Source organism: Mycobacterium kyorinense, assembly GCF_001672775.1.
In the GTDB taxonomy this organism is placed as follows: Bacteria; Actinomycetota; Actinomycetes; order Mycobacteriales; family Mycobacteriaceae; genus Mycobacterium; species Mycobacterium kyorinense_A.
The window spans coordinates 1-44,765 of sequence record NZ_LZKJ01000005.1 but is presented as its reverse complement, the minus strand read 5'-3'; the positions used below and the strand labels follow the sequence as shown (position 1 = coordinate 44,765).

Below are 44,765 nucleotides of genomic sequence, written 5' to 3'. Positions count from 1 at the left end.
TGGAAATCACCTGCATCGTGGCGACCGAACCGTCGCCGAACCGCAGGGTCACTTCGGTGCCGCCGGGCAGCGCGCCGGTTCCGTTCGACGGCGCCGGCCCGGTGCGCAGCAGCCTGTCGAGTTCGACGATCCGCTCGTCGAGGCCGGCCAGTTCGTCGGCGCGCTGCCCGGCGGCACCGAAGTGACCCTGCGGTTCGGCGACGGTTCGGTCGCCACGATGCAGGTGATTTCCATTGTCGAGGAGGCTGCGGCGGGCCACGAAGCCGAGACGTTGACGGCGGGCAGCCCGCTGGGGCAGGCCCTTGCCGGACGTCAGCCCGGCGACACGGTCACCTATACGACGCCGCAAGGCGAAAGCCAGGTCGAGCTGCTTGAGGTGAAGTACCCCAGGTAGGCGGCCCGCCCGTAGACTTCCCGCGATGGCCGAAATCGCCCCGCCCCGCGCAGACCTGAGCTTGACCACCCAGGTGTGGCGCTTTGTCGTCACCGGGGGCTTGTCGGCGATCGTCGACTTCGGGCTGTACGTGTTGCTCTACAAGGGCGTCGGGCTGCAGGTGGATCTGGCCAAGGCGCTCAGCTTTGTCGCCGGCACGATCACCGCTTACCTGATCAACCGCCGGTGGACTTTTCAGGCGCCGCCCAGCACCGCCCGGTTCCTCGTCGTGATGGGCCTGTATGGCATCACCTTCGCCGTGCAGGTCGGGCTCAATCACGTGTGCCTGGCGCTGCTGGACTATCGGGCCTGGGCGGTCCCGGTCGCGTTCGTGATCGCGCAGGGCACCGCCTCGGTGATCAATTTCGTCGTCCAGCGATCGGTGATCTTCCGGATGCGCTGAGCCCCCCGGGCCAGGCGGTACCCTCTTTCACTGATGTTGCCCACGTTTCCCACCACCACTAAGCGGCTGACCGGCTGGGGCCGCACCGCGCCGTCGGTGGCGCAGGTGCTCGCGACGCCGGACGCCGAGGTGATCGCCAAGGCGGTGGCCCAGGCCGCCGACGCAGGCGATCGCGGAGTGATCGCACGCGGGCTGGGCCGGTCCTACGGCGACAACGCGCAAAACGGCGGCGGGCTGGTGATCGACATGACGCCGCTGAACCGCATCCACTCGATCAGCGCCGACACCGGTTTGGTCGACGTGGACGGCGGCGTCAACCTCGACCAGTTGATGAAAGCCGCGCTGCCGTTGGGGCTGTGGGTTCCGGTGCTACCGGGCACCCGGCAGGTCACCATCGGCGGGGCGATCGCCTGCGATATCCACGGCAAGAATCACCACAGCGCGGGCAGCTTCGGCGATCACGTGCGATCCATAGACCTGTTGACCGCCGACGGTTCGGTGCACCACCTCACTCCGGACGGCGACGAAGCCGAACTGTTCTGGGCCACCGTCGGCGGCAACGGGCTGACCGGGATCATTTTGCGCGCGGTGATCGCGATGACCCCCACCGAGACGGCGTACTTCATCGCCGACGGCGACGTCACCGCCAGTCTCGATGAAACGATCGCCTTTCACAGCGACGGCAGCGAGGCCAACTACACCTATTCGAGCGCGTGGTTCGACGCCATCAGCGCACCGCCGAAACTTGGCCGGGCGGCGATTTCTCGCGGTTCGTTGGCGACGCTGGACCAGCTGCCCAAGAAGCTGCGCCGCAACCCGTTGAAGTTCGATGCGCCCCAACTGCTTACAGTCCCCGACATATTCCCGAATGGGCTGGCCAACAAGTACACCTTCGCGCCGATCGGTGAGCTGTGGTATCGCAAGTCGGGCACCTATCGCGGCAAGGTCCAGAACCTGACGCAGTTCTATCACCCACTGGACATGTTCGGCGAATGGAACCGCGCATACGGGTCCGCGGGATTCGGTCAATACCAGTTCGTGGTGCCCACCACTGCTGTCGAAGAATTCAAAGGGATTCTGCGCGACATTCAATCCTCCGGCCATTATTCATTTCTCAATGTGTTCAAGCTGTTCGGTCCGGGCAACCAAGCACCGCTGAGCTTCCCGATTCCAGGCTGGAACGTTTGCGTCGATTTCCCTATCAAGCCCGGACTGGGCGAATTCCTCAACGAACTCGACCGTCGGGTACTGGAATTCGGCGGACGGGTTTACACCGCCAAGGATTCGCGCACCACCGCGGAGATGTTCCACGCCATGTACCCGCGCATCGATGAATGGATTGCCGTGCGCCGCAAGGTCGATCCCACTGGGGTGTTCGTTTCCGATATGGCCCGACGTTTGGAGCTGCTCTAGATGGTCTTTGACGCCGTTGGTAATCCGCAGACTATTCTGCTGTTCGGGGGTACCTCCGAGATCGGGTTGGCGATCTGCGAGCGATACCTGCAGAACACGCACGCGCGAATCCTGCTGGCGTGCTTGCCCGACGACCCCGGCCGAGATGACGCGGTGGCGCAGATGAAGGCCGCCGGTGCCAAGGCGGTGGAGTTGATCGACTTCGACGCGGTCGACACCGACAGCCATCCTGGAGTGATCGAGCAAGCGTTCGCCGACGGTGACGTCGATGTCGCGATCGTTGCCTTCGGTCTGCTCGGCGACGCCGAGGAACTGTGGCAGAACCAGCGCAAGGCGGTGCAGATCGCCGAAATCAACTACACCGCAGCGGTTTCTGTCGGTGTGCTACTCGCTGAGAAGATGCGCGCCCAGGGTTCCGGCCAGATCATCGCGATGAGCACGGTCGCCGGCGAGCGGGTGCGTCGGTCCAACTTTGTTTACGGCTCCACCAAGGCCGGCCTGGACGGCTTCTATCTTGGGCTTGGCGAGGCGTTGCGGGACTCCGGCGTTCGGGTGCTGGTCATCCGGCCAGGTCAGGTGCGTACCAGGATGAGCGCCCATATCAAAGAGGCGCCGTTGACGGTGGACAAGGAATATGTAGCCAACCTCGCGGTCACCGCATCCGCGAAAGGTAAGGAATTGGTTTGGGCGCCAGGAGCATTCCGTTATGTGATGATGGTGTTGCGACACATTCCGCGGCCCATCTTCCGCAAACTCCCCATTTGAGCGGCATGCGGAACGCGCTGGCCACCATCGGCCAGATGCTGATCGCCGCCGTCGTGGCCCTGGTCGTCGCGGTAGTTGCGCTCAGGGCCATCGCCAGGGTGAACTGGCCGGCGTTCCCGTCGTCGAACCAACTGCACGCGCTGACCACCGTCGGCCAGGTCGGTTGCCTGGCCGGACTGCTCGGTGCCGGCTGGTTGTGGCGGCGTGGCCGGCAGCGGCTGGCGCAACTCGGCGCTTTGGTGTTCGTGTCGGCGTTTTCGGTGGTGACCCTGGCGATGCCGTTGGGCGCCACCAAGCTCTATCTGTTCGGCATCTCCGTGGACCAACAGTTCCGCACCGAATACCTGACCCGGCTGACCGACAGCGCCGCGTTGCAGGACATGACCTATATCGGCTTGCCGCCGTTCTATCCGCCGGGTTGGTTCTGGATCGGCGGGCGGATCGCGGCGCTGGCCGGAACACCGGCCTGGGAGATGTACAAGCCGTGGGCCATCACCTCGATCACGATCGCCGTTGCGGTGGCGCTGGTGTTGTGGTGGCGGATGATTCGCTTCGAGTACGCGCTGGCCGTCGCGACAGCCAGCGCCGCAGTGACGCTGGCCTACAGCTCGCCGGAGCCCTACGCCGCGATGATCACTGTGCTGCTGCCGCCGGTGCTGATCTTGACCTGGTCGGGTCTGCGCGCCGGACTGCGCGCCGGCGAGCGTCACGCCAGCCCCGCCGAACGTGAAGTTAGCCTCACGCTGGGCGCCGAACGTGAACCTAACTTCACGTTCGCGAGCTACGCCGGGCGCGGCGGGTGGGCGGCAGTGATCGGGGCTGGCATCTTCCTGGGCTTCGCGGCCACCTTTTACACACTGCTGCTGGCCTACAGCGCATTCACCATCGCGCTGATGGCCGTGCTGCTGGGGGCCTCGCGGTGGCGCGACGGGATCAAGGCCGCGCTTGATCCGCTGCTGCGGCTGGCCGTCATCGCCGTGATCGCCGCGGCCATCGGAGCAACCACCTGGCTGCCGTATCTGCTGCGCGCCGCCCACAATCCGGTCAGCAACACCGGCAGCGCCCGGCACTACCTGCCCGCTGACGGCGCCGAGCTGACCTTCCCGATGCTGCAGTTCACGCTGCTCGGCGCGCTCTGCATGGTCGGCACCCTGTGGCTGGTGCTACGCGCCCGCGCCTCGGTGCGGGCCGCGGCGCTGGCGATCGGCGTGGTCGCCGTCTACCTGTGGTCGCTGCTGTCGATGCTCACCACGTTGGCCCGCACCACGCTGCTGTCGTTTCGGCTGCAGCCGACACTGACCGTGCTGCTGGCAGTCGCCGGCGTGTTCGGCTTCGTCGAACTGGCGCTCGCAGTCGCCCGCGGGCGCGACCGCCGGGTGATCAGTGTGGCCGTCGTCGTGGGGCTGGCCGGGGCCATCGGCTTCAGCCAGGACATCCCCGGCGTGCTGCGGCCAGACATCACCATCGCCTACACCGACACCGACGGGCACGGCCACCGCGGCGATCGCCGACCGCCCGGCGCCGAGAAGTACTACCCCGCCATCGACGCCACGATCACCCAGCTCACCGGCAAACCCCGCAACCAAATCGTCATGCTGACCGCGGACTACAGCTTCCTGTCCTATTACCCCTATTGGGGTTTTCAGGGGTTGACGTCGCATTACGCCAACCCGCTCGCGCAGTTCGACAGCCGGGCGGCTGCGATCAAAGCCTGGGCCAAACTCAAGACCGCCGATGAATTCGTCCACGCCCTCGACACCCTGCCCTGGCAGCCGCCGACGGTATTCCTGATGCGGCGCGGCGCGAACGACACGTACACGCTGCGGCTGGCCGAAGACGTCTATCCCAACCAGCCGAACGTCCGCCGCTACACTGTCGACTTCAAAGCCGCGTCGTTCGCCGGCCCGCACTTCACGGTCAGGGATATCGGGCCGTTCGTCCTCGCCGTCCGCACTCCGAGGTCCACTGGCTGATGGCGGCTGAAACCACCAAGGCCGGGGAATTAGCATCTAGCTCCGTGAGCCGCGCCGTTGACGATGCAGACCTCAGGGCTGAGCAGCAGCGGCGCCCACTGACCGGCGCGGGTGACAATTACCGGGTCGCCCGGGTCGTGGCCGTGGTCGCCGGACTGCTCGGCGCGCTAATGGCGATCGCCACCCCGCTGTTGCCGGTCAAACAGACCACTGCCCAGTTGAACTGGCCGCAAAACGGGGTGCTGGGCAGTGTCGACGCACCGCTGATCGGCTACGTGGCCACCGACCTGAACATCACCATTCCGTGCCGGGCCGCCGCCGAGCTGACCGGCGCCAAGTCGGTGCTGTTGTCCACCGTGCCCAAGCAGGCACCGAAGGCCGTCGACCGCGGGCTGCTCATCGAACGGGTCAACGACGATTTGCTGGTCATCGTCCGCAACACACCCGTGGTGGTCGCGCCGCTGAGCCAAGTGCTCAGCGGCGCCTGTCAGAAGCTGGTGTTCACCGCACACGCCGACAGGGTCACCGGCGAATTCGTCGGGCTGACCCAGGGACCCAACGCCAAAGACCCCGGCGCACCGCTGCGCGGCGAACGCGGCGGCTATGACTTCCGGCCGCAGATCGTCGGCGTATTCACCGATCTGAGCGGGCCGGCCCCGCCCGGCCTGACCTTCTCGGCGACCATCGACACCCGCTACAGCAGTGGACCGACCTGGCTGAAGCTGACGGCGATGATCCTCGGGGTCTCGTTGACCATCGCCGCACTGATCGCCCTGCACGTCCTCGACACTGCCGATTCCACCCGGCATCGCCGCTTCTTGCCGCCGCGCTGGTGGTCGATCAGCGGGCTGGACGCCCTCGTCGCCGCGGTCTTGGTGTGGTGGCACTTCGTCGGCGCCAACACCGCCGACGACGGCTACATCCTGACCATGGCCCGGGTTTCCGAACACGCCGGGTACATGGCGAACTATTACCGATGGTTCGGCACGCCCGAAGCGCCGTTCGGCTGGTACTACGACCTGCTGGCGTTGTGGGCGCACGTCACCACAGCCAGCATCTGGATGCGGCTGCCAACCCTGCTGATGGCGCTGGCCTGCTGGTGGGTGATCAGCCGGGAAGTCATTCCCCGGCTCGGCGATGCCGTCAAACACAGCCGCGCCGCGGCATGGACGGCGGCCGGGGTGTTCCTGGCGTTCTGGCTGCCGCTCAACAACGGGCTGCGGCCCGAGCCGATCATCGCGCTGGGCATCCTATTGACCTGGTGTTCGGTGGAACGGGCAGTGGCCACCAGTCGACTGCTGCCGCTGGCGATCGCCTGCATCATCGGCGCCCTGACCCTGTTCTCCGGGCCGACCGGTATCGCGTCCATCGGCGCGCTGCTGGTGGCGATCGGGCCGCTGCGCACCATCCTGCACCGCCGTTCCACACAGTTTGGGCTGCTGCCGCTGATAGCGCCGGTTGCCGCGGCGGCCACCGTCACAGCGATCGTGATTTTCCGGGACCAGACGCTGGTGGGCGAAGCCCAGGCCAGCATGCTCAAATCCGCTGTCGGGCCCAGTTTGGCCTGGTTCGAGGAGCATGTCCGGTACGAGCGACTGTTCCTGGCGACCCCCGACGGCTCGGTGGCCCGGCGGTTCGGTGTGCTGGCGTTGCTCGTCGCGTTGGCGGTGTCGGTGGCCATGGCGTTGCGCAAGGGCCGCATCCCGGGCACCGCCGTCGGGCCCAGCCGTCGGATCATCGGCATCACCGTCATCTCGTTCATCGCGATGATGTTCACTCCCACCAAATGGACGCATCACTTCGGTGTGTTCGCCGGTTTGGCCGGCTCGCTGGGTGCGCTGGCTGCGGTCGCAGTGAGCGCGGCAGCGATGCGCTCCCGGCGCAACCGCACCCTGTTTGCCGCGCTGGTGCTGTTCATCCTGGCGCTGTCCTTCGCCAGCGTGAACGGCTGGTGGTACGTGTCCAATTTCGGTGTGCCGTGGTCGAATGCGTTCCCGAAATGGCATCTGGCCTTCGCCACCGTGCTGTTCGGGTTGACGCTGTTGGTGCTGCTGGCCGCGGCATGGTTCCATTTCGTCAACAACGGCGACTCACCCGGCCGCCTCACGGGTTCTCGGCTGGCGTCAATCACTCAGTCCCCGTTAGCAATTGCGGCGTGGGCGCTGATCTTCTTCCAGGTGCTGTCGCTGACCCTGGCGATGGTAGGCCAGTACCCGGCGTGGACCGTGGGTCGCTCCAACTTGCAGGCGCTGACCGGCAAGACCTGCGGGCTGGCCGATGACGTCTTGGTGGAGCAGGACCCCAACGCCGGCATGCTGACCCCGGTCGGTGTGCCGGCGAAAGATGCGCTGGGCGCAGGATTTGTCCAAGGTTTCGAGGCCAATGGCATCCCCGCCGACGTCTCCGCTGACCCGGTGATGGAACGCCCCGCGGACCGCAGCTTTGTCAGCGACGACGGGATGATCACCAGCAGCGAGGCCGGCACCGAAGGCGGCACCACGGCCGCCCCGGGCATCAACGGGTCACGGGCGCGGCTGCCGTACAACCTGGATCCCGCCCGCACGCCGGTGCTGGGCAGTTGGCGCTCGGGCGCGCAGGTGCCCGCGGTGCTGCGGTCGGCGTGGTACCGACTGCCGTCGCGCGACGAGGCCGGGCCGCTGCTGGTGGTATCGGCGGCGGGCCGGTTCGACTCCGGCGAAGTTCAGGTGCAGTGGGCCGGTGACGACGGAAAGCCTGCGGGCACAGTAAGTTTCGGTGACGTCGGCGCATCACCGGCCTGGCGTAACCTGCGTGCGCCGTTGACGGCGGTGCCCTCCAGCGCCACCCAGGTGCGGGTGATCGCCTCCGACGACGACCTGGCGCCGCAGCACTGGATCGCGCTGACCCCGCCGCGGATACCGCGATTGCGCACCTTGCAGGAGGTGGTGGGCTCTCAGGATCCCGTGCTGCTGGACTGGCTGGTCGGCCTCGCGTTCCCCTGCCAGCGACCGTTCGGTCATCAAAACGGCGTCATCGAGCCGCCGAAGTGGCGGATCCTGCCCGACCGGTTCGGTGCCGAGGCCAACTCGCCGGTGATGGACAACCTCGGCGGCGGCCCGCTGGGCGTTACCGAATTGCTGGATCGGGCAACCACCGTGCCGACCTATCTGAAGGATGACTGGTTCCGGGACTGGGGCGCGCTGCAGCAGTTGACGCCGTATTACCCGGCCGCGGTGCCGGCTCGCCTCGACCTCGGCTCGGCGACACGTAGCGGGTTGTGGAGCCCGGGACCGCTGCGGCACTAGGCGTTGCGGCGAGCGTGAAACTGTTGCGAGTTTCCGGCGAGAATTTCGCAGCAGCTTCACACTCGGCGATTCACGCTCACCTCGGCCCGCCGAATCAGCAGTCCTAACGCCGTCGCCTACGATCGACCCTCGTGCCCCACGACGATAAGACGAACCGGATTGCCCGGTTGGTCGCCATCGTCGCGGGCATTGCCGGGGTGCTGCTCTGCGGCGTGGTTCCGTTGCTTCCGGTGAACCAGACCACCGCGACGGTCCTGTGGCCGCAGGGTGCCAAAGACGGCCACGTCAGCGACATCACCGCACCGCTGGTATCCGGCGCCCCGCGGGCGCTGGACGTCTCGATTCCCTGCCCGGCCATCGCGACCCTGCCGGCCGACGGCGGTCTGGTGTTGTCGACGCTGCCGGCCGGCGGCTTCGAGACCGGCAAAAACGGCCTGTTCGTCCGCGCCAACAAGGACACCGTCGTCGTCGCGTTCCGCGACTCGGTAGCCGCGGTCGCGCCTCGCTCCGCTATTGCCGCCGGCGGCTGCAGTGCCCTGCACATCTGGGCCGACGCCGGCGGTGCGCACGCGGACTTCGTCGGGATCCCCGGCGCCGCGGGCACGCTGGCCCCCGAGAAGAAGCCCCAGGTCGGCGGCATCTTCACCGACCTCAAAGTGCCCGCACAGCCTGGATTGTCGGCACGCATCGACATCGACACCCGCTTCATCACCGCGCCCACGCTGTTGAAGAAAGCGGTGATGGTTCTCGGCGGCGTGTCGGTGCTGGCCGCGATCGTCGCGCTGGGCGTCCTCGACCGACGATCCGGCCGCCGTGCCCCGCGCAACTGGCGACACTTCTGGCGCGCGGGTATCGCCACCTGGCTTGCGGACATCGGTGTGATTGCCGCGCTGCTGATCTGGCACGTGATCGGCGCCATCTCGTCCGACGACGGCTACAACCTGACCATCGCCCGGGTGTCCCGCCAGGCCGGGTACCTGGCCAACTACTACCGGTTCTTCGGGACCACCGAAGCACCGTTCGACTGGTACCCCGCGCTGCTGGCGCACCTGGCCGCAGTGAGCACCGCCGGGGTGTGGATGCGACTGCCGGCGACGCTGGCCGGCATCGTCTGCTGGCTGATCATCAGCCGCTACGTGTTGCGACGGCTCGGTCCCGGCACGGGCGGCCTGGCCGCCAGCCGGGTCGCGGTGTGGACGGCCGGCGCGGTCTTTCTGGCAGCTTGGCTGCCGTTCAACAACGGGCTGCGCCCCGAGCCGCTGATCGCGCTGGGCGTCATCGTCACCTGGGTGCTGGCGGAGAGCGCGATCGCCACTCGACGACTGGTCCCGGCCGCCGTAGCGATCGTGGTGGCGATGCTGACCGCCACGCTGGCCCCGCAGGGATTGATCGGCATCGCTGCACTGCTCACCGGCGCCCGCGCGATCGCCCGCATCATCGCCCGGCGCCGCGCGACCGATGGGCTGTTGGCGCCGCTGATGACGCTCGCGGCATCGCTGTCGTTGATCACCGTGGTGGTGTTCCGGTCGCAGACGCTGGCCACGGTGGCGGAATCGGCGCGCATCAAATACAAAGTCGGTCCGACGATCGCGTGGTATCAGGAGTGGCTGCGCTACTACTTCGTCACGGTGGAGAGCAACGTCGACGGCTCGATGTCGCGGCGATTCGCGTGGCTGGTGCTGTTCTTCTGCTTGTTCGGGGTGCTCGTCGTGTTGCTGCGCCGCGGCCGGGTCGCCGGTCTGGCCAGCGGCGCGGTGTGGCGGCTGATCGGCACCACCGCCGTGGGCCTGCTGCTGCTGACGTTCACGCCGACGAAATGGGCGGTGCAGTTCGGCGCGTTCGCCGGGCTGGCCGGTGCATTGGGCGCCGTCACCGCCTTCGCGTTCGCCCGGGTCGGGCTGCACAGCCGCCGCAATTTGTCGCTGTATGTCACCGGGCTGCTGTTCGTGCTGGCCTGGGCGACCTCGGGGATCAACGGCTGGTTCTATGTCGGCAACTACGGGGTGCCGTGGTTCGACATCCAACCGGTGATCGCCAGCCATCCGGTGACGTCGATGTTTTTGGCGCTCTCGATCGTGACCGGGCTGCTGGCCGCCTGGCAACACTTCCGGCTGGACTACGCCGGGCACACGGAGGTCAAACCGACGCGGCGCAACCGGATTTTGGCGTCCACGCCGCTGCTGGTGGTGGCCGCGATCATGGTCGTCATGGAAGTGGGCTCGCTGGCCAAGGCCGCCGCCGTCCGCTACCCGATGTACACCACCGCCAAGGCCAACTTGGCCGCGCTCGAGTCGGGGCTGGGCGAGCACGCTTGCGCTATGGCCGACGATGTGTTGGCCGAACCCGACGCCAATGCTGGCCTGCTGCAACCACTTCCAGGTCAGCAGTACGGACCGGCCGGGCCACTGGGCGGCGTGAACCCGGTCGGCTTCACCCCGACCGGGGTTGGCGAGGACTTGCGGTCGGACCCGGTGGTGTCCAAACCCGGCCTGGTCAACTCCGACGCCTCTCCCAACAAGCCCAACGCCGCGATGAGCGACTCGGCCGGTACCGCCGGCGGTCACGGCCCGGTCGGAGTGAACGGATCGCGCGCCGCGCTGCCGTTCGGCCTCGACCCGGCCCGCACCCCCGTGATCGGCAGTTACGGCGAGAACAGCCTTGCCGCCACCGCGACGTCGGCGTGGTACCAACTGCCGCCCCGCACCCCCGACCGACCGTTGGTCGTGGTCGCGGCCGCCGGCGCCATCTGGTCCTACAAAGAGGACGGTGACTTCAGCTACGGCCAGCAGCTGAAGCTGGAGTGGGGCGTTGCCCGACCCGACGGCAGCACCGCGCCGCTCGGCCTGATGTACCCGATCGACCTCGGCCCGCAACCGGCGTGGCGCAACCTGCGGTTCCCGCTGGCCGCTGCGCCGCCTGAGGCCAATGTGGCCCGCATCGTCGCCTATGACCCCAACCTGAGCTCCGAGCAGTGGTTCGCGTTCACCCCGCCGCGGGTTCCGGTGCTGCAGACCCTGCAACAACTGATCGGATCGCAGGCGCCGGTGCTGATGGACGTCGCGACCGCCGCGAACTTCCCGTGCCAGCGGCCATTCGCCGAACACCTCGGCGTCGCCGAGCTCCCGGACTACCGCATCCTGCCCGACCACAAGCAGACGGCGGCGTCGTCGAACCTGTGGCAGTCGGCCGAGGACGGCGGGCCGTTCATGTTCACCACCGCGCTGCTGTGGACCTCCACCATCCCGACCTACCTGCGCGACGACTGGTACCGGGACTGGGGATCGGTGGAGCAGTACCACCGCGTGGTCCCGGCTGGCCAGGCGCCGGACGCCGTCATCGATCAGGGTGTGGTCAAGGTCTACGGCTGGAGCCGACAAGGGCCGATTCGAGCACTGCCATGACGCTGACCCAGGAAAACACCACTCCGGACACCACCACTCGCGACGTGCAGGTGGCGCGGTGGGTGGCGACGATCGCCGGGCTGATCGGTTTCGTGCTGTCGGTCGCGACGCCGTTGCTGCCGGTGGTCCAGACCACCGCGACACTGAATTGGCCGCAGCAGGGGCAGTTCAACAACGTGACCGCACCGCTGATTTCGCAGACACCGGTAGCGGTGACAGTGACCGTGCCGTGCGCGGTGGTGAACGCGATGCCGGCCAAGGGTGGGCTGGTGCTGGGCACCGCGCCGAAGAGTGGTAAGGACGCCGCGCTGCAAGGTCTGTTCGTGAACGTCACCAGCCAACGGGTCGACGTCACCGACCGCAACGTGGTGATCGCCAGCGTGCCACGGGCCCAGATAACCAATTGTCAACGCATCGAGGTCACCTCGACGCACGCGGGTACCTTCGCCGCCTTCGTCGGGCTGCCCGGGCCACCTGGTCAGCCGTCGGGTTTCCCCGACCCCAACCTGCGCCCGCAGATCGTCGGAGTGTTCACCGACCTCACCGGTCCGGCACCGCCCGGCCTGCAACTGTCGGCGACCATCGACACCCGGTTCTCCACCAAGCCAACGGCTTTGAAGCTGACCGCGATCGTGCTGGCAATCACCGCCACCATCGTGGCACTGGTTGCACTGTGGCGGCTGGACCGCATGGACGGCCGCCGGATGCACCGCATCATCCCGGGCCGCTGGCACGGCTTCAGCCTCGCTGATGCCACGGTTGTCTTTACCTTCCTGCTCTGGCATGTGATGGGGGCCAACTCATCCGACGACGGCTACATCCTGGGCATGGCCCGCGTCGCCGACCATGCCGGCTACATGTCGAACTACTTCCGCTGGTTCGGTAGCCCCGAGGACCCGTTCGGCTGGTACTACAACCTGCTGGCTCTGATGACCCATGTCAGCGACCAAAGCATCTGGATTCGGTTGCCCGATCTGGTGGCGGGGCTGTTGTGTTGGCTGCTGTTGTCCCGCGAGGTGTTGCCGCGGTTGGGGCCCGCGGTGGCGTCGAGCAAAGCGGCGGTCTGGGCAGCGGGACTGGTTCTGCTGGCGGCGTGGATGCCGTTCAACAACGGGCTGCGGCCCGAGGGCATCATCGCCGTCGGATCGCTGATCACCTACGTGCTGATCGAGCGGTCGATGAACTCCGGGCGGATGACGCCGGCGGCGCTGGCGATCATCGCCGCGGCGTTCACCCTCGGCATCCAGCCGACCGGTCTGATCGCGGTGGCCGCGCTGGTGGCCGGTGGTCGTCCAATTCTGCGAATCCTGGTGCGGCGGCATCGATTAGTGGGCACCTGGCCGCTGGTGGCGCCGCTGCTGGCCGCCGGCTTTGTGGTGCTTACCGTGGTGTTCGCCGACCAGACGCTGTCAACGGTGTTGGAAGCCACCAGGATTCGCAGTGACATCGGGCCCAGCCAGGCCTGGTACACCGAGAACCTGCGCTACTACTATCTACTCCTGCCTACCGTCGACGGGTCGCTGTCGCGGCGGTTCGGCTTCTTGATCACCTTGCTGTGCCTGCTGGCCGCACTGTTCGTCATGTTGCGGCGCAAGCGAGTTCCGGGCGTGGCCCGCGGTCCGGCGTGGCGGCTGATGGGCGTCATCTTCGGCACCATGTTCTTTCTGATGTTCACCCCCACCAAGTGGGTGCACCACTTCGGCTTGTTCGCCGCAGTCGGAGCGGCGATGGCGGCGCTGGCCACCGCGCTGGTCTCACCCAAAGTGCTGCGCTGGTCGCGCAACCGGATGGCGTTCGTCGCCGCCGTATTTTTCCTACTGGCGCTGTGCTTTGCCACCACAAACGGCTGGTGGTACGTGTCGAGCTACGGTGTGCCGTTCAACAGCACGATGCCGAAGATCGCCGGAATCACGGTCAGCACAGTCTTCTTCGCCTTGTTTGCGCTGACGGCGCTGTATGCGGTGTGGCTGCACTTCGCTCCTCGTGAGCGCGGCGAGGGCCGGGTGGCTCGCGCGCTGACTGCCGCGCCGGTGCCGATCGCGGCCGGTTTCATGGTGTTGGTGTTCATCGCCTCGATGGTGATCGGCGTGGTGCGCCAGTATCCCACCTACTCCAACGGCTGGGCCAACCTGCGAGCGTTCTCCGGCGGGTGCGGGCTGGCCGACGACGTCCTGGTCGAGCCGGACACCAACGACGGCTTCATGGTCCCGCTGCCCGGGGATTACGGCTCACTGGGCCCGCTGGGCGGTGTCGACCCGGTCGGCTTCACACCCAGCGGTGTCCCGGAACATACTGTGGCAGAAGCGATTCGGATGCCAACGCCGCCGCAGCCCGGTACCGACTACGACTGGGACGCCCCGATCAAGCTCAAGACGCCGGGTGTCAACGGGTCGACGGTGCCGTTGCCGTACGGCTTGGACCCGGCGCGAGTTCCGTTGGCGGGCAGCTACACGACCGGCGCGCAGCAGCAGAGCCGGCTCACCTCGGCGTGGTATCAGCTGCCCAAAGCCGACGACGGATATCCGCTGGTGGTGGTGACCGCGGCGGGCAAGATCACCGGCAACAGCGTGCTGCACGGGCACACCGAAGGGCAGACCGTCGTACTGGAGTACGCGCGGGCCGACCTGGCGCCGGCCGGGCGGCTGGTGCCCGACGATCTGTATGGCGAACAACCGAAGGCGTGGCGCAACCTGCGCTTCGCCCGCGCCGACATCCCGGCCGACGCCACGGTGGTGCGCGTGGTGGCCGAGGATCTTTCGCTGACACCGGAAGACTGGATCGCGGTGACCCCGCCGCGGGTGCCCGAGCTGCGTTCGTTGCAAGAGTACGTCGGCTCCTCGCAGCCGGTGCTGATGGACTGGGCGGTCGGGCTGGCTTTCCCGTGCCAGCAGCCGATGCTGCATGCCAACGGCGTCACCGAGATACCGAAGTTTCGCATCACCCCGGACTACACCGCCAAAAAGCAGGACACCGACACGTGGGAAGACGGCGTCAACGGCGGTCTGCTGGGGATCACCGACGTGTTGCTGCGCGCCCACGTCATGGCCACCTACCTGTCGCGGGACTGGGCCCGCGACTGGGGATCACTGCGCAAGTTCGACACGATCGTCGATGCGCGGCCCGCCCAGCTCGAACTGGGCACCGCGACCCGCAGCGGTTGGTGGTCGCCGGGGCAGATCCGGATCAAGCCGTAGCTCGGTGACGATGCAGAGCGCGGAGCGCGATGAGGAGGAGCCGGGCGGATCAAGCCGTAGCGATTCGCCGCCGCTGCGGAGCGCGGAGCGCGATGAGGAGGAGCCGGGCGGGTCAGGCCGTAGCGATTCGCCGCCGCTGCTGGCGGGTAACCCGAACCGCATGCGCGCTGAAGAAGGGGACGAAACCGTTAAAGGCCTAGCCGACGAGGCGGAGAAGACGAAGAAGGAGCTCAGGGACTCCACGACGACGGGCAAGAAGGCCCAGGAACAGTCCGACGAGTCCGAGTGACCCGCAGTGGCATGGCCGTCATCGCATTCGACGTCAACGGGACTTTGCTTGATCCCCAGGCGTTGGATCCGCTGCTGGGCGGAGCAGACGTGCGGCGGCGCTGGTTTTCGCTGATGCTGCAGAACGCGTTCGTCGGCGGCTTGACCGGTCATTACATCGACTACCCCAGTGCGCAGTGGGCCGCGCTGGAGATGCTTGGCCTGCCGCGCGACGCCGATGTGATCGCAGGGATGAAGCAGTTGCCGGCCTACTCTGACGTCGGGCCGGCTCTAGACCGGCTCGCTGATTTCACGTTGGTGGCGCTGACCAATTCGCCGCTCAAATCAGCGACCACCGCGTTGCAAAACGTCGGGATCGCCGAACGGTTCGCCACGATTCTCTCCGCCGATGATGTGCGGGCGTTGAAACCGCGCGCCGAGGCCTACCAGCATGTGGCGAAATCCCTGGGCGTGGGTTTGGCGGAGATCCGATTGGTCGCCGGGCACGGCTGGGATGTCGCCGGTGCGCTGGCGGCCGGCTGCCGGGCTGCCTTCGTCCGACGGCCGGGCGAGACTTTGATCCCGTTCGGCCCGCAGCCGGACGTCGTCGGCGACGATTTGGTCGAGGTGGCCGCCAAGATCGCTGACGCGGACGGCTGACGTTGCGCCGGGGTTTGGTGGCACTGCTCGGGGCGGTGGCAGTCGCCTGCAGCTCGCCGTCGCCGAGCAGCGCTGAACCGCCGAGCCAGCTGAACTATGTGGCGATGGGCGACTCCGCTGCCGCCGAACCCGGCGTACCGGATCCCGCGCCGCCGCCCGGCTGTCAGAAGTCGACCAACAACTACCCATCGGTGCTGGCCCGTCGAATCACCCCCGCCGGCTTCAGCGACGTCACGTGCAGCGGCGCCACCGCGCAGGACATCACCGTCCGCGCGCAACAGACGCCTGATGGCCCGGTCCCCCCGCAAATCAAGGCCGTCGACGCCAACACCACCTTGATCACGGTCACGATCGGCGGCAACGACGTCAGCCTGGCTGCCGATGCTGCGCAGTGCCGGGCGGCGTCGCTCGACGCGCCACCATGCGTGGACCGCTTCGTCGTCGACGGCACCGACAGCATCTCCGCAGCGATCACCGCCCATGTCCCGCAGTGGGCCGCGATGATCGACGCCATTCGGGCCAAGGGGCCGGGCGCACGGATTGTGTGGGTCGGATACCCGACCTACATCCGGCCCGGCGGCTGCTATCCGCAGCAGCCGGTGCTTCCTCGGGACGCCACTTATTTCGAGTCGAAAATCAACGAACTCGACGACCAGCAACGCCAACTCGCAGTCGATAAAGGAATCGACTACTTCGACACCCGGCCGATGTCGGTGGGCCATGACATGTGTGCGCCGCCCGATCAACGCTGGGTCGAGGGATTCGTGCCCGTCAACCCCGCCGCTCCGCTACACCCCAACGCCATGGGCGCCGCCGCGATCGGTAACGCACTAGCCGACTACCTCGACTAGTGCACGCCATTGAATCGGCGTCAAGCCGTGCCGTATGTGCTTTTAGACTGGAACAAACCCTTGGTTAGTGAGACGGGGTGCGCCTGTGGGTTCGCTGATGCCTTTTACTCGACGTGGTCGAGTGCCCAGGCAATCTTTGGGCGGGGCGGTCAGTTCATATTGGATCCCAAGCGTCCCATGGCTTCCGCCCCATGACGCGGGTTCCGCCGCCACCTCGGACGCTTCGGACCGCAGTCCTCGTTGCACTCGTTGTCATCGTCGTATCGGGTGTGGCGGCCGCGTTATGGATTTCACGCGAGAAAGAAGCGGCCTACGCGGTGTCCGACTGCCAAGTTGTGGCGGATGTTGCGCGCGAATGGCGGTCGGTGGGCAAGTCCGATAATGCTGCGGCTATGCAGGTGGGCGGGCTGGAGAATCCCGAACGGTGGACCGCTCTCGGCGAGAAAAGCCGTCAAGCCGAGGGCTTAGTGTCATCGCCTGAAGTCCAAAAGAATTTGAGCGCGTGGGCGGACGGATTTGCAGAGTTCGCCGACATCGCGCGAAGCTCGACCAATGTCCCTGAGGAAGTCCGGTTCAAGCGCTATGTCGAAGTAGTCAATGAAGTAGCTCGGGCCACGGATGCGTTACAGGCGGCATGCCCCGACATCGCGGCGCCGATGAAATGAATTAGAAGTGCACGCTCGCCCACCCCGACGAGCGTGCGCCATCCCGCGACAAACGCCGGCGTGTCGACCGGGGACACGCACGCTCGCGGGGAGAGGGGGCGCTGCCGGGGAGAGGGGCGCGACAAATTAGATCGGGGTCAGGCCGTGCTTACGTTGGACCCGGTCGTACTTCTGCTTGTCGCGCAGTATCCGCAGCGACTTGCGCAGCAGCAGCCGGGTCTCGTGCGGCTGAATCACGCCGTCGATGTAGCCGCGTTCCGCGGCCGTCCACGGGATCGCCATGTTGAGGTTGTAGCCCTCGATGAAATCTTTCTTGACTTGCTGCGCCTCGGGCGCGGTCGGGTCCGGGAAGCGTTTCATCAGCAGCTGGGCCGCGCCGTCGGCGCCGATCACCGCGATCCGCGCGGTGGGCCACGCGAAGTTCAGGTCGGCGGCCAACTGCTTGCAACCCATCACCGCATAGCCGCCGCCGTAGGCCTTGCGAACAATGAACGTCACCTTCGGGACATCAGCCTCGACGAGCGCGTTGAAGAATCGCCCACCGCGCTTGATGATCCCGTTCTTCTCTTCGGCCACCCCAGGCATGGCACCTGGGGTGTCGACGACGAAAACCAGTGGGAGATTGTAAGAGTCGCAGAACCGGATGAAGCCGGCCGCTTTGTCGGAGGCCTCGGTGTCGACCGCCCCGGACATGTGCATCGGTTGGTTGGCGATCACCCCGACCGGCCGGCCGTCCACCCGCGCGAACGCGGTGATCATCGCTAGGCCACGCTGTGCAGCCACGTCGAAGACGTCGCCGTCGTCGAAGATGCGCAGCAAAATCTCGTGCATGTCGTAGGCGGTGTTGTCGGCGTCCGGCACGATCGAGTCGAGCTCGAGATCGCTGGGAGTGATCTCCGGTTCCAGGCCGGGGTTGACGATCGGCGGGTCGTCAAAGGTGTTGGAGGGCAGGAAGCTCAGATAGTCGCGCACGTACTGGAAGGCCGCGGCTTCGTCCTCGACGACCTGGTGGATGTTGCCGTAGCGGGCCTGGTTGTCTGCACCGCCCAACTCGTCGAGGCTGACCTCCTCGCCGGTGACGTCCTTGATCACGTCAGGGCCGGTGATGAACATGTAGCCCTGGTCGCGCACCGCCACCACCAGGTCGGTCTGGATCGGTGAATACACTGCTCCCCCAGCGCATTTGCCTAGAATGATAGAGATCTCTGGCACCAGGCCGCGCAACATCTCGTGCCGCCGGGCCAATTCGGCATACCACGCCAGCGAGGTGACCGCGTCCTGAATACGGGCGCCGGCCGAGTCGTTGATGCCGATGATTGGGCAGCCGGTCATCGCGCACCACTCCATCAGCTTGGCCACCTTGCGGCCGAACATTTCGCCCACCGAGCCCTGGAAGACGGTCTGGTCGTGGGAGAACACCGCCACCGGACGGCCGTTGATCCGGCCGTGTCCGGTCACGACCCCGTCGCCGTACAGCGCGTTCGGGTCGCCGGGTGTCTTGCACAGCGCGCCGATCTCCAGGAAGCTGCCCGGGTCGACCAGTGCGTGGATACGTGCCCGCGCGCTGGGGATGCCTTTCTTTGCCCGCTTGGCGACGGCGTTCTCACCGCCGGGCTCCTTGGCCAGTTCAAGCTTCTCGTGCAGGTCGGCCAGTAACTCCGCAGTGGTCTTGGTGGTCACTTAGCTTGCCCTCTTTTCTTAACCCGCGGCTTGAATCCTGTTGAGCGCCTGTGTCATATGCGCGCCCACCTTAGCGATGATCGGCTCGTCGATGGCTTGGATGTGCTCCCCACCGATCGGCACGACCTCCAGATCGGAAACATAGTCACCCCAGCCGCCGTCGGGCTTGCGGGTGGCATACCGGGGCTCGAACATGATCGCGTCGTCGTGGTAACGGTCGGCCATATACAGCGTGACATGTCCGTCATAGGGCTGGATTTTGGCGGTGTCGATCGTCCGCTGATCCAGATACGACGTGCGCTGGTGCTCGATGATCCCGCCGGGGATCTGCACGCCGCTGGCTTTGACGGCTTCCAGAACGAACCGCACCTGGCCCTCGTCGTCGAGCTCTTCGAGCTGCTCGTATGGGATTTCGGGGATCTGGACATTGAAGGTGCGCTCGGCGAACCGCGCGTAGCGCTCCCAGCGTTTGCGGGTCTCCTCCTTGGTCTGCGGGATCTCCTCACCCGGGCGCACCGCATCGATCAATCCGACGAACGGCACGTCACAGCCTTGCTGCCGCAGGCCGATCGCGCAGGCATAAGCCAGCGCCCCGCCCAGCGACCATCCGGCCAAGATGAACGGTCCGTCGCCCTGCAACTCACGCAGCTTGGGAACGTATTGCGCAGCACGCTCTTCGATGGTGCCCTCGACACGCTCGAAGCCGTACATCGGCGTGTCCGGCGGTAGGCGGTTGAGCAGCGGTTCGTACACCACCGTGGAGCCGCCGGCGGCATGGAACACGAAAACCGGCGGCTTGGTGGAGCCTTCGGGCCGGGCCCGGATGGTGCGCACGAAGCCATCGATCTGGCCGGCCTCGAGGTATTCGCGCACGGTCGTCGCCAGGGCCTCGATGGTCTCGGCGGCATGGACGTCCTCGACGGTGATCGAACCCTCGGCGCGTTCGGACAGCCGCTGCGCCATCTTGGCGGCAGCGTCGTCGTCGAGTTTGGGCAACGGGTTGAAGATGCCGCCCGGTGATTTTCCGGTGACGATCGCCCAGGTGGCGAAGGTGACCCGCTCGGCGGCGTCGCGCGGCGGCACATCAGAACCCAACGCCTCAGCGACCGCCTGCTGGTTGAGCGCCTGCGCGGTGGCCGCCAGGTTGGGCTGCGGGGTCGGGCCCGACGGATCGGTGGGCGGCGGCGGGATCGGCGTATCGGTGGCCGGTGGTGGCGCCTGCGTCTCCGGCTCTGCCTGCGGATCAGCGGCCTCGGTCACCGTGGCCGGCGTTGCGCCGGAGAGCAGCGCGGCCTGTTCCTTGGCGATCTCGTCGGCCGTCATCGTCTTCTGATGCTCGTGCAGTCGCTGCACCTCGTCGCGGTGCTCGATCGCGTACTTGATGAGCTCTTCGACGTTGTACAGGTTGGCGTCGCGGACCGCCTGCAACTGGATCGGCGGCATGTCGAAGTCGTACTCGACGCGGTTCTTGATCCGCACTGCCATCATCGAGTCCAGTCCGAGCTCGATCAGCGGCACCTCCCACGGCAGGTCCTCGGGCTCGTAGCCCATCGCCATCGACACAATGGCCGCCAGCCGCTCGCCTACGGTCTCACCGGAATCCGGTGACCACCGCTGCAAACTTCCGACCTGGCGTGCGGTCAGGCTGTCCTGCACGACGTCGGGCTCGGGTTCAGCCTCGACCTGCGCCGCGTCGGCCGGCGCCGCGGTGACGGGTGCCGCTACTGCCGCTCCGGCCCCGACCGCCGTTGGCAGCACCGTCGTTTGACCGGCCCGCGACACCAGCGCGTCGTAGACCAACGTGAAGGACTCGCCGATGCGGGCATGCACCTGAACGGCCGCACCGCCGGGGTGCCGGGTCAGCGTCGTCACCAGTCGGGCGTCCTGCCCAGGCACCGCCCGCTGCTCGGAGGCAGCCAACTGCGCATCCGGAAGCACCTGTGCGGCAGCGGCTTTCACCAATGCGGCCAGGTCGGTCTCGCCGCGCGGTGCGTACTCCCACACGTGGCGGCCATCGGGCATCGCGACATGGTTGCCGGGCATCATCACCGACGCGTCGCCGGAGAAGTGCGCGTCCAGCCAGTGTTCCTTGCGGCGGAACCGGGTCGGCGGGATGTTGGCGTAGTCCTCGGGACCGGCGGGCCCGGTGGAACGCCGGGGAAATAGGGTGCGGATGTCGAGGTCGTGGCCGTGGACGAACAGCTGCGCCATCGCCGAGGTCATCGCGTCGACGTCGTCTTGTTTGCGGGCCAGTGTCGGGATCAATTGCGCGTCGGGCAATCCCGCGGCAGCGGTGGTCAGCCCCACCTGCATGAGCGCCACCGGGTTGGGTGCGAGTTCCAAGAATGTGGTGTGCCCGTTGTCGACGGCGTTGCGGACGCCGTGGGTGAAGTACACCGAATGGCGCATTCCCTTGAGCCAGTAGGCGACGTCGTGGATCGGTTCTCCACCAGCTCGGATGTAGTTACCCTCATGCACCGTCGAGAAGATTCCGACGCTGGGGCTCATCGGCGTGATGCCTTGCAGCTCCGCGGAAAACTCGCCGAGCAGCGGATCCATCTGCGAGGTATGGCCGGCGCCCTTGGTCTGGAGCTTGCGGGCGAAGCGGCCCTCGGCCTCGCAACGGGCAACGATCGCGTCGATCTGCTCGGGCGGGCCGCCGATCACCGTCTGGCTGGGCGCGGCGTAGACGCACACCTCCAGGTCGGGGAAGTCGGCGAACACCGACTTCAACTCGTCGGCGGAGTACTCGACCAACGCCATAAACCGGATGTACTCGCCGAACAGCATCGCCTCGCCCTCGCCCATCAGATGCGAGCGCGAGCAGATCACCCGGGTGGCGTCCCGCAGCGACAGCCCGCCGGCGAAGTAGGCCGACGCGGGCTCACCGAGCGACTGGCCCACCACCGCAGCGGGTTTGGCGCCGTGATGCTTGAGAAGTTCGCCCAGCGCGATCTGGATCGCGAAGATGGTGACGTTGCTGGTTTCGATGCCGTAGTCGTGCGAGTCGTCGAGAATCAGCTCGAGCACCGAGTAGCCGCGCTCGTCTTGAACCAGCGCGTCGACCTTTTCGATCCACTCAGCGAAGACCTCGTTGCGCAGATACAGGTTTTTGCCCATCTTGCGGTGCTGCGCACCGAAACCGGCCATGGCCCACACCGGACCGTTGGTCACCGGCCCGTCGGTGCTGAACACATTGGGCTTTTGCTTACCCTCGGCGACCGCTCGCAGTCCCTTGATCGCTTCGTCATGGTCGCGGGCCAGCACCACCGCACGAGAGCGGCCGTGGTTGCGCCGGGACAGCGACCGGCCGATCGACTCCAGCGACGACGCTTGGCCCTCCGGACTTTCTATCCAGTCGGCCAGCTCGGCGGCGGCCCCCTTCTTGCGAGAGGTCAAAAATGCCGACACCGCCAACGGCACCAGTGGTGCCGGAAGCTCTTGCGCGGCAAGCTCTTGCAGAGCGATTTCCTTGAGCCGCAGCGCCTCGTCGGTGATCCCGGGCAGCTCATATTCCGGCTCTTCGACCCCGGCACCGTCGGTTTCGATGAAGTCGCCGTACTCGTTGAACCGCATGTGCTCGCCGGGCTGTTCCTCGGCGGCAGCGGCCAGCTCGACTTCCGGTTCTGGTTCCGGCTCACGTTCGACGACGTCGCGGGGGAGCACCTCGCGCAGCACCACGTGTGCGTTGGCGCCGCCGAAGCCGAAGCTGGACACCCCGGCGACCGCGTAGCCGCCGTAGCGGGGCCAGTCGGCAACCGAGTCCAACACGCGCAGATGCGTTGCGTCGAAGTCGATATAGGGGTTGGGACCGGCGTAGTTGATCGACGGCGGCAGCTTGTCGTGCTGCAACGAGAGCACCATTTTGACCAGGCTGGCGGCACCGGCCGCCGACTCCATATGTCCCACATTGGTTTTCACCGCTCCGAGCAGCGCCGGCTTGTCGGCCGGGCGGCCACGGCCGATCACCCGGCCCAGCGCCTGGGCCTCGATCGGGTCGCCGAGCACGGTGCCGGTGCCGTGCGCTTCGATGTAGTCCACGCTGCGCGGGTTGATACCGGCGTCCTTATAGGCCCGGCGCAGCACGTCGGCCTGCGCATCAGGGTTGGGGGCGATCAGACCGTTGGACCGGCCGTCGTGGTTGACCGCGCTGCCGGCGATCACGGCAAGAATCTGGTCGCCGTCACGGCGGGCGTCGTCGACCCGCTTGAGCACCAGCATCGCGCCGCCCTCGGAGCGGGTGTAACCGTCGGCGTCGGACGAAAACGACTTGATTCGGCCGTCCGGCGCGAGCACCTGGCCGATCTCGTCGAAACCGAGCGTCACCGCCGGGGTAATCAGCGCGTTGACGCCACCGGCGACGGCCACGTCGCACTCACCGCTGCGCAGCGCCTGCACCGCCTGATGGGCCGCGACCAGTGAACTCGAACAGGCGGTGTCGATGGCCACCGACGGGCCGTGGAAGTCGTAGAAGTACGAAACCCGGTTGGCCACAATGGAGCTCGCTGTACCAGTAATCGCATACGGGTGCGCGACGGTCGGATCCGACATCGCCAGGAAGCTGTAGTCGTTGACCGATGTGCCAACATAGACGCCGACGGATTCGCCGCGCAGGCTCGAGGCCGGGATGCGGGCATGCTCGAATGCTTCCCAGGTCAGCTCGAGCGCCATCCGCTGCTGCGGGTCGATGTTGTCGGCTTCGGTCTTCGACAACGCGAAGAATTCCGAGTCGAAGCCCTTGATGTCGTTGAGGTACCCGCCGCGGGTGCGGGCCTTGCCGACCCGTTCGGCAATCCGCGGCTCCTCCAGAAACTCCGACCAGCGGCCCTCGGGCAGGTCGGTGATCGCGTCGCGGCCTTCCAGCAGCGCCTGCCAGGTCTCCTCCGGGGTGTTCATGTCGCCGGGCAGCCGGGTGGCTAGGCCCACCACCGCGATGTCGACCCGTTCGACCGGTCCGCGTCGCGTCCAGTCGGTGTCGTCGGCGTCGTCGGGCATTGCTGGGTCGCCCTCGACGATCCAGGTGGCCAGCGTCTCGATAGTCGGATGTTCGAAGGCGGCCGCAATGGACACCGTGACTCCGGTGCGGTCCTCGATATCGGCGGCCATCGCCACGGCGTCGCGCGAGGACAGCCCCAGCTCCACCATCGGGGTGGCCTCGTTGATGGTGTCGGGTGACTGCCCGGTCGCTTTGCCGATCCACTCGCGCAGCCACTGCCGCACCTCGGCGACGGTCATCTCGGTCCGGGCGGTGGCGTGGGAAACGGCTTGGCCAGTGTCTTGATCGGTCATGGTCGTCGAGTCAGTCAGCCTGGTCGGGGAAGGCGTTCGGCGATGCGACGCCGCTACGCAGGCTGCCGTCGAGGTACGCGGTGCGACAGGCGCGGCGGCCGATCTTGCCGCTGGACGTACGCGGAACCGAGCCGGCCTGCACAAGCAGCACATCACGCACGGTCACACCGTGCCGCACGGCGATCGCCGCCCGGATGTCGTCGGCGATCGGCTGGTGGTCGAGTTTGTGGGTGCCGGCAGCGCGTTCGGCGACGATCACCAACTGCTCAGAGGTGTCTTCCGGGTCGTACTTCAGGCCGGCGTGCGGGTCGTCGAACACCTCGGTGGGCAGCTGGTTTGCCGGCACCGAGAAGGCGGCCACGTAACCGGTCCGCACGGCCCGGCTGGCCTCTTGCGCCGAATACTCCAGGTCCTGCGGATAGTGGTTGCGACCGTCGATGATGACCAGGTCCTTCACCCGTCCGGTGATGTACAGCTCGTCCTGGTAGTAGGTGCCGTAGTCGCCGGTGCGCACCCAGGTCCCGTCGTCGGGGGCGCCTTCGGCGCGCGACGGGCTGGTCCGCGACTTGAGGACGTTCTTGAACGTCTCCCGGGTCTCCTCTTCCCGATTCCAGTAGCCCAGCCCCATGTTCTTGCCGTGCAGCCAGATCTCGCCGACCTGGCCGTCGGGCAGTTCGGTGGCCGTTTCGGCGTCGACGATCACCGCCCATTCGTCGACTCCGACCTTGCCGGCGGAGACCTGCGCGACACCGTTCGGTGCGTCCGGGGCGACCTCAGCGAACTTGTTTTCGTTGTTCAGCGCCGACCGGTCGACGTGAATGATCTTGGGCGCTTTGTCCATTGGGGTGGTCGACACGAACAGCGTTGCCTCGGCCAGGCCGTAGGACGGTTTGATCGCCGTCTCCGGGAAGCCGTACGGTCCGAACGCCTCGTTGAACTTGCGCAGCGAGGCCGCCGACACCGGCTCACTGCCGTTGAGGATCGACCTGACGTTGCTCAGGTCCAGCGGCGGTTCGTCCTCTTTGGGCAGCCCGCGCAGAGCGGCGTGTTCGAACGCGAAGTTCGGCGCGGCCGAGATCGTCTGGCCGGTGTCATCGGGCTTGCGCGCCAGCTCGCGGATCCAGCGGCCGGGCCGGCGCACGAACGCGGCGGGCGTCATGAAAGTGAAGCTGTAGCCCACCACCGTTGACAGCAAAGCGGTAACCAGGCCCATGTCATGGAAGAACGGCAACCAGCTGACCCCGCGGTCACCTTCCTTGCCCTCCAGGGCGTGGATCACCTGGACCACGTTGGTGGGCAGGTTCAGCTGCGTGATCTGAACGCCGGTCGGCATGCGCGTGGAGCCCGAGGTGTACTGCAGGTAGGCGGTGGTGTCCTGGGTGACGGGTACCGGCTCCCACGTGGAGCCGACGTCGACGGGCACCGCGTCGACCGCGATGACACGGGGCCGATCCTTGGCTGGACGGCTGCGAAAGAACTTGCGAACGCCCTCGGCGGAGTCGCTGGTGGTCAGGATCGCCGACGGACTGCAGTCATCGAGCACCGCGTGTAGCCGGCCGACGTGGCCCGGCTCGGCCGGGTCGAAGAGTGGCACCGCAATTTGGCCGGCATACAGCGTGCCGAAAAAGGCGACAAGGTAGTGCAGGTTCTGCGGGCACAGGATGGCGACACGGTCACCGGGCTGGTTGACCTGTTGCAGCCGGGCACCCACCGCGCGGTTACGGGCGCCGAACTCGGCCCATGACATCTCGCGCGCGATCCCGTCGCGTTCGGTGGAGTAGTCCAGGAAACGGTAGGCAAGCTGTTCACCACGCACCGACGCCCAGCGCTCCACGTGCCTGACGAGGTCGGTGTTTTCCGGAAACCGGATCTTGCCGTCCACAATGAACGGGTTGTGGTATCCCACATGGGCCATTGCCGCTTCTCCTGTCACCACATGTCTCGGGTCAAGTATGTGAGTTCTGCTGAGGGCGCGTCAGAGTCGACCAGCGGGACGTCGCGCGTGTCACCTGCGCCAAATTGCCGAACCCCAAACCTCACAGATGGTACAGAAAACGCGCAGGGCGACCGGCATCGCGTCGACCCAGCAGACCAACCTCAGCTCTCTTAATTTTCTCTTAATGTTAAGGGGCGGTGCGCTGCGAACCAAATCCGAACGTACCGCTTGACGTAACCGTTACCCGTGTTTGGGATGCGGCGCGTTCTCGATGAGATTGCGGGCCCAGTTCAAGGTCCATTCGGTGGCCGACTGCCCGTCGACGTTCCAGAACTGGGTGGTGGCATACAGCGCATGGACGGGCTGGCCGGCGCCGCCGGCCAAGGTGTCCAGCGTGCTCGGCAGGTTGACGATGCTGAATGCTTCTTGCGGGGCCGCGCAGATCAGGTCGCCCTGGCCGCAGATTTCGTTGGTTCGGCCGTTGAGGTCACCGAAACCGCCGGGCCGTTCACCGGTCATCGTCAAGCCCATGGTCGACAGCACCGGCACCTCGTGCAGGGTGATCTCGGCACCCTGGCCCGGCGGATTGGGACCGACGTCCTGGCCGACGTCCTGCTGGCGGCGCCCGTCAGCGATCAACGTCACACCGAGCACCAGGTCTTCGTCGACGGGGCCGCGCCCGTTGCCGACGTCACTGGCGATGTCGCCGGCGATCACCGCCCCTTGCGAGAAGCCGATCAGCACATAGCTGGTCAGTGGGCACTTGTCGGACATGTCGGTCATCGCCTTGACGGCCGCCCGGGTGCCCTCGGCCCGGCTGTCGTTGTAGGAGATCTGGTTGTCGCCCGACAGCGGATTGTGGAACTGCGCGGTGTAGGGAACCGTGTACACCTCGACGCGGCTGGCGTCGAACTGCTCGCTGATCGGACGGGTGACGTTGAGCAGCAAGGCCTTCGGGAAGTCGACCGGGTTGAGCGGGTTGAGCTGCAACGACGACTCCCAGGTGCCGGGAATCGAGATCAACTGCACATCGGGGCAGTTGGCGTCTTGGAAGGCCGGTCGCGGCTTCTTCGGATGTGCCGACCCGCTGGACGGCGGCACGATGCTGGGTGGCACCGCGCTGGGCGGGGACTCCGGGTTGCGCAGATACATCACCACGAACACCAGCACCAGGGCCACGACAAGTGCCGTCGCGGCGGCCGCGATCAAGGCCAGGATGCGGTGGCGCTTGCGCCGCGAGTTCGCAGCCTTTTTAACAGCCATGTCTCCTGCTAGCAGAGTCGGTCGGTTGCCCGGTCGACGTGCCGTGCAAGTGGCCGTCGCACCCTGCTTTACGGTACCGGGTTACCGGCTCCGACCCTGTGGGCCGTCGGCCGCGATTAGCGAATCGCGCCGACGATGTCGCCGGACATCGCCGCCAGCTGCGCACTCCACGAACCCCAGCCGTTGTCCCCGCCCGGGAAATCGAAGTGCCCGTTGTGGCCGCCGTCGTTGCGATACATCTGGTAGAAGAACCGGCCGCTACCGGTGGCTTGCTCCGCCTGACCGATCATTGCGGCCGGATTGCTGGCTCCGCCCATCGGGTTGTACACCCAGATCCGGCTGTTGTTCTGCGCCAGCATCGAGGCGTGCACATACGGGTCGTGCCACTTCCACCGGCCCAGCTGGGGCGCGCCCCACATTCCGTAGGGATCGACACCGCCGAATTGCTGCATGCCGGCGATGATGGAACCGCCGATCGTGGTGTGCGACGGGTAGAGGAAACCCGACAACGACCCGGCGTAACCGAACCGGTCGGGGTGGAAGCAGGCCAGCGCCATCGCGCCGTATCCGCCCTGTGAGGCGCCGACGGCCGCATGGCCCCCGGGGGCCAGGCCTTTGTTGGCGGCCAGCCAGTCCGGCAGCTCACTGGACAAGAAGGTGTCCCACTGCTTGCTACCGTCCTGTTCCCAGTTGGTGTACATGCTGTAGGCGCCGCCCGCCGGCGCGACCACCGAGATGCCCTTGCCCGACAGGGTGTTCGCCGCGTTTCCCGCGTTCATCCAGTTGCTGACGTCTGGGGCGGCGTCGAAGGCGTCCAGCAGGTACACGGCGTGCGGGCCGCCGGCTATGAAGCTCACCGGGATGTCGCGGCCCATCGCGGCCGACGGCACCATGAGATTTTCGACACCCGCCGCATGCGCCGAGCCGAGGTGCGCCGCGGTGATACCGCCCAATGCGACGGTAAGCACGGCAGCGAACAGCATCCGCAGCAGCATCGACAGGCCCCTCATGTCCACCTCACTCGTGTCGCTCCACCAACCCCGCGCAGCCCCGTCCCGCAAGGTAGTGAACCACACCGGATGCGACGGGAGGGCCGGAAACGACTAACGGCGGCGACCCGAAGGTCGCCGCCGTCAGCGGTGATGATGAGCGCCTAGCCGTGGCTGCCCTGCGCAGCAACCGGCGTGCCGCCGCTGCCGCCCTGGCTGGCCGGGGTGCCCTGGCTGGACGCGCTGGACGCGGTGCCCTGAGGCGCGCTCTCGGTGGTGCTGCCACCACCGCCAGGCGTTGCGCCCAGTACGCGCTGCAGGTCGGGCTTCATCGCGTTGAGCTGCTGGCCCCAGTACTCCCAGCTGTGCGTGCCGTTCTCCGGGAAGTTGAACGTGGCGTTGTGGCCCCCGGCGGCGTTGTAGGCGTCCTGGTATTTGATGTTGCTGGTCCGCACAAAACCCTCGAGGAACTTGGCCGGCAGGTTGTCGCCACCCAGCTCCGACGGCTTGCCGTTACCGCAGTAGATCCACACCCGCGTGTTGTTCGCGACGATCTTGCCGACGTTCAGCAGCGGGTCGTTGCGCTGCCATGCCGGGTCCTCCTTGGGGCCCCACATGTCGGCCGCCTTGTAACCGCCGGCGTCACCCATGGCCAGGTTGATCAGCGACGGCCCCATCCCCTGAGACGGGTCCAGCAGCGCCGACATCGAGCCGGCGTAGATGAACTGATCCGGGTGGTAGGCCGCGAGGGTCAATGCCGACGAGCCGGCCATCGACAGGCCGATCGCGGCACCGCCGTTGGGCTTGACCTGCTGGTTGGCCTGCAGGTACTGCGGCAGCTCGCTGGTCAGGAAGGTTTCCCACTTGTAGGTCGTGCAGCCGGCCTTACCGCAGGCTGGCTTGTACCAGTCGGTGTAGAAGCTGGACTGCCCGCCGACGGGCATGACCACCGACAAGCCGGACTGGTAGTACCACTCAAAGGCCGGGGTCTCGATGTCCCAGCCGTTGAAGTCGTCCCGCGCGCGCATGCCGTCGAGCAGGTAGATCGCCGGAGAGTTGGCTCCGCCGCTCTGGAACTGGACCTTGATCTCGCGACCCATCGCTGCCGACGGCACCTGCAGGTAATCGACCGGCAGACCCGGCCGGGAGAACGCCCCCGCGGTCGCGGAGCTGCCGACGACGCCGATCAGCCCCGGCAGCAGCGCTGCCCCGGCGGCGCCGACAACGAGGCGGCGCGGCATCCCCTTGACCGCGCCGCGAAGTCTGTCAACAAGCTTCATCCGTGCTTTCCTCATCCTTGGTTGGCCCATATTCGGGTCGAACTGCATGCGCTAGATATGCGCTAGGTGCAACAGTGCTCGTGTAGTCAACCACATCTTGGTGCGAACTCTCTCATCGAGAGCGGCGCGAAAGCCCGCGACCGCGCGCCTTTTGGCGCCGAGAATGGGCGGGTTCCGGCGGCGTAATGAATGTGCCGACGAGGGATTTCCCGCCGGTGAGCAGTCTCATCCGGCGTTGCTGTCGGCGGCAACACTGTTGTGGTGCCGCCGCGGGACGCGAGGGGTGAAATTTTTCTGCGGAGTGCCCGCCGGGCAGCGCTCACGCCGGGGCTCACGGGCCCGTCGCCGGTAGCCCGGTGTAGGGGGCGGCGCCGGATTCGGGCACCTCGAGCCCACACCTGAGCAGTTCGTAGCGCGGGACCCGGTCGATCCGATACTTGGTGAACTCGTAGGCGTGCACGAAGTTGGACAGGAACCGGCGCGGGCCCATCGGACTGCGCACCGAATTCAGCACCGCCTGGGTCGCTGGGCAGCGCAGTGCGGCCTCGGCCTGGGTGACCCACTGGGCATCCAGGTATCCCGGAACGCCCGGATACCACTTGACCCACGGCCCGTCGGCGATCACCCAGTCCGGGAACAGGTTCTTGTCGTGGCCGATGCGGCCGTACTGCAACCGCGAGGTATGGGCAGCCAGCGGATTGGCCAATCCGATCTGGTCGAGCACCCGGATGTCCAGGCCGACGTTCATGCTCAACATGCCGAGGTTGGTGAAAAACACGGCGTGCGGGCCCTTTTGCGCTGATCCCGGCGAGGCCCCGGTTGTCGACGGCGGGATCGGCGGCACCAGGTCCCACCGGTCGTAGTCGCCGGAGGGCAGCAGCAACGCGCCTTCCGGGGTGTTGTTGAGCGCCACCAGCACCGCCCGCATCCGCGGATAGTCCAGGTAGTCAGCGGCGGTCAGCGGATGCGCATGCCCGGTGGCCTGCGCGTAGAACCGGCGTTCGTCGACGATGCCGGAGTAGGTGACCCGGGTGGCGTCGTCGCCCATTCCCGGCGAGTTCGCCGCCCACAGCGACCAGCCGGCAATCGCCAGCCACAGCGCGCTGATCGCGCCGGCCAGCCAATAACCGGTCTCCCGGGAGAACTTCGTGCCGTCGGGAAACATCACCGGGACCACGGCCACCGGCGCCAGCAGACAAATCACCGGCACCAGCAGCACCCGGCCGTGCATGAAGTCACCGCCCTGCCGGATCCAGTACAACGCCTGCAGCAACCCGCTGAACATGATGAAGGCCACGACGCCGGCCGGGCTTTGCACGGTGCGCGCCAGCCTCCCGTAGCCCGGCGGCGGTGCATGCCGAACCCACCAGGGCCGACCGCGGGTGGTCAACAGCAGCAGACCCAGTGCCAGCAACAGCAGAGCGGGGACCCACAGCGCGTAGGGCTGGTTGAAATTGGACAGATAAATCAGGCCCTGCGGCCATTTGTCGCCGGCTGCGTCTTTGGCCAGCGCGGTGCCGGGAAACAGCAGCGCGTAGTAGCCCATCCGGAAGATCTGGTAGGCCACCGGAAGCAGCCCCCCGGCCACCACGATCAGTAACCGCCGTCGCCAGCCCTGCGAGGCCACCAGCATCATGATCAACGCCAGGCCGCCGATGAGCGCCAGCTCGGGCCGGACCAGGACGCTGAGGCCCGCAACGAACGCCAGGACGCCGACGAAAACGCGGCCCGGGGGGTGTGACCGCAGCGCCTGTGACCAGCAGACCATCAGCCACCACAGCAGCCCCAGATAGGCCAGCACCAGCCCGCTTTCCAGCCCGGACGTGGCGAAATCGCGCGCCGGAGGTATCGCGATGTAGACCAGGGCACCGGCCGGCAGCATCACCGCTCGTCGGCCGAGCAGGCTCGGCGCATACAGCCGGCCCGTTCCCAGCATCAGCAGCGCCATGCCCAGCAGGCTCAGCGTCAGCGCCAGCGTCAGCGCCACGTATTCCATCCGCATCGGCCCGGCCAGCCAGCTTCCCGCATAGACCAGGTAGGTCCACACCACTGAAGTGTTGGCCTCGACCCGCTCGCCCGCGTTGAACACCGGTCCGTTGCCCGCCAGCAGGTTGCGCACCGTGCGCAACACGATCAGCCCGTCGTCGGCGATCCACCGCCGCTGCCAGGCTCCCCAGCCGAACAGCACGGTCACCACGGCGACGCTCACCCACAGGCTGACTCGTACCGTCGTGTCGTAGGGAAACGCCGGCCGGCCGGCGAGACGAGACGGGGGCGGCGCTAGCCGAACGCAACAGCGGCACCAACGGTTCCGATCCACGCCAGCGCAAGCAGCTGTAACACCCGATCGCGCAACGCGATATCTTCGGGTTCCCCGGCCAGCCCCCCGTCGACGTCGACGGCATAGCGCAGCACCGCGATCGTGAACGGGACCATCGACACTGCGAACCAGGTGCCCGAGTAGCGGTCGCGCTCGAACGCCCACAGCCCGTAACACACCACCAGCGCGGTCGCCGACATCGTCCACACGAACCGCAGATAGGTGCTGGTATAGCTCTCCAGCGATTTGCGGATTTTGGCACCCGTGCGCTCGGCCAACTGCAGTTCGGCATAGCGCTTGCCCGCCACCATGAACAGCGACCCGAACGCCGCCATCAGCAAAAACCATTGCGACAGATAGATATCGGCTGCCGCGCCGCCGGCAATGGCGCGGATCAGATACGCCGAGGAGACGATGCAGAGGTCGATCACGGCTTGGTGCTTGAGCCCGAAGCAATACGCCAACTGCATGCCGATGTAGACCGCCATCACCACGGCCAGGTTCGGGGCCTGCCACCAAGCGATCGCCAGCGAAGCCGTACCGAGTATCGCGGCGATGACGTAGGCCAGCCACTCGGGCACCACACCGGCGGCGATCGGCCGGAACCGCTTGGTCGGATGCTCGCGGTCGGCCTCGACATCGCGGACGTCGTTGATCAGGTAGACCGACGAGGCCGCCAAGCAGAACACCACGAATGCGACGGCCTCCTGGCGCGCCACCTCGGCGTAGTCATAGTGGACGTCGGTGCCCAAGGCGGCCACCGGCGCCGCCAGCACCAAGATGTTCTTCACCCATTGCCGCGGGCGGATCGCCTTGACGACGCCGACGATCAGGTTGGCCGGAGGCCCGGTCACGGGCACCACGTCCTCACTCATTGGGCACCCCACCTTTGAGCCGGCCGTCGACTCGCATCGCGACCGCTGCGACGGCGGCGCCGACACCCACGCCGACGGCCACGTCGCTGGGATAGTGCACCCCCAGAAGCATCCGCGACAACGCCATCGGTGGCACCAGCAAGGCCGGTAGCGGCGAGCCGGTGGCGCGGGCCAGCAGGATGGCCGCCGCCGTGGTGGATGTGGCGTGCGCGGACGGGAAGCTCAGCCGGCTCGGGGTGCCGACGTTCACCGCGACCGCCGGATGATCCGGGCGGGTGCGTCGTGCCAGCCGCTTGATCAGGACCGCCGCCGCGTGCGCGGCGAAGGCCCCGGCCCCCACCCGCAGCCATGCTCGCCGCCGCTGCGGCTGCAGGACGGCGCCGAGCGCTGAGACGGCCAGCCAGCCGATGCTGTGCTCACCGAAATGGGACAGTCCTCGCGCCGCGCTCAGCATCCCCGGCTGATCGGCCAACATCGATTGGACGGCCACCAAGACGGCCAGTTCGCCACGCGGCGCGGCCGTGTCAGCCACGAGGTCAGCCATCGCGGGGCACGCTGCCTGCCGCGTGTTTGGGGGCCTGGGGGGACGGCCCGCTGGCGGCGAACAGCACCGTCTCCCACTTCTGCTTGCTGGTCAGCACCGGCAAGGCTTCGCGGTAGACGCGGCGCATCTCGTCGAACCGACTGGCCAGCCGGCGCTGACGGCGCAGCGACTGCCACAGCAAACTGAACATCTTGGCCCGGTCGCGCTGACGGTAGACCACGCCGCGCCCGTCGGCGGTTGTGACGGTGGCGCCGTCGAGTGTGCACAGCTTGAACCACCGCGCGTCTTGGGTCGGCACGTTCAGCTGCGGACGCTGGTGGTGACGGGGGTCGGCCTTGGTGAGGTTGTGCAGCGTTCCGCGGGCCAGTCGATAGCTGATCGCCAGGGGGTTCACCGGCGGTTTCATATGAGTGTTCTTGCGTGACGGCGCCGGCAATTCGCTGGCCGCCGGCAACACCACTGCATCCGGATAGGCCTTACGCAGGCGGTGCACGTCCGGTAGCGCGGATTCCAGGATCGAGAAGATGTGCTCTGGGCCGGCCAGAAAGTCGTCGATCGCCTTGTTCTGAATCGCGACCGTCGAGTATTCCAGGCAGGCAAGGTGTTTCAGTGTTGCTTTCAGGTGGCTGCGCAACAGTCCGATGATGTCGCCGTCCCAGTGCATGGCCGCGACCACCAATCGGTTACGCAGATGGAAGTAGGCCTGCCAGTCGATGGCGTCGTCCTTGTCGCTCCACGCCATGTGCCAGATCGCGGCGCCGGGCAACGTGGCGGTGGGGTATCCGTGCTCGGCGGCCCGCAAGCCGTAGTCGGCGTCGTCCCATTTGATGAAAAGCGGCAACGGTTGGCCCAGTTCTTCGGCGACCTGCCGCGGGATCATGCACGTCCACCAGCCGTTGAAGTCGGCGTCGATGCGTCGGTGCAGCAGATTGCTGCGAATGTTCTTGTCGCTCAAGGCATATTCGGCGAAGTCGTGGTCATATTCCGCGTGCGGCGCCGCGGTCCACATGAACTTCGACCGGTCGACGACCTCACCCATGATGTGCAGGTGGGACGGCTCTTGCAGATTGAGCATCTGGCCGCCCACCAACATCGGCGACTTGGCGAAGCGGTGCAGCGCCAGGACCCGCAAGATGGTGTCGGGTTCGATGCGGATGTCATCGTCCATGAACAGGATCTGCTGACAGTCAGTGTTCTTCAGCGCCTCGTACATCACCCGGCTGTATCCGCCAGACCCACCCAGGTTGGGCTGGTCATGGATCGAAAGCCGGTTGCCCAGTGCGGCGGCAGCCTCGGCGAAATCCGGGTGGTCGCGCACCTTCGCAGTGCCTTGGTCAGGCACGATCACGGCGCCGATAACGTTGTCTACCAACGGATCCGAGGTGAGTTCGCGCAGCGCGTTGACGCAGTCGGCGGGCCGGTTGAAAGTCGGGATACCGACTGCGATGTTGGCCACGCCCGGCGCCGCCATCGGTGCATACCAGCCGGCGTTGTGCAGCGTGACTTCGCTGTCGGTGGTGATGTCGAACCAGACCCAGCCGCCGTCCTCGAAGGGCTGCAGACCGATCTCGAATTCGAGCACCGCCGGCTGGTCTGCGCCGCTGGTAAATCCGCGTCCCTCGACGAAAATCCGGGCTCCGGTGGCCTTGGTCCGATACATGTCGACGCGCCCAGCGCCGGTCAGCTCAGCGCGTAGCACCACCGACGTCAGCGTCGTCCAGCGCCGCCAGTAGCTGGCCGGAAAAGCGTTGAAATAGCTGGCGAACGACACCTGGGACTCGCTGCCGATCTGCAGCGAGGTGCGCGTCGCCGCGTGTGCGCGCCGCGCGTTGGTCGTCGACTCCTCCAGGTAGAGCTTGCGCACGTCGAGCGGTTCGCCCGGGCGCGGCAAGATGATACGGGCCAGTAGGCTCACGGCTTGTTCACTCATCCGCGGATGCTTTCCTGTAACGGCAGGCCGTCACGCAGGTGCGGCGCAAGAACGTTGTCGTACATGTTCAGCGCGCTGGCAATGGCCATGTGCATGTCCAGATATTGGTAGGTGCCCAGCCGCCCGCCGAAAAGCACTTTCGACGAAGCAGTCTCGGCTTTGGCCCTGGCGCGATACGCGGTCAGCAGGGCGCGATCGGCCTCGGTGTTGATCGGATAGTAGGGCTCGTCGTCGTCGTCCGCGAACCGCGAGTACTCCCGCATAATCACCGTCTTGTCGGTCGGGTAGTCGCGCTCTGGATGGAAGTGGCGGAATTCGTGGATACGCGTGTACGGCACGTCCAGATCGTTGTAGTTCATTACCGGCGTGCCCTGGAAATCTCCGGTCGGCAGTACCTCGACCTCGAAATCTAATGTGCGCCAACCTAAGTGGCCCTCGGCGTAGTCGAAGTAGCGGTCCAGTGGTCCGGTGTAGACGACCGGCGCCTCCGGGTTGGCAGCGCGCAACTCGTCGCGGACGTCGAACCAGTCAGTGTCCAGGCGCACCTCGATGCGCTCGTCGGCGGCCATGGTTTGCAGCCACGCGGTGTAGCCGTCGACTGGCAGCCCCTCATAGGTGTCGTTGAAGTAGCGGTTGTCGAAGGTATAGCGCACCGGCAAGCGGGTGATGTTGGCCGCGGGCAGCTCCTTGGGATCGGTTTGCCACTGCTTGGCGGTATAGCCCTTGACGAAGGCCTCGTAAAGCGGGCGCCCGATCAACGAGATCGCCTTTTCCTCGAGGTTCTGCGCGTCGGCGGTGTCGATTTCGGCGGCTTGCTGCGCGATCAGCTCACGCGCCTGGTCAGGGGTGAAGTAACGGCCGAAGAACTGGGAGACCAGGCCCAGGCCCATCGGGAACTGGTAGGCCTGGCCGTCGTGCAACGCGAACACCCGGTGCTGGTAACCGGTGAACTCGGTGAACTGCCGGACGTAGTCCCACACCCGCTTGTTGGACGTGTGGAACAGGTGTGCGCCGTACTTGTGCACCTCGATGCCAGTCTGCGACTCCGGTTCGGAGTAGGCGTTGCCGCCGATATGTGGGCGTTTCTCGACGACCAAGACGCGCTTGTCGAGTTGGGTGGCCACACGCTCGGCAATCGTCAGGCCGAAGAACCCGGAGCCGACGACAAAGAGGTCGAAACGAGAAGTCATCGGTTGCCTAGGGTATCCGACTGCGCGGCCCCAGCCCGCTACGCGCCACCGGGAGAGCCGAGTTGAAGGCGATATTCGTCGAGCGCCGAGCGCAATAGCAAGCCCCAGATGGCCAAACAGCGCCCCTGAGGTGACGAATGTCGCGATTGGTTCACGATTCGATATCGCCACACTAATCCCACTAGTCACATCCGTACCATCGATCACGTGGCCTGATGTTCAGGCTCCATGTCGCACTTCACGGGCATGACACCGACGACCATGCAGTCCAGATTGAGGAGACTTCCGTGCCGAACCGACGTCGACGCAGGCTCTCGACGGCTATGAGCGCAGTCGCCGCTCTGGCGGTCGCAAGTCCTATTGCTTATGTCACTGTCTGCCAATTAGCGGCCGATTCCAAGGCGGCGCCCGAGCATCACGAGTTCGTGCAGGCGGCTGTCATGACGGATCTGCCCAACGAGTTGATGTCAGCCCTGACCCAAGGGCTTTCACAGTTCGGGATCAATATGCCGCCGGTGCCGAGCTTGGGCGGTAGTCCCGCGGCGGTCTCACCGGGCCTGACGAGCCCCGGCCTGACCAGTCCTGGGTTGACCAGTCCCGGCTTGACCAGCCCCGGCTTGACCAGCCCCGGTTTGACTACGCCGGGCCTGACCGCGCCGGGTGCGACTCCGGGTCTGACTACCCCGGGTCTGACGGCGCCGGGTGCAACCCCGGGTCTGACCACGCCGGGTCTGACGGCGCCGGGTGCAACCCCGGGTCTGACCACGCCGGGCCTGACCGATCCGAGTCTGACCAACCCCGCCCTGACGACTCCGGGGCTGACCAACCCGGCCGGTTTGACGCCCGGGCTGACCAGTCCCGCGGGTATCGATCCGTCGTTGACCAGCCCGGACGCCACGCTACCGGGGCTGACCACACCTGGAGAGGTGCCGATCAGCGCACCGGTCGGATTAGATCCGGGCCTCGGCGGCACATACCCGATCCTCGGCGATCCGTCGTTGGGCGCCGCGCCGGCGGCCGCATCGGGCGGTAGCGGCGGCATCGTCAACGACATGATGAGCGCCGCCAACCAGTTGGGCGCCAGCCAGGCCATCGACCTGATCAAGGGACTGGTGATGCCATCGATCAGCCAGGCGATGCAGGGCGCCGCGCCGGCTGCCGCCGCTGCCGCACCGGCCGCCGCAGTGCCAGCGCCAACTCCTTAACGGAGTTCAGAGGCTAAGGACCTGCCCCCTGACGGCACCGCAGAGTGAGCTCCGCGTTCGCGGCAAGACTCTGCGGTGCCGTTACCAAGCGGGCTAAGTTCGTCGGCTCCGGGACCGTGTCGCATCACAAGCAACATAGGTCACATAAGTAACATCGGCTCGTGCCGCTCCGCCGCCGTCCGCCGAGCATGCTGTTCACCGCGATCGCGACAACGGCTGTCATCCTGCCGTGGGCAGCGGCCCAGACCCGGCATCCTGAGGATCACCCGTCGGGGCCGGGCGACACGCACCTGAGTCAGCAGCCACTGGTCGGCGTCGGCGGCGGCGTCACGATCCGCGAAATCAGCCAGCGCACACCATTTTCGATGGTGGCGCTCACTGGCGGAGACCTGACCGGAACCTCTGCACGAGTGCGCGCCAGGCACGCAGACGGTTCCTGGGGTCGCTGGTATGACACCGAGACGCTGGGGCCCGATGGCGCTGACGGGGCCTCGCCGCATGTCGCGCGCGGCACCGAACCGGTTTTCGTCGGCACCACAACCACCGTGCAGATCGCGGTCAGCCGACCGGCCGGCGCGCCGGTGACCACACCGCCACCAAGTACGACGGCCGTCAAGCCCGATCTCGGTTACCGTCCGGCGACGGCTGAACAACCGATGCCGCAAAATCTCTCCGCGATCCTGATCGCGCCGCCGCAGGCACCCGCCGATCCGCAGTGGACGCCGCCGACGGCGGTCATCGCGCCGGGCCAGCCACCCAACGTCATCGGCCGCTCGCAATGGGGCGCCGACGACGTGGTGCGATGCCACAACCCGCCGTACCACGATCGGCTGCATGCAAGCGTCGTACACCACACCGCCGAGAGCAACGATTACGAGCCGGAGGACTCGGCCCGGATCGTCCAGGCGATCTACGCGTACCACACCAGAATGTTGGGCTGGTGCGACATCGCCTACAACGCGCTGGTCGACAAATACGGGCAAGTATTCGAGGGGCGGGCCGGTGGGCTGACCGGGCCGGTGACCGGCGATCACACCGGTGGCTTCAACCGCGGCACCTGGGGCGTGGCGATGATCGGCAACTTCGACGACGTGCCGCCGACACCGATTCAGTTGCGCACCACCGGCAGACTGCTCGGCTGGCGGCTCGGCCTGGACCACGTCGACCCGTTGGGAACGGTGACGCTGACATCGGCCGGCGGGGCCAACACGCATTTCCCGGCCGGGGCGACGCCCACCCTGCCGACCATCTTCAGTCATCGCGACGTCAGCAACACCGACTGTCCGGGGCACCTCGCCTACCCGCTGATGCCCGAAATACGCAATACCGCTGCGCGGTTCAACGATCCGCCCGGGCCTGCTGACTTGGCGGCAGCGCTGGAAGGCGGCGCAATCCACGCCCGATGGCAGGAGATGGGCGGCGCGAACGGTGCGTTGGGGGCCCCGACGTCGCCAGAAGCCGTCGCCGCCGGCTCCGCGCGCTATGCGACTTTCGACCACGGCGCCATGTACTGGTCGCCGGAAACCGGCGCGCAACCGGTCACCGGCGCCATCTACGAGGCCTGGGCCTCGCTGGGCTATGAGCGAGGCGCGCTAGGTCTGCCGACCAGCGCGGAGATTCAAGAACCGCTGTGGATCAAACAGAACTTCCAGCACGGCACGTTGAACTTCGACCGGGAGGATGGCCGCATCACCCGGGTCATCGACGGCGTCGCCGAGCTACTGCCGCCGGCGTCGCCGGGCGGCCCGCCGGTGCAACTCGAGCGGTTCTCGCCGCTGGTCGGCTAGACCGGTTACAGCCACCACCGTTCCAATACGCGCGCCACGCCATCGTCGGTGTTGGGCGCCGTGACCTCGTTGGCGGCGGCCATGACTTCGGGGTGCGCGTTACCCATCGCGACCCCGTGGCCGGCACGCAGCAGCATCGGCACGTCGTTGGGCATATCCCCGAAAGCCACCACATCGTCGTCGGTGATGCCCAGTGGGCGAGCGAGCTCGTCGATGCCGGTGGCTTTGCTGATGCCGGGCGGGACGATCTCGATCAGGCCATTGTTGGTGGAGTACGTGATATCACCCCCGCTGCGCAGGTGGCTGGCCAGTTCGGCTGCCATGTCCTCGCTGCGGGCACCGGCCTTGCGGATCAACAATTTGACGGCGGGCGCGCTGAGCAGATCCTCGATGGACACTTCGGTGTTGTCGGGGTTGAGCCAGGCGTGCTCGTAGCCTGGCGAGCTGATGAATTGTGGGGTCGCGGTGTCATGGGCCCGGCTGCCGATCCTCTCGACGGCCAGTCCAGCCCCCGGGATGGCGCGAGTGGCGATCTCGGCCAGCTCACCCAGCAGATCCACGGACAGGGTGCGGGCCGACACCACGCGGTCTGTCGCAGGGTCGTAGATGACGGCGCCGTTGGCGCACACGGCCATCGGGGCGAATCCCAGCGCATCGACCACCGGTTTGACCCAGCGCGGCGGACGTCCGGTGGCCAAGACGAACTGCGCACCGGCGGCGATGGCGGCATGCACCGCCTCCCGCGTCCGCGGGGTGATGGTGTCTGCGTTGTCGACCAGGGTGCCGTCCACGTCGCAGGCGATGAGTGCCGGCAGGGTCATGGGCGGATCCCGCCTTTCCCGGCATGGGGCCTCACCGGTGGCTCGTGCCCTGTTTGCGTGCCCGCTCGACCAGTTCGGCTATCCGCAGCTGCTTGGAATGCTCCGGTGTCGGTGCGCTGCCACCCAGTCGTCGCGGCACCCAGAACTGCCCCTCCGGATGCGGGTAGTCCTCCTGCGCCCGGTAGAGCATTGTGTTCATCACTTTCCGCAGTGTGGTGTTGAGCTGGTCGACGTCGCCTGACGGCGCCAGCGGAGTGCCCGCAGTGACGGTGATCGGGATCTTGTTGCGGAACAGGTTCTTTGGGTGATCCTTGGGCCATATCCGGTGTGCGCCCCAGACGATCAGCGGAATGATCGGCACCTGTGCGGCCAACGCCAACCGGGCCGCCCCGGTCTTGAACGGCCGGAGTTCGAAGCTGCGGCTGATCGTGGCCTCGGGATGCAGCCCGACGAGTTCGCCCCGTTTCAGTTCCTGCACGGCCACCGCGTAGGCGTCCGAGCCGTGCCGGCGGTCCACCGGGATCAGCTTGGCGTGGCGGATCACGTAGTTGACCGCCGGAACATCCTGCATTTCGGCTTTGATCATGAACCTCAGCCGACGTCGCCGTTGGAGTGCGGCCAGCGACGCCGGCATCCAGTCCACGTAGCTGGTGTGGTTGAGGGCGATCACGGCACCGCCACGGGCTGGGATGTTCTCGAGCCCGTGGTAGGTGATCTTGGTTCCGTTTGCGGCGACCACCGGCGGGACGATCATTTCCATCAACCGGAAAAAGGGTTCTGCCATCGCTTCCTCCTTCAGCCCGCCGCGGGCAAGCACCGCGAGCGGGCTGGTCTGCTCGCCGGTTTCATCGGTCAGGTTCCGCACGCTTGCGCGCCCGCTCGGCCAGTTCGGCCTCCTCGAGCACCCGGGCTTCGGCCAACGTCGGGGCACCACCACCCAGCCGCCGCGGCACCCAGTACGCGCCCTCGGGATGTGGATAGTCCTCCTGTACTCGGTGCAGCACCGCAGTCATCTCGTCGCGCAAGTCGGATTCGAGCGCCTCGATGTCGCCGCTCGGTACCAGCGGCCGGCCGGCCGCCACTGTGATGGGGATCTTTTTGCGGCCGAGGTTTCTGGGCTGGTCTTTTGTCCAGATCCGCTGGACACCCCACACCACGAGCGGAACGATCGGCACCTGCGCCTCCAGCGCCATCCGGGCGGCACCGGTCTTGAATTCCTTGAGCTCGAAGCTGCGGCTGATCGTGGCCTCCGGATACACCCCGACCACTTCGCCCTCACGGAGCCGTTGGACGGCGACCGCGTACGCATCGGCTCCCGCGCCGCGATCCACCGGGATGGTCTTGGTGTGCTTGATCAGGAAATTGACCGACTTCACCCGCTGCATCTCGGCTTTGATCATGTACCGCATGCGCCGCCCGCGGTAATGCACCGCGAGGCCGGCCGGCAGGAAGTCGACGTAGCTGGTGTGGTTGATGGCGATTACCGCACCGCCGGTCTGCGGAATGTTCTCCAGTCCCTGGTAGGTGATCGGGCTACCCACCGCCTTGACCAGAGCTTTCGCGGTGATCTCGAGTGTGCGGAATACCGGTTCCATGCAGCTACTCCGGTGCCGCCTCCGAATCGGAAGCCTGCCGGCCGGGCTTGGCAGCGGCACGCCGCGAGGCTTCTTCAGCGTCCAACCGGGCGGCCTCTGCCAGCGTGGGTGCGCCGCCGCCCAGCCGGTGCGGGACCCAGTATTCGCCCGCGGGATGTGGACCGTAGGAGTCTTGCACCCGCTCCAGCAGGTGCTGCATGCGTGAATGCAGCAGCACGGTCAGGTCCGGCGCCGGCAGTGTCGGCATGATCGGTTCACCGACCGCCACCGTGATCGGCACCTTTGGCCGCAGCAGCTTTTTGGGATGGTCTTTGGTCCAGATCCGTTGGGCGCCCCACACGATGTGCGGGACGATCGGCACATTGGCCGCAATGGCCATCCGGGCGGCACCGGACTTGAGCTCCTTGATCTCGAAGCTGCGGCTAATCGTCGCCTCCGGGTAGACACCGACCAGCTCGCCGGCCCGCAACGCGGCGACCGCCGCCTCAAAGGAGGCGGCGCCACTTTCGCGATCCACCGGAATGTGCCGGCAGCCGCGCATGATCGGCCCGGACATCCGGTGGTCGAACACCTCCTGCTTGGCCATGAATCGCACCTTGCGCCCACGATGCTGCTTATAGGCGGGCAGACCCGCGAAGGTGAAGTCGAAATAGCTGGTGTGGTTGATGGCCACAACGGCCCCCCCGGTCTCGGGCAGGTGCTCCACCCCGGTGACGGTGAACCGCAACCCCTGCAATCGCCACGTCAAGCGGGCAAGCTGAATCACAGTCCCGTACACCGGTTCCACCCCACCAACCCTAGTGTTTTGCCGCTGCGAGGGTGCGCGGGCAGCCCACACACCGCCGATCGCCGCTGCGCCCGGCTCCGCCGCGCTTGCGATCGCCGCTGGTTGTCGGGCGGCGACCCGTCCCCCGCAAGCGGGAGGTGCCCCCAGCGCCCGGCTCCGCGCGCTTGCGATCGCCGCTAAGCTCGGGGCGGCACCATCCGCTCGTCGAAAGGGTTTAGTGCAGGTCACCAGCGTCGGTCATGCCGGCTTTCGGATCGAGACGCAGGCGGGCAGCATCCTGTGCGACCCGTGGGTCAACCCGGCCTACTTCGGGTCGTGGTTCCCGTTCCCCGACAACAGAGGGTTGGATTGGGACGTCCTGGGCGATTGCGACTACCTCTACGTCTCGCACCTGCACAAAGACCACTTCGACGCCAGGCTGCTCAGTCGCCACGTCAACAAAGACGCTGTGGTGTTGTTGCCCGACTATCCGGTGCCCGACCTACGTGACGAGCTGGCCAAGCTCGGATTTCACCGGTTCTTTGAAACCACCGATTCGGTCAAGCATCAGGTCAGCGGGCCAAAGGGCGAGCTGGAAGTCATGGTCATCGCCCTGCGCGCTCCGGCCGACGGCCCGATCGGAGACTCTGCGCTGGTGGTTTCGGATGGTGTCACGACAGTCTTCAATATGAATGACGCCCGGCCGGTGGACCTCGATGCGCTGCATTCGGAGTTCGGCCATGTCGACGTGCACATGCTGCAGTACTCCGGCGCGATCTGGTATCCGATGGTCTACGACATGCCCGCCCGCGCCAAAGAGGCATTCGGCACCCAGAAGCGACAACGCCAAATGGACCGTGCCCGCGCATACATCGCACAGGTGGACGCCACCTGGGTGATCCCATCAGCGGGCCCACCCTGCTTTCTGGATCCCGAATTGCGCGATTTCAACGACGACCGCGGTGACCCGGCCAATATCTTTCCCGACCAGATGGTGTTCCTCGACCAGATGAAGGCGCATGGTCACGACCGGGGCCTGCTGATGATGCCCGGCTCCACCGCCGATTTTTCTGGCGTACAGCTGAACTCATTGCAACACCCGGTGGCTGACGAACGGGTCGAGGCGATCTTCACCACAGACAAAGCGGCGTATATCGCCGACTATGCCGAACGGATGGCGCCGGTGTTGGCTGCCGAGAAGGCAAGTTGGGCACCGGCTACCGGCGAGTCGTTGCTGGAGCCGCTGCGCAGTGTGTTCGAGCCGATCATGCTGGCCAGTAACGAAATCTGCGACGGTATCGGTTATCCCGTCGAGTTGGTACTCGGCCCGGAGACCGTGGTCGTCGACTTTCCCAAACGCACTGTGCGGGAACCCATTCCCGAGGAAAAGTTCCGGTACGGGTTCGCGATCCCGCCGGAATTGGTCCGCACTGTGCTGCGCGACGACGAGCCCGACTGGGTCAACACGATCTTCTTGTCCACCCGGTTTCGCGCCTGGCGGGTTGGTGGCTACAACGAATACCTGTACACGTTCTTCAAATGCCTGACCGATGAGCGGATCGCCTACGCCGACGGCTGGTTCGCCGAGACCCACGACGACACCGCGACGATCACCCTGGATGGCTGGCAGATGCAGCGACGCTGCCCGCATCTGAAAGCCGACTTGTCTAAATTCGGTGTGGTGGAAGGCAATACCCTGACCTGTAACCTGCACGGCTGGCAGTGGAACCTGGAGAACGGCCGCTGCCTCACCGCGCGCGGTCACGAGCTTCGGTGTGAGCGGCAGTGACGTCTCCGCAGCATTACGACGACGGCCTGGTAGCCGCGGATCCTGTCTAGCGCAATGACCTTCGAGGTGCCCGAAGGAAAATGATAGCGCCGCAAGGTGATCGCGGTGCGGTCCAACTGGACCAGGCCGTCGTCGTAATGCTGCGGAGACGTCACTGCCGCTCACACCGAAGCTCGTGACCGCGCGCGGTGAGGCAG

Annotated in this window: 30 protein-coding genes and 1 pseudogene; 15 read left to right on the top strand and 16 right to left on the bottom strand. The window is 66.6% G+C overall.

All coding sequences use genetic code 11. The annotated features are described in order from the left end of the window. The 12 genes from A5707_RS00325 to A5707_RS00270 form a co-directional block, all read left to right on the top strand. The coding region (locus tag A5707_RS00325) for a GreA/GreB family elongation factor (RefSeq protein WP_156657375.1) at positions 1-394 on the top strand (394 nt) is incomplete at its 5' end. 25 nt (positions 395-419) lie between these two features. After that, positions 420-836 (top strand): GtrA family protein, encoded by a 417-nt coding sequence (locus A5707_RS00320; protein ID WP_065012537.1) that lies wholly within the window; start codon positions 420-422, stop codon positions 834-836. A 33-nt stretch (positions 837-869) separates the two neighbouring features. Further along, on the top strand, positions 870-2,249 hold the full coding sequence (locus tag A5707_RS00315) for an FAD-binding oxidoreductase (RefSeq protein WP_065012536.1): 1,380 nt from the start codon (positions 870-872) through the stop codon (positions 2,247-2,249). Further along, complete coding sequence (locus A5707_RS00310; RefSeq protein ID WP_065012535.1) at positions 2,250-3,014, top strand: decaprenylphospho-beta-D-erythro-pentofuranosid-2-ulose 2-reductase; 765 nt, start codon at positions 2,250-2,252, stop codon at positions 3,012-3,014. A gap of 5 nt (positions 3,015-3,019) precedes the next feature. After that, entirely contained in the window at positions 3,020-4,987 is a 1,968-nt protein-coding gene (locus tag A5707_RS00305) for a galactan 5-O-arabinofuranosyltransferase (protein ID WP_065012534.1), read from the top strand. Next, positions 4,987-8,271 (top strand): arabinosyltransferase domain-containing protein, encoded by a 3,285-nt coding sequence (locus tag A5707_RS00300; RefSeq protein ID WP_082969152.1) that lies wholly within the window; start codon positions 4,987-4,989, stop codon positions 8,269-8,271. The genes A5707_RS00305 and A5707_RS00300 overlap by 1 nt, the downstream gene beginning before the upstream one ends. 131 nt (positions 8,272-8,402) lie before the next feature. After that, positions 8,403-11,672 carry an arabinosyltransferase domain-containing protein gene (locus A5707_RS00295; protein ID WP_065012533.1) on the top strand — a complete coding sequence of 1,090 codons (3,270 nt, stop codon included), beginning with the start codon at positions 8,403-8,405 and terminating at the stop codon, positions 11,670-11,672. After that, the gene (locus A5707_RS00290) at positions 11,669-14,866 is read left to right on the top strand and encodes an arabinosyltransferase domain-containing protein (RefSeq protein ID WP_065012532.1); all 3,198 of its coding nucleotides are present in this window, start codon (positions 11,669-11,671) and stop codon (positions 14,864-14,866) included. Before A5707_RS00295 ends, A5707_RS00290 begins: the two co-directional genes overlap by 4 nt. A 4-nt stretch (positions 14,867-14,870) precedes the next feature. Next, positions 14,871-15,155, top strand: coding sequence for a hypothetical protein (locus tag A5707_RS00285; RefSeq protein ID WP_065012531.1), 285 nt, complete (start codon positions 14,871-14,873; stop codon positions 15,153-15,155). Continuing rightward, positions 15,152-15,793: an HAD-IA family hydrolase gene (locus A5707_RS00280; protein WP_197495201.1), complete on the top strand. Its 642-nt coding sequence runs from the start codon at positions 15,152-15,154 to the stop codon at positions 15,791-15,793. Before A5707_RS00285 ends, A5707_RS00280 begins: the two co-directional genes overlap by 4 nt. Before the next feature lie 17 nt (positions 15,794-15,810). After that, positions 15,811-16,644 (top strand): SGNH/GDSL hydrolase family protein, encoded by an 834-nt coding sequence (locus A5707_RS00275; RefSeq protein WP_156657372.1) that lies wholly within the window; start codon positions 15,811-15,813, stop codon positions 16,642-16,644. 269 nt (positions 16,645-16,913) lie between these two features. Continuing rightward, positions 16,914-17,309, top strand: coding sequence for a hypothetical protein (locus tag A5707_RS00270; protein ID WP_065012529.1), 396 nt, complete (start codon positions 16,914-16,916; stop codon positions 17,307-17,309). 126 nt (positions 17,310-17,435) lie between these two features. On the opposite strand, the gene A5707_RS00265 is transcribed toward A5707_RS00270, so the two are convergent. The 11 genes from A5707_RS00265 to glf form a co-directional block, all read right to left on the bottom strand. Next, positions 17,436-18,989 carry an acyl-CoA carboxylase subunit beta gene (locus tag A5707_RS00265; protein ID WP_065012528.1) on the bottom strand — a complete coding sequence of 518 codons (1,554 nt, stop codon included), beginning with the start codon at positions 18,987-18,989 and terminating at the stop codon, positions 17,436-17,438. Between the two features lie 18 nt (positions 18,990-19,007). After that, positions 19,008-24,278 (bottom strand): polyketide synthase Pks13, encoded by a 5,271-nt coding sequence (gene pks13, locus A5707_RS00260; RefSeq protein ID WP_065012527.1) that lies wholly within the window; start codon positions 24,276-24,278, stop codon positions 19,008-19,010. A 10-nt stretch (positions 24,279-24,288) separates the two neighbouring features. Next, positions 24,289-26,184, bottom strand: a complete 1,896-nt coding sequence (fadD32, locus tag A5707_RS00255; RefSeq protein WP_065012542.1) for a long-chain-fatty-acid--AMP ligase FadD32 — start codon at positions 26,182-26,184, stop codon at positions 24,289-24,291. 270 nt (positions 26,185-26,454) lie between these two features. Next, positions 26,455-27,477: a cutinase family protein gene (locus A5707_RS00250; protein ID WP_065012526.1), complete on the bottom strand. Its 1,023-nt coding sequence runs from the start codon at positions 27,475-27,477 to the stop codon at positions 26,455-26,457. A gap of 116 nt (positions 27,478-27,593) precedes the next feature. Then, complete coding sequence (locus tag A5707_RS00245) at positions 27,594-28,487, bottom strand: esterase family protein (protein WP_065012525.1); 894 nt, start codon at positions 28,485-28,487, stop codon at positions 27,594-27,596. A gap of 143 nt (positions 28,488-28,630) precedes the next feature. Next, positions 28,631-29,746 (bottom strand): diacylglycerol acyltransferase/mycolyltransferase Ag85A, encoded by a 1,116-nt coding sequence (gene ag85A / locus A5707_RS00240; RefSeq protein WP_065012524.1) that lies wholly within the window; start codon positions 29,744-29,746, stop codon positions 28,631-28,633. 331 nt (positions 29,747-30,077) lie between these two features. Continuing rightward, positions 30,078-32,066 (bottom strand): flagellar motor control protein ZomB, encoded by a 1,989-nt coding sequence (zomB, locus tag A5707_RS00235; protein WP_331713106.1) that lies wholly within the window; start codon positions 32,064-32,066, stop codon positions 30,078-30,080. Then, the gene (locus A5707_RS00230; RefSeq protein WP_065012523.1) at positions 32,027-32,941 is read right to left on the bottom strand and encodes a decaprenyl-phosphate phosphoribosyltransferase; all 915 of its coding nucleotides are present in this window, start codon (positions 32,939-32,941) and stop codon (positions 32,027-32,029) included. The genes zomB and A5707_RS00230 overlap by 40 nt, the downstream gene beginning before the upstream one ends. After that, positions 32,934-33,485 (bottom strand): phosphatase PAP2 family protein, encoded by a 552-nt coding sequence (locus tag A5707_RS00225; RefSeq protein ID WP_197495200.1) that lies wholly within the window; start codon positions 33,483-33,485, stop codon positions 32,934-32,936. Before A5707_RS00225 ends, A5707_RS00230 begins: the two co-directional genes overlap by 8 nt. Continuing rightward, a complete protein-coding gene (locus A5707_RS00220) occupies positions 33,478-35,415 on the bottom strand; it encodes a glycosyltransferase (RefSeq protein ID WP_065012522.1) in 1,938 nt (645 codons plus the stop codon). The genes A5707_RS00225 and A5707_RS00220 overlap by 8 nt, the downstream gene beginning before the upstream one ends. Next, entirely contained in the window at positions 35,412-36,605 is a 1,194-nt protein-coding gene (gene glf / locus A5707_RS00215) for a UDP-galactopyranose mutase (protein WP_065012521.1), read from the bottom strand. Before glf ends, A5707_RS00220 begins: the two co-directional genes overlap by 4 nt. A gap of 287 nt (positions 36,606-36,892) precedes the next feature. Between glf and A5707_RS00210 the strand changes: the two genes are divergently transcribed. Further along, a complete protein-coding gene (locus A5707_RS00210) occupies positions 36,893-37,810 on the top strand; it encodes a hypothetical protein (protein WP_065012539.1) in 918 nt (305 codons plus the stop codon). A 161-nt stretch (positions 37,811-37,971) separates the two neighbouring features. Beyond that, positions 37,972-39,597, top strand: a complete 1,626-nt coding sequence (locus tag A5707_RS00205) for an N-acetylmuramoyl-L-alanine amidase (protein ID WP_156657366.1) — start codon at positions 37,972-37,974, stop codon at positions 39,595-39,597. Between the two features lie 5 nt (positions 39,598-39,602). Here the strand turns inward: A5707_RS00205 and A5707_RS00200 are convergent, their stop codons facing one another. The 4 genes from A5707_RS00200 to A5707_RS00185 form a co-directional block, all read right to left on the bottom strand. Continuing rightward, entirely contained in the window at positions 39,603-40,418 is an 816-nt protein-coding gene (locus A5707_RS00200; protein WP_065012519.1) for a Cof-type HAD-IIB family hydrolase, read from the bottom strand. 31 nt (positions 40,419-40,449) lie between these two features. Then, positions 40,450-41,202 carry a lysophospholipid acyltransferase family protein gene (locus tag A5707_RS00195; protein WP_065012538.1) on the bottom strand — a complete coding sequence of 251 codons (753 nt, stop codon included), beginning with the start codon at positions 41,200-41,202 and terminating at the stop codon, positions 40,450-40,452. A 61-nt stretch (positions 41,203-41,263) separates the two neighbouring features. Further along, positions 41,264-42,013, bottom strand: a complete 750-nt coding sequence (locus A5707_RS00190; protein WP_065012518.1) for a lysophospholipid acyltransferase family protein — start codon at positions 42,011-42,013, stop codon at positions 41,264-41,266. 4 nt (positions 42,014-42,017) lie between these two features. Then, positions 42,018-42,800 carry a lysophospholipid acyltransferase family protein gene (locus A5707_RS00185; RefSeq protein ID WP_065012517.1) on the bottom strand — a complete coding sequence of 261 codons (783 nt, stop codon included), beginning with the start codon at positions 42,798-42,800 and terminating at the stop codon, positions 42,018-42,020. Positions 42,801-43,017: 217 nt separating this feature from the next. Here A5707_RS00185 and A5707_RS00180 point away from each other — a divergent pair, with 217 nt between their 5' ends. Further along, a complete protein-coding gene (locus tag A5707_RS00180; protein WP_065012516.1) occupies positions 43,018-44,568 on the top strand; it encodes an MBL fold metallo-hydrolase in 1,551 nt (516 codons plus the stop codon). Positions 44,569-44,591: 23 nt separating this feature from the next. Here the strand turns inward: A5707_RS00180 and A5707_RS24245 are convergent. Further along, positions 44,592-44,723 (bottom strand): annotated as a pseudogene (locus A5707_RS24245) (hypothetical protein); the annotation flags it as partial. Positions 44,724-44,765 lie beyond the last annotated feature (42 nt).

Excerpts from the sequence above, each read along its gene's own strand:
- A5707_RS00305 (WP_065012534.1), top strand. The coding sequence starts at position 3,020 with ATGCGGAACGCGCTGGCCACCATCGGCCAGATGCTGATCGCCGCCGTC.
- A5707_RS00250 (WP_065012526.1), bottom strand. The coding sequence starts at position 27,477 with ATGGCTGTTAAAAAGGCTGCGAACTCGCGGCGCAAGCGCCACCGCATC.
- glf (WP_065012521.1), bottom strand. The coding sequence starts at position 36,605 with ATGACTTCTCGTTTCGACCTCTTTGTCGTCGGCTCCGGGTTCTTCGGC.
- A5707_RS00225 (WP_197495200.1), bottom strand. The coding sequence starts at position 33,485 with ATGGCTGACCTCGTGGCTGACACGGCCGCGCCGCGTGGCGAACTGGCC.
- A5707_RS00300 (WP_082969152.1), top strand. The coding sequence starts at position 4,987 with ATGGCGGCTGAAACCACCAAGGCCGGGGAATTAGCATCTAGCTCCGTG.
- A5707_RS00320 (WP_065012537.1), top strand. The coding sequence starts at position 420 with ATGGCCGAAATCGCCCCGCCCCGCGCAGACCTGAGCTTGACCACCCAG.
- A5707_RS00310 (WP_065012535.1), top strand. The coding sequence starts at position 2,250 with ATGGTCTTTGACGCCGTTGGTAATCCGCAGACTATTCTGCTGTTCGGG.
- A5707_RS00290 (WP_065012532.1), top strand. The coding sequence starts at position 11,669 with ATGACGCTGACCCAGGAAAACACCACTCCGGACACCACCACTCGCGAC.
- A5707_RS00230 (WP_065012523.1), bottom strand. The coding sequence starts at position 32,941 with ATGAGTGAGGACGTGGTGCCCGTGACCGGGCCTCCGGCCAACCTGATC.
- A5707_RS00220 (WP_065012522.1), bottom strand. The coding sequence starts at position 35,415 with ATGAGTGAACAAGCCGTGAGCCTACTGGCCCGTATCATCTTGCCGCGC.
- ag85A (WP_065012524.1), bottom strand. The coding sequence starts at position 29,746 with ATGAAGCTTGTTGACAGACTTCGCGGCGCGGTCAAGGGGATGCCGCGC.
- A5707_RS00195 (WP_065012538.1), bottom strand. The coding sequence starts at position 41,202 with ATGGCAGAACCCTTTTTCCGGTTGATGGAAATGATCGTCCCGCCGGTG.
- A5707_RS00245 (WP_065012525.1), bottom strand. The coding sequence starts at position 28,487 with ATGAGGGGCCTGTCGATGCTGCTGCGGATGCTGTTCGCTGCCGTGCTT.
- A5707_RS00190 (WP_065012518.1), bottom strand. The coding sequence starts at position 42,013 with ATGGAACCGGTATTCCGCACACTCGAGATCACCGCGAAAGCTCTGGTC.
- A5707_RS00200 (WP_065012519.1), bottom strand. The coding sequence starts at position 40,418 with ATGACCCTGCCGGCACTCATCGCCTGCGACGTGGACGGCACCCTGGTC.
- A5707_RS00315 (WP_065012536.1), top strand. The coding sequence starts at position 870 with ATGTTGCCCACGTTTCCCACCACCACTAAGCGGCTGACCGGCTGGGGC.
- pks13 (WP_065012527.1), bottom strand. The coding sequence starts at position 24,278 with ATGACCGATCAAGACACTGGCCAAGCCGTTTCCCACGCCACCGCCCGG.